This is a genomic window from Pseudomonas sp. G5001 (assembly GCF_013385475.1).
GTDB lineage: Bacteria > Pseudomonadota > Gammaproteobacteria > Pseudomonadales > Pseudomonadaceae > Aquipseudomonas.
Window position 1 is genome coordinate 48,368 of the sequence record NZ_JACAPZ010000007.1, and the last position, 57,671, is coordinate 106,038.

Sequence of the window (57,671 nt, forward strand, 5' to 3'; positions counted from 1 at the left end):
GCTTTTCTGATGAAAGGGGCCGTTGTGCTTCTTGCGCGTTTAAAAAGGTCTGGTAGAATCCGCGGCCTAATTACGTGCGGTATTCAACAATAGTGTTGATTGGCGGCACGCTAGCCTGAGGAATACACCATGAAAGCCGATATCCATCCAAACTATGTTGCCATCGACGTTACCTGCAGCTGCGGTAACAAGTTCGAAACCCGTTCGACTTTCGGCAAAGCTCTGCCAATCGACGTGTGCAACGAGTGCCACCCGTTCTACACCGGTAAGCAGAAGACTCTGGATGTTGGCGGCCGTGTTGACCGCTTCAAGACCCGCTTCGGTGCTTTCGGCGCTAAAGCTGCTCCTAAAGCCGAGTAAGGCTGGTCCGCTTGGATGGCCTGTATGGCTTGTCCTCGCTGATGAAAAAGGCGTCCCTTGTGGGCGCCTTTTTTGTGTCTGCGATTTGGCTGGCGCCCGCCCAGGCCGAGGTATTCTGCCCGGCGCCCGGCGATGTCGCGACCTTCGACGTGCAGCGGGTAGTGGATGGTGACACCGTGCGCCTCAAGGACGGCCGCAGCATACGCATGATCGGCGTCAATGCCCCGGAAACCGGCAAGCAGGGGCGCACTGATGAGCCCTTCGCCGTGGCCGCTCGCGAGCGCCTGCAAAGTCTGGTGGACGCGAGCGGTGGGCGCGTTGGCGTGGTGCCCGGACGGGAGAGCAAGGACCGTTACGGCCGCACCCTGGCCCATCTCTACGGTGCCAATGGAGCAAATCTGGAAGCGCAGTTGCTCGCCGAAGGCCTTGGCTTCCAGGTGGCGGTCGCGCCGAATGTGGAACTGGTGGCCTGCCAGCAAGCCGCCGAACGCAGCGCCCGGCAGGCCCGGCTGGGGGTGTGGCGCCGGTCACCGGTGGTCGATGCGGCGAAGATCCAGCGCTCGGGCTTTGCCGTGGTCAACGGCCGAGTGAGCAAAATCGAACGCAATCGCGGCGGAGTCTGGATTGAGTTGCAGGGCTCACTGGTACTGCGCATTGCACCCAATTTGGTGGGCCGATTCGACAGTGCGCTGTTGAAAGGTTTGCAGGGCCAGTCCATCGAAGCCCGCGGCTGGGTGCTGGACCGCTCCCGACGCGGCGGCCTGGAAAAGGGCCAGGCACGCTGGCTGTTGCCACTGACCGATCCCGGCATGCTCGAGCAGGCGCCGTAAGAAAAAATTGTAGACATTTTTCAGGTCGATTGTGAACAGTTGAGCCCTTGTATCCCGTGGCTCTTGGCCAAAAGTCGTAGGGCAGGGCCCTTGACACCTGTGACTGCCCAGTCTTGTGGGGACTTTGCGACACGCGTATCCTCGGCGGTCCGTCGACCAACAGTAAAAGCGGAATGCCGATATGTCTGATTTGAAAACTGCCGCTCTCGAATATCATGCCCATCCTCGTCCAGGAAAGCTGAGTGTAGAGCTCACCAAAGCCACTGCCACCGCCCGCGACCTGTCGCTGGCCTACAGCCCTGGCGTTGCCGAGCCCGTACGTGAAATCGCCCGCGATCCTGAACTGGCCTACAAGTACACCGGCAAAGGCAACCTGGTTGCAGTGATCTCTGATGGCACCGCGATCCTCGGCCTGGGTAACCTCGGCCCATTGGCTTCCAAGCCAGTCATGGAAGGTAAGGGCGTGCTGTTCAAGCGCTTCGCCGGCATTGACGTATTCGATATCGAAGTCGATTCCGAGAGCCCGCAGGCTTTCATCGACACCGTAAAGCGCATCTCCATCACCTTCGGTGGCATCAACCTGGAAGACATCAAGGCACCTGAGTGCTTCGAGATCGAAAAGGCCCTGATCGAACAGTGCGACATCCCGGTATTCCACGATGACCAGCACGGCACCGCGATCGTTACCGCGGCCGGCATGATCAACGCCCTGGAAATCGCCGGCAAAACCCTTGGCGAAGCCAAGATCGTTTGCCTGGGCGCCGGCGCCGCGGCCATCTCCTGCATGAAGTTGCTGGTGAGCATGGGCGCCAAGCTGGAAAACATCTACATGGTCGACAGCAAGGGCGTTGTGCAGTCCGAGCGTACCGACCTGAACCAGTACAAGGCGATGTTCGCGCATCCGTCCTCCAAGCGTACCCTGGCTGACGCCCTGGACGGTGCAGACGTGTTCGTTGGCCTGTCCGGCCCGAACCTGCTGAGCGCCGAAGGCCTCAAGTCCATGGCGGCCAACCCGATCGTGTTCGCGTGCTCCAACCCGGATCCGGAAATCTCCCCGGAACTGGCCCACGCCACCCGTAGCGACGTGATCATGGCCACCGGCCGTTCGGACTACCCGAACCAGGTCAACAACGTACTGGGCTTCCCGTTCATCTTCCGTGGTGCCCTGGACGTTCGCGCCAAGCGCATCAACGAAGAGATGAAAGTTGCGGCCGCCAACGCCCTGCGCGAACTGGCCAAGCTGCCGGTTCCTCAGGAAGTGTGCGACGCCTACGGCGGCATCAAGCTGGAATTCGGTCGTGAGTACATCATCCCGAAACCAATGGACAAGCGCCTGATCACCCTGATCTCCGATGCCGTGGCCAAAGCCGCAATCGAGACGGGTGTGGCCACCCTGCCGTATCCGAAGAACTACCCGCTGCAAAGTGTGGATGATGTGTTCAACGGCTAAGCCGTTGTAGCGCACCACCAAAAAGCCCCGGCTCTTGCGAGTCGGGGCTTTTTTTGTGGCTGGCAATTGGCTCGAGCCTGGCGGTGATCCAACTGTGGGAGCGGGCTTGCTCGCGAAGACGGTGTGTCAGTCGGCCCATCTGAGCCTGATACTCCGCTTTCGCGAGCAAGCCCGCTCCCACATTGGAACTGCGTGTTAGAACAAATCGATCGGCGCCGCCTCGTCCGCCGGCAGCGGGCTGCCCGGTGCAACACCATTGCCCAGCTCGTTGACCGACGGCGGCGTGTCCTCGCTCTTGAACAGCTCGAAGTACGCATTCGGCGTGCTCGGCGCTGCTGCACGGCCGCTGACCGGGTCGATCCGCAGGCTCAGGATGCCTTCCGGTTCCGGCTGGGTATGCAGCGGCATATCCTTCAGCGCGGCGCCCATGTAGCTCATCCAGATCGGCAGCGCGACGGTGCCGCCGAACTCCCGGCGACCGAGGCTTTCCGGCTGGTCGTAACCGGTCCATACGGTGGTCACGTAGTCGGCGTTGTAGCCGGAGAACCAGGCATCCTTGGAGTCGTTGGTGGTACCGGTCTTGCCGGCGATATCGGCACGGCCCAGGGCCAGGGCGCGACGCCCCGTACCTTTCTTGATCACGTCTTCCAGGATGCTGTTGAGGATGTAGGTGGTACGGCCATCCACAACGCGTTCGGCTACCGCCGGCGCTTGTGGTGCGGCGGGAGCGCCGGCTGCCGGGGCTTCGCCTGGCGTCGGCTCGATGGTGATGCCGCCGTTGGCCGGTGCTGCCTGGCCGTCAGTGGCCGCGACGCCATTGACCACGTCGCCCGGGACCCGTGGTGGGTTGGCGGTGAACAGGGTTTCGCCGCTACGGCTTTCGATCTTGTCGATCAGGTACGGGGTGATCTTGTAGCCACCGTTGGCAAAGGTGCTCCAGCCGGTGGCGATTTCCATCGGCGTCAGCGTGGCGGTACCCAGTGCCAGGGACAGGTTGGGCGGCAGGTCCGACTTGTTGAAGCCGAAGCGGGTGATGTAGTCGATGGTCTTGCCTACGCCCATCGCCTGCAGCAGGCGGATCGACACCAGGTTACGCGACTTGTACAGCGCCTCGCGGACGCGGATCGGGCCGAGGAAGGTGTTGGTGTCGTTCTTCGGGCGCCAGACTTTGTCCAGGTACTCGTCGACAAACACGATCGGTGCATCGTTGACCAGGCTGGCGGCGGTGTAGCCGTTATCCAGTGCAGCGCTGTAGATGAACGGCTTGAAGCTGGAGCCCGGCTGGCGCTTGGCCTGGGTGGCGCGGTTGTAGTTGCTCTGCTCGAAGGCAAAGCCGCCGACCAGGGCACGGATTGCACCGTTCTGCGGGTCAAGCGAAACCAGCGCGCCCTGTGCCACGGGCACCTGGCTGAATTTCAGGCTGTCGTCCTTCTGGCGCTGCACGCGAACCAGGTCACCGACCTGCGCCACGTCCGACGGCTGCTTGGGCATCGGGCCCATGCTGTTGGTGTTCAGGAAAGGGCGGGCCCATTTCATGCTGTCCCACGACACATGCTCTTCGCCGGTGCGGGTCAGTACCTGCACGCCATCTTTCTTCACCTGGGTGACGATGGCGGGTTCAAGGCCGCTGATCGGGCGCTGTTTGCCCAGCTCGACGGTCCAGGCGCTCAGGGTCTTGCCCGGCAGGCGCGATTCAGGGCCGCGGTAGCCATGGCGCTGGTCATAGGCGACCAGGCCATCGTGTACCGACTTGTTGGCGATTTCCTGCAGGTTGCTCGGAATCGTCGTGGTCACGCGGAAACCTTCGGTGTACGCCTCGCTGCCATAGCGGCCGACCATCTCGGCACGGGCCATTTCGGCGATATACGGGGCATTCACTTCCGGGGTCGGCACGTGATAGCTGGCGTTCAGCGGCTCGGCCACCGCACTTTCGTACGCGGCCTGGTCGATCTTGCCCAGCTTGTACATGCGGCCCAGGATCCAGTCGCGGCGCTCTTTGCTGCGCGCCGGGTTGGCCAGCGGGTTAAAGCGTGAAGGCGCCTTGGGCAGGCCGGCAATCATCGCCATCTGCGCCAGGCTGGCGTCACGAATCGACTTGCCGTAGTAAACCTGTGAAGCCGCCTCGATGCCGTAGGCGCGGTTGCCCAGATAGATCTTGTTGACGTACAGCTCAAGGATCTCGTCCTTGGTCAGCTGACGTTCGATCTGCAACGCCAGGAGGATTTCCGTGGCTTTGCGGGAAAAGCTGCGTTCGCTGGTGAGGAAGAAGTTCTTCGCCACCTGCATGGTGATGGTGCTGCCACCGGATTGAATGTGTCCGCTTTTGACCAACTGCGTGGCCGCCCGCACCAGGCTGCTTGGGTCGACGCCATAGTGATTGGCGAAGTTATCGTCTTCAGCCGACAGCAGGGCGTTGATGAAATTGGGTGGAATGTCGGCGAAACGGATCGGTGTGCGGCGCATTTCGCCGAACTCCGCGATCAGTTTTTCATCGCTGCTGTAGACCCGCAAAGGAATCTGCAACTGGATACTTCTCAGGGCCTCTACGGAGGGCAAACCCGGACTAAGGTAGAGATAGGCCCCGCTGAGCACGAGCATCAGCCCGCAGACGATCGCGACAATGGAGTACCCGAAAAACTTCAGCAGACGAATCAAGGCTTTTGGATTTCCAAGGAAAAGAATGGGTTAGGCGTCGGGGCATGCACGGCAAGTGGTGGATCGACCCGGCCAGCAGATAAACGCGGGAAAAAACGCTGGGCATTAAAGCATTTTTCGGCTTCGGGCGTCATTCGCGCCGCTCATACAAGCCGACCGAATGCAGGAAGCCTGGCAGCAATCAGTCCGTAAGACAGGGAAAGTTTTGGGGAGTTTTATGAGAAAGGGATTTTTCAGGCGAAAAGCCGATGCCGTCCTGGGTATCGACATCAATGACACCGGCGTCAGGCTGGTGGAACTGGAGGCGTCAGGCACTGGCTACAGCGTGCGGGGCTACGCTATGCAGCAGTTGCCGGCCCATGCGGTGGTCGACAGCAGCGTGGTTGATTTCGATGCCGTCGCGCAGGCACTTTCCCGGGCGCTGGTACAGGCGCATACATCACTCAGGCATGCCGCTGTGGCCGTGGCAGGGCCCTCGGTGATTACCCGCGTGCTGGAGATGGACACGGGGCTGACGGATGCTGAAATGGTGCGTCGAATCCATGGGGAAGCAGACCAGTACATTCCTTATCCGCTGGAGGATGTGGCTATCGACTTCCAGGTGCAGGGCCCGTCGGCCCATGACCCGCAAAGCGTCGATGTGCTGCTGGTTGCCTGCCTCAAGGAACAGGTGGAGGCCCGTGAGGCAGTTTTGGCCCTTGCGGGGCTGGCGACGCGGATAGTGGATGTCGAAGCATTTGCATTGGCTCGCGCGGGCAGGCAGGCTTCGGACAGCATCACGCCGGGCCGTCGTGTCGATGGCGCGCAATGGGCCGTGGATGCCCAGGGAATGGGAGTGGCCTGCGGGCTGGCCCTGAGGAGTTTCGACTGATGACACGAATCAACCTGTTGCCGTGGCGCGCAGAACGGAATGAGCGGCGGCGCAAATATTTTCTGGTGTTTTTGGCGGGGGCTGCAGCGGTGGCGCTGGCTGCGGTTTGGCTGGCAGACCAGGTGATCGACCGTGCAATCGATCGGCAGTTGGCCCGCAATAACCAGTTGAGCCAGGGTGTCACCGGGCTCGACTCGCGGATCAAGGCCATCGACGAACTGCATGAGCAGCGCCAGCAGTTGATGGAACGGATGAAAGTTGTGCAGGGTTTGCAGGACGATCGTGCGGCGGGTGCTCAGTTGCTGGACCAGTTGGCCCGCGCCGTGCCGGAGGGGGTGCAGTTGCGCGAAGTGAGCGTCGACGGCGGTTCTGTTTCCATCAGCGGCACGGCCGGATCGAACCGGGACATTGCTCAGTTCATGCGTGGCCTCGAAGCTGCCGAAGACTTGGAAGCGCCCCGGCTTCAACGGGTTCGCGGCGCGCAGGAGGGCGACGACAATGGCTTCCAGTTGACGGTTCGCCATGGTCACTCGGATGAGGTGCGCCAATGAGAGGGGCGTCAGGCCTGCCAGGGCTGACAGAATCCGATATAACCCAGCTCTGCCAGAACGCCGCCAACTGGCCCTTGCCGGGCAAGGCGTTGCTGGCTGGCGCGGTGGTTTGCCTGCTGTGGGCGGTGGGCAATACCTTCTACTTGAGTGGGGCGCGGGAGCAACTGCGCCAGCTTGAGTCGCAGGAAGTGGCGCTTGAACAGCAGGTCGCGCTGAAAACCAGCCAGGCTGCCGGCCTGGAGTCCCTGGTCCGCGAACTCGAAACAATGCGAGGCCATTTCGCCAACCTGTTACGGCGGCTGCCTGCCGACACCCAGGTACCCGGCCTGCTTGAAGATATTGGCCGCCTGAGTGCCGCCAATGGCTTGGTGCTGGAGGCCATCGAACTTCGGGATGACCAGCCTCGCGGCCTGTACATCGAATCGCCCATGCAGATTGGCGTCACCGGGACTTTTCACGACCTGGCGGCGTTCATCAACGGCATGGCCAGCTTGCGAGGAATTGTCACGGTGCATGACTTGGCATTCAGTCCTGTCGATCCCTCGGAGTTGCATCTCAGTCTGGTAGCCAGGACCTATCGTCACAACCGCCAGGCGGGCGATGACCCGAAGGTTGATTTGCACCCGCCGGCACAGGCTGTCGCCGAGCCCGGGCCGCAGCAAGTGGCCTACGATTTTGCAGCCTTGCGCGACCCTTTCCAGCCGCCCTCTCGCCAACTGGTTCGACCCGCCGGGCGACCGGCTGCCGGACCTGATCTCGCCAGACCTCGCGGAATCCTCGAAGGCTTCGCCGTGGAGCAGTTCGAAATGGTCGGGACCTTGTCCCTGGGGGCTCAAACCTTCGCCCTGCTGCGCGGAGCGTCGTCTGTCCATCGCCTGGCAATCGGCGATTACCTGGGCCCGGACCACGGGCGCATCACGGCGATTCATGACTCCCATGTCGAACTGGCCGAGCTTTTCCCGGATGGCCAGGGCGCGTGGCTGGAACGCTCGCAAACCCTTGCCCTGAACGTGAACTCATAACGGAAACAAACAATGAAAAGGACTTTTTCGTCCTTCGGTGTGGCGCTATGGATAGCGTTCACGGCACCGATGGTCATGGCTGTGCCCAATCGAATCGACTTGATTCACCTGCCGCCACCTGGCAATGCGCCCCTGAGTACCGGACGCGTGGCATTCACCGGGGACAAGCTGTCCCTCAACTTCCAGAACATCGAGTTGCGCGCGGTGTTGCAGCAGATTGCTGACGTTGCCGGCCTCAATCTGGTGACCAGCGACGACGTGCAGGGTTCGATCACCCTGCGCCTCAAGGACGTGCCCTGGGACCAGGCCCTGGACCTGGTGCTGCAAACCAAGGGGCTGGACAAGCGTGTGACGGCCAATGTGCTGCTGGTCGCGCCGGCCGAGGAGTTGGCCGCCCGCGAGTTGCTGGCGATGGAGTCGCGCAAGCAAATGACTGACTTGGCACCGCTGCGCCGCGAGTTGCTGCAGGTCAATTACGCCAAGGCGTCGGACCTGGCCAAGCTCTTCCAGTCGGCCGTGGGCCTGGAAGGCGCCACCGATGAGCGCGGCTCGGTGGCGGTGGATGACCGCACCAACAACATCATCGCCTACCAGACCCAGGAGCGGCTGGAGGAACTGCGCACGATTGTGGCGCAACTGGATATTCCGGTAAGGCAGGTGATGATCGAGGCGCGGATCGTCGAGGCCAATGTGGATTACGACAAAAGCCTTGGCGTGCGCTGGGGCGGGCAACTGAATCGGGGTAACTGGGGAGCTGGCGGGATCAGGAAGCCGCTGGCGGAGGGGGCCGAGCCGCCTGAAAACCCGCCCAGCTCGCCGTTTGTGGACCTGGGGGCGGTCAACGGCAGCGCCGGCCTGGGTGTCGCGTTTATCACCGACAACCTGCTGCTGGACCTGGAACTGACCGCCATGGAAAAAACCGGCAATGGTGAAATCGTTTCGCAGCCCAAGGTCGTCACCTCCGACAAGGAAACCGCGCGAATCCTCAAGGGCACCGAGATTCCCTATCAGGAGTCCAGCTCCACCGGCGCGACCTCGGTGTCGTTCAAGGAGGCCTCCTTGTCATTGGAAGTGACCCCGCAAATCACCCCGGACGGCTGGGTGATCATGGAGGTCAAGGTCACCAAGGACGAGCCCGACTACCTGAACAGGCTCAACGATGTGCCGCCAATCAAGAAAAACGAGGTCAATGCCAAGGTGCTGGTCAAGGACGGGGAGACCATCGTGATCGGCGGGGTTTTCTCCAATACTCAAAGCAAAGTGGTAGATAAAGTGCCATTTTTGGGCGATGTGCCGTATCTTGGCCGCCTTTTCCGGCGGGATGTGGTTTCGGAGAAAAAATCCGAGCTGCTGGTATTCCTGACTCCGCGTATTATGAATAACCAGGCGATTGCTGTGAGTCGTTGATTCTGTGCGAAATTTGATTCTTGTAGGACCGATGGGGGCTGGAAAAAGCACCATCGGCCGTTTGCTGGCCAAAGAGCTGCGCCTGCCATTCAAAGACTCCGATAAGGAAATTGAATTGCGCACGGGCGCCAATATCCCGTGGATCTTCGATAAGGAAGGCGAACTGGGCTTTCGCGACCGCGAGCAGGCGATGATTGCCGAACTGTGCGGCTGCGATGGCGTGGTATTGGCCACCGGCGGTGGCGCAGTGATGCGCGACGAGAACCGCCGGGCGCTGCACGCCGGCGGTCGCGTGGTTTATCTGCACGCGTCTGTCGAGCAGCAGGTGGGCCGCACCGCTCGCGACCGCAATCGCCCATTGCTGCGCACCGCCGACCCGGCAAAAACCCTGCGGGACCTGCTGACGCTGCGCGACCCGCTTTATCGGGAAATCGCCGATCTGGTGGTGGAAACCGATGAGCGGCCGCCACGAATGGTGGTTCTCGACATTCTCGAGCGCCTGGCACAGTTGCCACCCCGTTAAAGCCAGGGCCGAAATGCGCTATCCTCGGCGGCGCGTCATGACCGTCCGAGTTGTGGCGTAGAGCCATCAGGCAGCGTCAGATCCCGACGTTGCCGACAACGTTAATGTAGGGCAGGACGCCTGCTTTCATCTTCAACGCGGGGACACATGCAGACACTTAAGGTCGATCTTGGCGAGCGCAGCTACCCGATCCATATTGGCGAAGGTTTGTTGGACCAGCCCGAGTTGCTCGCACCGCATATTGCCGGGCGGCAAGTGGCGATCATCTCCAATGAAACGGTCGCGCCGCTGTATCTTGAGCGTCTGAGCCGCAGCCTGGCGGCGTACTCGGTGATCTCGGTGGTGCTGCCGGACGGCGAGGCCTTCAAGACCTGGGAAACCCTGCAACTGATCTTTGATGGCCTGCTGACGGCCCGTCATGACCGGCGCACCACGGTGGTGGCGCTGGGTGGCGGTGTGATCGGCGACATGGCCGGCTTTGCGGCGGCCTGCTATCAGCGCGGCGTGGACTTTATCCAGGTACCGACCACCTTGCTGTCCCAGGTCGATTCGTCGGTGGGCGGCAAGACCGGCATCAACCACCCCCTGGGCAAGAACATGGTCGGCGCGTTCTATCAGCCGAATGTGGTGCTGATCGACACTGCCACCCTCAATACCCTGCCACCCCGCGAGCTGTCGGCGGGCCTGGCGGAAGTCATCAAGTACGGGCTGATCTGCGACGAGCCGTTCCTGACCTGGCTGGAAGAACACGTCGACGCCCTGCGCGCCCTCGACCAGGTGGCACTCACCGAAGCGATTTCCCGCTCCTGCGCCGCCAAGGCGCTGGTGGTGAATGCCGACGAACGTGAGTCCGGCGTGCGCGCCACCTTGAACCTCGGCCACACCTTCGGCCATGCGATCGAGACCCACATGGGCTATGGTGTGTGGTTGCATGGAGAGGCCGTAGCGGCTGGCACAGTGATGGCATTGGAGATGTCGCAACGCCTGGGCTGGATCAGCGCCCAGGAGCGTGATCGCGGGATCCGCCTGTTCCAGCGCGCCGGGTTGCCGGTCATTCCTCCCGAGGAGATGACCGAGGCAGATTTTCTCGAACATATGGCAATAGACAAGAAAGTGATCGACGGTCGACTGCGACTGGTGCTGTTGCGCCGAATGGGCGAAGCGGTAGTGACCGACGATTATCCGAAAGAGATTTTACAGGCCACGCTGGGAGCGGATTACCGCGCCCTGGCCCAGCTTAAAGGTTAATAAGATCCCGATGACTAGTTTGCATGCCGACGAGGCGTTCCTCGGCCATTACCAGTTAAGCCACGACCCTTTTGCTCCTCGGGTGCCTGGTTTCAAGTTTTTCCCTGCGCAACGCAAGCCGGTGCTGGGGCAACTGCACCACCTGGCGCGCTACAGCCAGTTGCTGCTGGTGGTCACCGGCCCATTGGGCAGCGGCAAGACCTTGCTGCGCCAGGCACTGGTGGCCAGCACCAACAAGCAATCGGTACAGAGCGTGGTGGTCTCCGCCCGTGGTGCCGGTGATGCGGCAGGCGTGTTGCGTCAAGTGGCCCAGGCCCTCGACGTGTCCACTGCCGAGCCGAATGCGATCCTCAAGCAAGTGGTGCAACTGGGCCTGACCGGCCAGGAAGTCTACCTGCTGGTGGATGACGCCGAGCAGCTCGACGAATCTGCCCTGGAAGCGTTGCTGGCCCTGGCGGCCGGTACGCCTGAAGGGCGCCCGCATGTGTTTCTGTTTGGCGAGTCTTCGCTGATCGCCGAACTTGAACAGATCAGCGGCGAGCAGGAGCTGTTCCACGTCATCGAACTGCAGCCTTACGAAGAAGAAGAAACCCGCGAATACCTGGCCCAGCGGCTGGAAGGCGCAGGGCAGGGCATCGAACTTTTCTCCGCTTCGCAGATCTCTGATATTCACGAAAGCTCCGACGGCTGGCCTGGCACCATCAACCAGGTTGCCCGGGATGCCATGATCGAAGCCATGATTGCCAGCCGCTCAGCGGTAAAGCGTCCAAAGATGGGGTTTACTATGCCGAAGAAGCACGTATTGGCAATTTCTGCCGTTGTCGTGGTTGCCGTCGCCGCCGCCTGGTTGATTCCAGGTCGCAACAAGGCACCGACCACCGCTGGCGCGCCAACCGAACAGGCGCAGTTGCCACTGGGCAAGCCAACACCGAACGTTGAGTTTGCCAACTCCGGCCAACCCACCAACCTGCCAATGGTCGGCCAACCGGTGATGCGCGGCCCGCTCGCCGAAGAAGCTGGCGGCATCTCCGAAGGCGACGATGGGGTGCCCGTTGAAGGCTCCAGCGCCACGCCGCCGACCGTGACCACCACCGCGCCACCTGCGGGCGTGCCAGCCGGTCAGCCAGCGGCCAAGCCGACGCCAGCGCCAGCCCAGGTCGCCACCGCCAAGCCTGCGCCTGTTGCCAAGCCGGTCGCCCCGGCGCCTGCGGCCAAACCGGCTCCAGCCGCCAAGCCTGCCGAAAAACCGGCCGTCGTGGCCAAGGCCGCGACTGGCGCTGCCGGCAGCAGCTGGTATGCCAGCCAGCCTACCGGTAACTTCGTGGTGCAGATCCTCGGCACCAGCTCCGAAGCCAACGCCCAGGCGTTCGTGAAAGAGCAGGGCGGCGAGTACCGTTATTTCAAGAAAGTGCTCAACGGCAAGCCTCTCTACGTGATCACTTACGGCAACTTCTCCAGCCGTACAGCAGCGGAATCCGCTATCAAGGCCTTGCCAGCGAAGGTTCAGGCTGGTAAACCTTGGCCTCGCACTGTCGCCAGCGTTCAACAAGAACTGGCAACAACTCGCTGAAGATCCGGCGGCCTTACCCAGGCCGCCCTCTCGGCACCTCAAAAAAAACAACACAGCGTGCAGCCCTGAAGGCCGCGCGCTTTGTGGTGTCTGCGTCACAGTGGCTTTTGAGTCGTAGCGGTCAAAATTAAAAAAGTTTTGACTAGCACAGCATATCGCTTTAAACCTTTCATAAATGCGACATAGATTTGCGACATTTCGTCGCTAAATTTGTGAGCGTCTGTGTCGGTGTGTACAATGACCTCCCTTTTGCCCCCGCTAAGCCGGCGTACGTTCGGCGTGGAAGGTAACCGGTTGAATTGAAAAGAAATTTGCCTCGGAATAAGAGGCAGCCTGGTGAGAAAGTGTCTATGAAAGCAGGTCTGTACCAACCCGATGAATTCAAGGATAACTGCGGTTTCGGCCTGATAGCCCACATGCAGGGCGAGCCCAGTCATACCCTTTTGCAAACGGCCATCGAGGCCCTGACCTGCATGACCCACCGCGGTGGGATCAACGCCGACGGCAAGACCGGTGACGGTTGCGGCTTGCTGATTCAAAAGCCCGACCAGTTCCTGCGCGCAGTCGCCAAGGAACATTTCGGCGCCGATTTGCCCAAGCAGTACGCTGTGGGCATGGTGTTCTTCAACCAGGACCCGGTAAAAGCCGAAGCTGCTCGCGAGAACATGAACCGCGAGATCCTGGCCGCTGGCCTGCAGCTCGTCGGCTGGCGCAAAGTGCCGATCGACACCAGCGTACTCGGCCGCCTGGCCCTGGAGCGCCTGCCGCAGATCGAACAAGTGTTCATCGCAGGCGACGGCCTGAGCGACCAGGACATGGCGATCAAGCTGTTCACCTCTCGTCGTCGCTCGTCCGTGGCCAATGCCGCCGACACCGACCACTACATCTGCAGCTTTTCCCACAAGACCATCATTTATAAAGGCCTGATGATGCCGGCGGACTTGACCGCCTTCTATCCAGACCTGAGCGATGAGCGCCTGCAAACCGCAATCTGCGTGTTCCACCAGCGCTTCTCCACCAACACCCTGCCGAAATGGCCGCTGGCCCAGCCATTCCGCTTCCTCGCCCACAACGGCGAGATCAACACCATCACCGGCAACCGCAACTGGGCCGTGGCCCGTCGCACCAAGTTCGCCAACGACCTGATGGACCTGGAAGAGCTCGGCCCGCTGGTCAACCGCGTGGGTTCCGACTCCTCCAGCATGGACAACATGCTCGAACTGATGGTCACTGGCGGCATCGACCTGTTCCGTGGCGTGCGCATGATCATTCCGCCAGCGTGGCAGAACGTCGAGACCATGGACCCCGACCTGCGGGCGTTCTATGAGTACAACTCGATGCACATGGAACCGTGGGACGGCCCGGCCGGCGTGGTAATGACCGACGGTCGCTACGCCGTGTGCCTGCTCGACCGTAACGGCCTGCGCCCGGCGCGCTGGGTGACCACTACCAACGGCTTCATCACCCTGGCGTCGGAAATCGGCGTGTGGAACTACAAGCCGGAAGACGTGATCGCCAAGGGCCGTGTTGGCCCGGGCCAGATCCTCGCCGTGGACACCGAGACCGGTCAGATTCTCGACACCGATGCCATCGACAACCGCTTGAAGTCCCGTCATCCGTACAAGCAATGGCTGCGCAAGAATGCCCTGCGCATCCAGGCAACCATGGAAGACAACGACCACGGTTCTGCCTTCTACGACGTCGACCAGCTCAAGCAGTACATGAAGATGTACCAGGTCACCTTCGAAGAACGTGACCAGGTGCTGCGCCCACTGGGCGAGCAGGGCTACGAAGCCGTCGGCTCCATGGGCGATGACACGCCAATGGCCGTGCTGTCCCAGCGCGTGCGCACGCCGTACGACTATTTCCGCCAGCAGTTCGCCCAGGTGACCAACCCGCCGATCGACCCGCTGCGCGAAGCCATCGTGATGTCCCTGGAAGTGTGCCTCGGTGCCGAGCGCAACATCTTCCAGGAATCGCCTGAGCACGCTTCCCGCGTGATCCTCAGCTCGCCGGTCATTTCCCCGGCCAAATGGCGTTCGTTGATGACCCTGGACCGCCCGGGCTTCGACCGGCAGATCATCGACCTGAACTACGACGAGAGCCTCGGCCTGGAAGCCGCTGTGCGTAACGTCGCCGATCAGGCTGAAGAAGCCGTGCGCGCCGGCCGTACCCAGATCGTGCTGACCGACCGTCATATTGCCCCGGGCAAGCTGCCGATCCACGCCTCCCTGGCCACCGGCGCAGTGCACCATCGCCTGACCGAAAAGGGCCTGCGTTGCGACTCCAACATCCTGGTTGAAACCGCCACCGCCCGCGACCCGCATCACTTTGCGGTGTTGATCGGCTTCGGCGCCTCGGCGGTGTATCCGTTCCTGGCTTACGAAGTACTCGGCGACCTGATCCGTACCGGCGAAGTGCTGGGCGACCTCTACGAGGTGTTCAAGAACTACCGTAAAGGCATCACGAAGGGCCTGCTGAAGATCCTGTCGAAGATGGGCATCTCCACCGTCACGTCCTACCGCGGCGCGCAATTGTTCGAAGCCATCGGCCTGTCGGAAGAAGTTTGCGAGATGAGCTTCCGTGGCGTGCCGAGCCGCATCAAGGGTGCGCGTTTCGTCGACATCGAAGCCGAGCAGAAAGCCCTGGCCGCCGAAGCCTGGAGCGCGCGCAAGCCGATCCAGCAAGGTGGCCTGCTGAAGTTCGTGCACGGTGGCGAATACCACGCCTACAACCCGGACGTGGTCAACACCCTGCAAGCCGCCGTGCAGCAAGGCGACTACGCCAAGTTCAAGGAATACACCGCGCTGGTGGATAACCGCCCGGTGTCGATGATCCGCGATTTGTTCAAGGTGAAAACCCTGGACACGCCGCTGGCCATCAGCGAGATCGAGCCACTGGAATCGATCCTCAAGCGTTTCGACTCCGCCGGTATTTCCCTGGGCGCCTTGTCGCCCGAGGCTCACGAAGCCCTGGCCGAAGCCATGAACCGCCTGGGTGCGCGTTCCAACTCCGGCGAAGGCGGTGAAGACCCGGCGCGCTACGGCACCATCAAGAGCTCGAAAATCAAGCAGGTCGCCACTGGCCGCTTTGGTGTGACCCCGGAATACCTGGTCAACGCCGAAGTGCTGCAGATCAAGGTTGCCCAGGGCGCCAAGCCGGGTGAAGGCGGACAACTGCCAGGCGGCAAGGTCAACGGCCTGATCGCCAAGCTGCGTTATGCAGTGCCGGGCGTGACGTTGATTTCACCGCCGCCGCACCACGACATCTACTCGATCGAGGATTTGTCGCAGCTGATTTTCGACCTCAAACAAGTCAACCCGCAGGCCCTGGTCTCGGTGAAACTGGTCGCAGAAGCCGGCGTGGGCACCATCGCCGCGGGTGTGGCCAAGGCCTATGCCGACCTGATCACCATCTCCGGCTACGACGGCGGCACCGGCGCTTCGCCGCTGACCTCCATCAAGTACGCCGGTGCGCCGTGGGAACTGGGCCTGGCCGAGACTCACCAGACCCTGCGCGGCAACGACCTGCGCGGCAAGGTCCGGGTGCAGACCGACGGTGGCCTGAAAACCGGCCTCGACGTGATCAAGGCTGCAATCCTCGGCGCCGAAAGCTTCGGCTTCGGCACCGCGCCAATGATCGCCCTGGGCTGCAAATACCTGCGCATCTGCCACCTGAACAACTGCGCCACCGGCGTGGCCACTCAGAACGAGAAGCTGCGCAAGGACCACTACATCGGGACCGTCGACATGGTGGTGAATTTCTTCACCTACGTCGCCGAGGAAACCCGTGAGTGGCTGGCCAAGCTGGGCGTGCGTTCCCTGGAAGAGCTGATCGGCCGTACCGACCTGCTGGACATCCTCGAAGGCCAGACCGCCAAGCAACAGCACCTGGACCTGACGCCGCTGTTGGGCAGCGATCACATCCCGGCCGACAAGCCACAGTTCTGCCAGGTTGACCGCAACCCGCCGTTCGACAAGGGCCTGCTGGCCGAGAAGATGGTCGAGATGGCCACTTCGTCGATCAACGACGCAAGCGGCGGCGAATTCGCCCTGGATATCTGCAACTGCGACCGTTCCATCGGCGCACGCATCTCCGGCGAAATCGCGCGCAAGCACGGCAACCAGGGCATGGCCAAGGCGCCGATCACCTTCCGCTTCAAGGGCACCGCTGGCCAGAGCTTCGGCGTATGGAACGCCGGTGGCTTGAACATGTACCTCGAAGGCGACGCCAACGACTACGTGGGCAAGGGCATGACCGGCGGCAAGCTGGTGATCGTCCCGCCAGTGGGCAGCGTCTACAAGACTCAAGACAGTGCCATCATCGGCAACACCTGCCTGTACGGCGCAACCGGCGGCAAGCTGTTTGCCGCGGGCACGGCCGGTGAGCGTTTCGCAGTGCGTAACTCCGGTGCCCACACCGTGGTTGAAGGCACCGGCGATCACTGCTGCGAGTACATGACCGGGGGTTTTGTCGCGGTGCTGGGCAAGACCGGCTACAACTTCGGTTCGGGCATGACCGGCGGTTTCGCCTACGTGCTCGACCAGGACAACACCTTCGTCGACAAGGTGAACCACGAGTTGGTGGAGATCCAGCGGATCAGCGGCGAAGCGATGGAATCCTATCGCAACCACTTGCAGCATGTGCTGGACGAATATGTCGAGGAAACCAACAGCGAATGGGGTCGCAACCTCGCTGAAAACCTCGATGACTACCTGCGCCGTTTCTGGCTGGTCAAGCCCAAGGCTGCCAACCTGAAATCGTTGCTTTCCAGCATCCGTGCCAACCCGCAGTGATATGCGCCTGAAGAGTTTGATGAGGTTTTAACATGGCTGAACGTCTGAATAACGACTTCCAGTTCATCGATGTCGGGCGCAAAGATCCGAAGAAGAAACTGTTGCGTCAACGCAAGAAAGAGTTCGTGGAAATCTACGAGCCCTTCAAACCCCAGCACTCGGCCGACCAGGCCCACCGCTGCCTGGGTTGCGGTAACCCGTATTGCGAATGGAAGTGCCCGGTGCATAACTTCATTCCGAACTGGCTGAAGCTGGTGGCCGAGGGCAACATCCTCGCCGCCGCCGAGTTGTCGCACCAGACCAACACCCTGCCGGAAGTGTGCGGCCGGGTGTGCCCGCAGGACCGTCTGTGCGAGGGTGCGTGCACCCTCAACGACGGCTTCGGCGCGGTGACCATCGGTTCGGTGGAGAAGTACATCACCGACACCGCGTTCGCCATGGGCTGGCGCCCGGACATGTCCAAGGTCAAGCCGACCGGCAAGCGCGTCGCGATCATCGGCGCGGGCCCGGCGGGCCTGGGCTGTGCCGACGTGCTGGTGCGTGGCGGCGTGACCCCGGTGGTGTTCGACAAGAACCCGGAAATCGGTGGACTGCTGACCTTCGGCATCCCCGAGTTCAAGCTGGAAAAAACCGTACTGAGCCATCGTCGCGAAGTCTTCACCGGCATGGGTATCGAGTTCCGCCTCAATACCGAAATCGGCAAGGACGTGACCATGGAGCAACTGCTCGAAGAATACGATGCCGTGTTCATGGGCATGGGCACCTACACCTACATGAAGGGCGGCTTTGCCGGTGAGGACCTGCCGGGCGTGTACGACGCTCTGGACTTCCTGATCGCCAACGTCAACCGCAACCTGGGCTTTGAAAAGTCGCCGGAAGATTTCGTCGACATGAAAGGCAAGAAGGTCGTGGTGCTGGGCGGTGGTGATACCGCGATGGACTGCAACCGCACTTCGATTCGCCAGGGCGCCAAGTCGGTGACCTGTGCCTACCGTCGTGACGAAGCCAACATGCCGGGTTCGCGCAAAGAGGTGAAGAACGCCAAGGAAGAAGGCGTGAAATTCCTCTACAACCGCCAGCCGATCGCTATCGTCGGTGAAGACCGTGTCGAAGGCGTGAAAGTGGTCGAGACCCGTCTCGGCGAACCGGACGCCCGTGGCCGTCGCAGCCCCGAGCCGATCCCGGGTTCCGAAGAGATCATCCCGGCAGACGCCGTGGTCATCGCCTTCGGTTTCCGCCCAAGCCCGGCGCCTTGGTTCGAGCAGTTCGAAATCCAGACCGACAGCCAGGGCCGCGTTGTAGCCCCGGAACAAGGCCAGTACAAACACCAGACCAGCAACCCGAAAATCTTCGCCGGTGGCGACATGGTGCGCGGGTCTGACCTGGTAGTGACGGCCATCTTCGAAGGCCGCAACGCCGCCGAAGGGATCCTGGATTACCTGCAGGTCTGACCCCGATCCCGGATTGAAATGGGATCAAAATGTGGGAGCGGGCTTGCTCGCGAATGCGGTATATCAGTCACCAGATGTGTTAGCTGACCCACCGCTTTCGCGAGCAAGCCCGCTCCCACATTTGTTTTGTGGCGCTTTCATATCCGCGACAAATTGACCCGATAGACAAAAGGCACGGCTCTTGCCGTGCCTTTTGCGTCGCGCTCTGAGAAAATGCCCGCACTTTTTTTGCGGATGCCGACATGACTGCCCTCAAGAACGACCGTTTCCTTCGTGCCCTGCTCAAGCAACCCGTGGACGTCACCCCTGTGTGGATGATGCGCCAGGCCGGTCGCTACCTGCCGGAATACCGCGCCAGTCGCGCCCACGCCGGCGACTTCATGAGCCTGTGCATGAACCCGGAGTTCGCCTGCGAAGTCACCATGCAACCGCTGGACCGCTATCCACAGCTGGATGCGGCCATCCTGTTCTCCGATATCCTGACCATCCCTGACGCCATGGGCCAGGGCCTGTACTTCGAAACCGGCGAAGGCCCGCGTTTCAAGAAAGTCGTCAGCACCCTGGCCGATATCGAAGCCCTGCCGATCCCCGATCCCCACAAGGACCTTGGCTACGTCATGGATGCGGTCAGCACCATCCGCCGCGAGCTGAACGGCCGCGTGCCGCTGATCGGCTTCTCCGGCAGCCCGTGGACCCTGGCCACCTACATGGTCGAAGGCGGCTCGTCGAAAGACTTCCGCAAGACCAAGGCCATGCTCTACGACAACCCGCAAGCCATGCACCTGCTGCTGGACAAGCTGGCGCAGTCGGTCACCTCCTACCTCAACGGCCAGATCATGGCCGGCGCCCAGGCGGTGCAGATCTTCGACACCTGGGGTGGCAACCTGTCGGCGGCGGCGTACCAGGAGTTCTCCCTGGCCTACATGCGCAAGATCGTCAGCGGCTTGATCCGCGAACACGAAGGCCGCAAAGTGCCGGTGATCATGTTCACCAAGGGCGGCGGCCTGTGGCTGGAAAGCATCGCCGACGCCGGCGCCGGCGCCGACGCGCTGGGCCTGGACTGGACCTGCGACCTCGGCGAAGCCCGTCGCCGCGTGGGCAACAAGGTTGCGCTGCAAGGCAACATGGACCCGACCGTGCTGTACGCCAAGCCGGAAGCGATCCGCGCTGAAGTCGGCCGCATCCTCGCCAGCTACGGCAAAGGCAGTGGTCACGTGTTCAACCTTGGCCACGGCATTACTCCGGAAGTTGATCCGGAGCACGCAGGCGCGTTCCTGCGGGCGGTGCACGAGTTGTCGGCGCAGTATCACGAGTGATCGCGCGGCAATGAAAAAGCCCGGCAGATGCCGGGCTTTTTTGTGAGCGGTGATTAAGCCTTGGCTTCCTGCAACGGCGGTAACTTCGCCAGCTTCAACGCCACCAGCAACGCGACGATCAACAGCGCGACGATAAACCCGCCAATCCCGTTCCACCCGGCGTAGTGCCAGAAAAACCCGCCCGCCGTCCCCGCAATACTCGACCCCACGTAGTAACTGAACAGGTACAGCGACGACGCCTGGCCCTTGGCTTTCAGCGCGCGGCGGCCGATCCAGCTGCTGGCCACTGAGTGGGCGCCGAAGAAGCCGAAGGTGAAGATCAGCATGCCGGGCACTACCAGCCACAGCGGGGTAAACAGCGTCAGGGCGATACCGCCGAGCATCAGCACGATGGTGCCCCAGAGCACACGGCGACGGCCCAGGCGGTCGGCCAGGGAGCCGATTTTCGCCGAGCTGTAGATACCCGAGAGGTAGACCAGCGACAGCAGGCCTACCACGGCCTGGCTCAAATCGTACGGGTCCGCCAGCAAGCGGTAGCCGATGTAGTTGAACATCGTCACAAAGGCGCCCATCAGCACGAAGGCCTCGAGGAACAGCCACGGCAGGCCGGCGTCCTTGAAGTGCATGGTGAAGCCGTCCACCAGGCTGCGCGGGTGCAGGGTGCTGGCGCGGAAGTTGCGCGACTCGGGGAGGATCTTCCAGAACACCGTGGCTGCGATCAGCGCCAGGGCGCCAATGATCAGCATCGCCGTGTGCCAACTGACGAAGTCGATCAGCACACCGATGATCAAGCGCCCGCTCATGCCGCCAATGGCGTTACCACCGATGTACAAACCCATGGCCAGGCCGATGTGTTGCGGGTGGATCTCTTCACTCAGGTAGGTCATGGCCACCGCTGCAAGGCCGCTGAGGGACAGGCCCACCAGTGCGCGCATCAGCAGGATGCCTTCCCAGCTTGGCATCAAGCCGCTGGCGATGGTGCACAGTGCGGCGCAGAACAGCGCGGCAACCATCACCGGCTTGCGCCCCAGGGTGTCGGAAATCGGCCCGGTGATCAGCAGGCCAATGGCGAGCATGCCGGTGGCCACCGAGAGAATCAGGCTGCTTTGCGCGGCATTGATGGAAAATTCGTGGGACAGCGCCGGCATCATCGGCTGTACGCAGTAGAGCAGGGCGAAAGTGGCGAAACCGCCGGAGAACAGCGCCAGCACCGTGCGCATGAACATCGGGGTGCCTTTTTCGATGTACTGCTCGTTGAGCTGTGCCACCACTTCATCGAGGGCGGTGGGCGGTACTTCTTGAGCAAGCGGAGCGACAGCAGATTTCACGCGGGACCTCGGGGAGGAAAGGCTGCCAGGGCTGGCAATGCAAAAAAGAATATAGCTCCCTATTGATTCTTTCCAATATATTGTTCGACCTGTTTAAGAGCTTTTACGACCTAATGAGGTTTTCATGGAACTGCGCCACCTGCGTTACTTCATCGCCGTGGCTGAAGAGCTGCATTTTGGCCGCGCCGCGCAGGTGCTGGGGATCTCCCAGCCGCCCCTGAGCCAGCAGATCCAGGCGCTGGAGCAGGAGATAGGTGCGCGGTTGTTTGAGCGTACCAATCGTCGGGTCGAGCTGAGCGAGGCCGGCAGGTTGTTCCTGCAAGAGGCGCGGTTGGTGCTGGCGCAGGTGGATAAAGCGGCGGACGTGGCGCGTCGGGCGCAGCTGGGGGAACTGGGGGAGTTGAAGATTGGCTTCACCTCTTCTGCGCCGTTCAACTCCAGCATCCCACAGGCGATCTTCGCGTTTCGCCAGGCATTCCCGGCGGTGCATTTGAATCTGCAGGAGATGAGCAGCACGGAAGTGGCTGAGTCGCTGGTGGATGAGTCGATTCAGGTGGGGTTGATGCGACCGTTGCCGTTGCCCGATTCCTTGAGCGTCGTGGAACTGATGCGCGAGCCCTTGGTGGCCGTGCTGAACGCCGGGCATCCGCTGGTGGAGGGCAGTGAGCGTGGTTTGCACCTGGCGCAATTGGCCGAAGAGCCGTTTGTGTTTTTCCCGCGGACTTACGGCAGCGGCCTGTATGCCCAATTGATGAGCCTGGCGCGTGATGCCGGCTTCAGCCCGCACTTCGCGCAGGAGGCCGGGGAGGCGATGACCATCATCGGCCTGGTGGCGGCGGGGTTGGGTGTCTCGGTGTTGCCGGCGTCGTATCAGCGGATCCGCATTGATGGCGTGGTGTATCGCACGTTGCTGGATCAGGAGGCGGTGACGGCGGTGTGGCTGGTGCAGCGCAAAGGCCAGCAGACGCCGATGGCCAAGGCGTTTGTCGAGCTGCTGACCCGCAAGGCATTGGTATGACCGACGTATAACCTGTGGCGAGGGAGCTTGCTCCCGCTGGGCTGCGCAGCAGCCCCAAAACCCGACGACTGAGTTTTACCAGGCAACCTTCAATCGCAGGTTTCAGGGGCGCTTCGCGCCCCAACGGGAGCAAGCTCCCTCGCCACAGGGAAGCGGGTGTTTCAGTTCTGCTTCGACGTCCCGGTCTGCTGGAGCAACTGCGCCGTGTCACTCACACCATTGGTGCGCAACGCCGCCAGGATGTCACGGTCCAGCATGCTCACCCAGCGGTTGTAGTTGCGGTGAATCTTGCCGTCCTTGTAGCCCAGGTCGCGGCTGTCGCGGTAGGTGATGGCGTAGCTGGTGGCGGTGTAGCGGATGTCGATTTCAGCGTGGAACTGGTTGCGCACGTTGATCTCGGCCTGCACCAGTTGCGGGCTCAGGCGCTGCACCACCCATTGGCGTTTGCTCAAGGCCGCGATAATGGTTTGCTTCATTTTTTCTTCGTTGACCTGCGGGTTCGCCGGCAAGTCATGCTGGGTGTTGAGCACCGGTTTGTTGGTGCAGCCAGCGGTGGTGAGCAGGGCCAAAGCGACCAGTGTTGCGCGTAGCAGGGAAGACATTCCATTTCTCCAGTCAGTAAAAAACTTAGACCCAGCGGCGGAAGATCAGCGAAGTGTTGACGCCGCCAAAGGCAAAATTGTTGTTCATCACGTAGTCGCTGTGCAGCTCGCGGAACTCACCTTGCAGGTAGTCCAGCTCGCCGCAGCGCGGGTCGACTTCGTCGAGGTTGAAGGTGTGCACGTATTGGTTGCGGTTCATCATCTCGATGCTGAACCACGACTCCAGCGCGCCGCATGCGCCCAGGGTATGCCCAAGGAAACTCTTCTGCGAACTGATGGGCATGCGGCTGCCGAACAGGCTGCTGGTGGCCAGGGTTTCGGCGATGTCGCCCTGGTCGGTGGCGGTGCCATGGCCGTTCACATAGCCGATGGCGTCGGGCGCAAGCCCCGCATCTTCCAGTGCCAGTTCCATGGCGCGGCGCATGGTGGCCTGTTCCGGGCGGGTGGTGTGCTGGCCGTCGGCGTTGCTGCCGAAGCCGACGATTTCGGCGTGGATATGCGCGCCACGGGCCAGTGCATGTTCCAGCTCTTCGAGTACCAGGATGCCGCCGCCTTCGCCGATCACCAGGCCGTCGCGCCCACTGTCGTAGGGACGTGGGCTGGTTTGTGGTGCATCATTTTTCAGGCTGGTGGCGTACAGCGCATCGAACACCATGGCTTCGGTAGGGCACAGCTCTTCGGCGCCACCTGCCAACATCAGCGGCAGGCGGCCGAACTTGATGGCTTCATAGGCGTAGCCGATGCCCTGGCTGCCGCTGGTGCACGCGCTGGACGTGGGGATCAGCCGGCCGGTGAGGCCGAAGAAAATGCTGATATTCGCCGCCGTGGTGTGGGGCATCATCCGCACGTAGGAGTTGGCGTTCAGCCCCTCGGCCACCGAGTTCAGCAGCATATTGCCGAAGGCCTTGATCTCGTCGGTGCTGCCGGTGGACGAGCCACAGGCCACGCCCATGCGCCCGTCCTTGATCGAATCGTCGCCCAGCAAGCCGGCGTCTTTGAGCGCCTGCTCCGCCGCCCATACCGCCAGCCGGGAAACCCGGCCCATGCTGCGCAGTTGCTTGCGGGTCCAGTGGGCGGGTACCACGAAATCATCGATCGGCCCGGCCAGCCGGGTGTTCAGTTCGGTGAAACGGTCCCACTCGTCCATGCGCCGGATGCCGCTGCGGTTGGCGCGGAAGTTGGCGGCGATGGTTGCCCAATCGCTGCCCAGGGACGTAACGCCGGCCATGCCGGTGACCACCACGCGTTTCATCAGCACAGGCCTCCATTCACGGCCAGCACTTGGCGGGTGATGTAGCCGGCTTCTGCCGACATCAGGAAATTCACCGCCCCGGCGACTTCTTCCGGAGTGCCCATGCGCTGGGCGGGGATCATTTTCATCAGCTCTTCCACCGGTACGTTTTCATCGAGCATCGCGGTGTCGATCAGCCCGGGGGCCACGCAGTTGACGGTGATCTTGCGCTTGCCCAGCTCGATGGCCAGGGCCTTGGCGGCGCCGATCAGGCCGGCCTTGGACGCGCTGTAGTTGACCTGGCCGCGGTTGCCGATCAGCCCGGATACCGAGGTGATGCACACGATCCGCCCGGCGGCGCGACGACGAATCATCGGCATCATCACCGGGTGCAGCACGTTGTAGAAACCGTCGAGGTTGGTGCGCATCACCACGTCCCAATCGTCTTCCGACAGCGCTGGAAACGCGCCGTCGCGCGTCAGGCCCGCATTGAGCACCACGCCGTAATACGCGCCATGGGCTTCCACGTCGGCTTCAAGGATCTCCTTGCAGCTGGCGCGGTCCGCCACATCGAATTGCAACACCCGGGCCTTGCGCCCCAGCGCTTCGATTTCGACCTGCACCGCATCCGCCTCGGCACGCCCGCTGCGGCAATGCAGCACGATGTCGTGCCCGGCCTGGGCCAGGCGCACAGCGATAGCGCGGCCGATGCCACGGCTGGAGCCGGTCACCAATACGGATTCAGTCATGGCGTGGTGTCCTTCGATTCATCTAAATAGTTGGCCGCCTGGGGCGGTCGAAATACGTTCAAGCGCGCGCTGGCCTGGATGCCGTGACCGGTGAGGTGGCATTCGAACACACCCATGCCGTTGTCGTCTTCCAGGGAGCGCAGGCCGTGGATGGTCAGCTCGGTGCCGGCGGGAAAGTGCTCGACGTTGCACTCAAACTTGCGCGTGCCCAGCAGGAAGCCCAACTCCACGGCTTCACCTTTCTGGCGCGCACGGCAACCGGCGTAGGCCGCGACGCTTTGCGCCATCAACTCAACGCCGACCCACGCAGGCAGGCTGCCGTCGGCGCGGTTGAAAAGACCGCCGGGCTTGACCGTCAGGCGGGTCTGGATCTGTTCTTCATCAAAGCTCAGGACCTGATCGATCAGGATCATGTCACCGGCGTGGGGCAGCAGTTCGGCGAGCGGCCAATCAGTCATGGGGCGTCTCCGATAATCAGGCTGACGTTGTTGCCGCCGAAGGCAAACGAGTTGCTCATCAGGCAGCGTTTTTCCAAGGCGTCGCCGGGCGACGCCCACTTCAGTACGGGCAGGTCGGGGTCCGTCTGGCCATCCCAGACATGCGGCGGCACTACGCCTTCTGCCAGGCTCAGCCAGCAGAACGCCGCTTCCAGCGCGCCGGCGGCGCCCAGGGTGTGGCCGGTCATGGGTTTGGTCGAGGAGCAGGCTACGCCGTCCGGGAACAGGGCCGCGACCGCCAGGCTTTCCATGGCATCGTTATGTTGGGTAGCGGTGCCGTGCAGGTTCAGGTAACCGATTTGTCCGGGCGCCAGTTGTGCGCTGGCCAGGGCCTTGCGCATCGCTTGCAACGCACCCTTGCCGGTAGGCTCGGGGGCGGAAATATGGTGGGCGTCGCAACTGGCACCACTGCCCAGCAGTGCGACCGGCGCCGGGGTTTTGCTCATCAGGAACAACACGGCGGCTTCGCCGATATTGATGCCGTTGCGGTTCAGCGAAAACGGATTGCAGCGCTCTGCCGAAACCGCCTCCAGCGACGAAAAACCATTGAGGGTCAGCTTGCACAGCGTGTCGACACCACCGCAGATCACCGCATCGCACACGCCCAGGTCCAACAGGCGTTGGGCACTCATCAGCGCTCGTGCGCTGGAGGTGCAGGCGGTGGAAATCACGTAGGCCGGGCCGCTCAGTTGCAGCCAGTCGGCGAGGAAATCGGCCGGGGCGCCAAGCGCCTGTTGCTGATAGTCGTAGTCGGCGGGGAACTGGTTTTCCCGCAGATAGTGGGCGATGCCACGGCTGGCTTCATCGATGCCCGAGGTGCTGGTGCCGAGCACGATGCCAATGCGCGACGCGCCGAACGTCTGGATCGCTTGCCGGATCTCGTCGTCAATCTGCAACGCGGCTTCCAGCAGCAACTGGTTATTGCGGCTGCGATGGGATTCCAGCCCGGGCGGTATCGCCGCCAGTTCACCGTGCACAGCGGCCACCGGCAACACACGCTCCGGCACCCAGCCGCTTTCGGCGCGCATGCCGGAGCAGTCGCCGGCAAACAGGCTGCGGCTGACTTCGCGCTTGTCGCGGCCCAGGGCGCAGATCACGCCGAGGGCATTGAGGTAGGCGCTCATCGGGCAGCCCCTAGCGGCGAGATGTGGTAGGTAAGGTGTTGCCCGATCACGTCCACGCGAAACACCAGGGAGGAGTGATAGGTGATCTTCCAGTGGGACGGCAGGGTGCGGATCAGGTCCATTTCCTGGGTGCCGGGGTACAGCCTGGAAACTTCATCCGCCGAGGTCAGGGCGAACAACAGCGCGGCAAACAGTTCACGCGCCTGGGGATTGGGCGGCAGCAGACCGTCGGCCTGCCAGGCGCCATTGATCAGCATCTGCCGAGCCTGGGGAATGCCCAGCGGGTCCATCATCGACCAGCGAATCCCGCCGCCTTCGCGCTGCATCACCAGCAACCAGTCCTGGCGTTGGCCATCCTGTTCGCGTTGTACGTGCAGTTGCAGTGGCAGGCTCAGTACCGGGTTTTTCGACGGCAACGGCGGCTGGCTGGCGCACGCGCCCAGCAGCAACAGACAGCCGATCAACAGCATTCGGATCATGTTTCAGCGCTCGCCAGAGGTTTGCGGGCGACCACGTTGACCAGGGTTTCTTCGCGCTGGCCGGCCGGTTTTGGCTGGCGCAGGCCCCAGCGTTCAAGCAGGCCGAAGTCGGTGGCGCGGCTCCACCACAGGTACGGATACGAGACGTTCTGCGGGCCGAACTCAAAGCCCTGCTCGCGAATCATTTCAAGGTACTCCTCGGCGCTTTTCTGCACATGCATCGGGTGACGAAACAGCCAGCGGATTACCCAAGTGTCGATATAGGCCTCGGTGGATTCGGCAAACAGCAGGTAGCCGCCCGGCTTGAGCACCCGATAGAACTCTTTCAGGGCGCGATGTTGTTCCACCAGATGATGGAAGGTCTGGTGACAGAACAGCACGTCGACACTGGCGTCGGCCACGTCGAGGGTCGCGCAATCGCTGCCGATCAACTCGATGGCGATGCCCTGGCGCGCGGCTTCGGCGCGGCTCAGGTCGAGGCTGTGTGGGTCAGCATCCAGGCCGATCAGGCGCTCGGGGGCGAACACTTGCTGCAAATACTGGAACGACTTGCCCTGGCCGCAGCCGGCGTCCAGTAGCACCGGAGCAACCGGCAGCGGTTCGCTGAACAGGCTGCGCAGGTCGTTAATGGCCACGCGCAGCACATGGTGCTGCCAGGTGTGGCTGCGCAGGAACCAGAAGCCGAATTTGGTTTCTTCGACGTAGTTCTTGCTGAGGTATTGGCTGCTCATCGTTTCTTCCTTGTCCCGGACGGGGCGGCCCACGGTGCCAGCATGAAGCTGAACGCCAGCCCCAGGCTTACCGATAGCCCAAAATTACTCACCGCCGGCGTGCTGGAAATGGCCAGCAGGCCGAACGATAGCCAAGTAGTCACGGCCGCCAACAGTGTGCCCAACAGGCTCACGGCGGCGCCGCCAATTTGTTCACGCATCAGGATCGCGTAGTCGACGCTGATGGCGGTCACCAGCAGCAGGCCGAACAGGCTGAAAAACGTCAGCGGCTGCCCCAGCCAACCCAGGCTGGCCAGGCTGCACAGCGCCGCCAGCAACGGCAGGGCGACGATGCGCAAGGCGCCGCCGAAGCCGAACGGCAGGATCAGCAGCAGTACGATCAACACGCAGGACATCAATTTCAATTCGGCAGCGCTGATTTGCGTCGCGGCAAACACCTGGTTCAAGTCGCCCAGGCGGTCCACCAACTGCACGCCGGGCAGATCCAGGGCCTGCACCCGCAGCAAGGCCGGGTTGTTCAACCCTTGCAGGCTCACCATCGCCGCCACGCCACCGTCGACATTCCCCAGCCACAGCGTGCGCCACGGCTCGGCCAGCGGGCCGACCAGTGCTGCGTCGATGTCTTCGGTGGGCAAGGCCTGCAACTGGGCCAGCTCGGCTTGCAGGGCGGCGGCCGGTACGCCGAGGTCCAGCAATGGCTGCCAGTACTGCGGCAGTTGGTTCAGGGCCTCGCGCAGTTGCTGTTGCTCCGCCGGCGCGCTGACCAACTGGTTGAGCGCCAGGTAACCCTGGAGCTTGTCCATGTTCACCAACTGATCCAGGCGCTGGCTCAGCGCGGCCTGGCGCTCCAGCAATTGCGGTTGATTGTCCGCCCGTACCAGAAAGAACTGGCTGGTGGGCTGGAACCCGGTAATCCGCGCAACGGCCTGGGCTTCCTGCAGCAACTGCGGCGGCGCACCGATCCACTGGCGGATATCGTTTTTGCTGTTCAGGTGCCACAGCCCACCGGCGCAAAACACCAACACCAGTATCAACAACACCGGGCCTGGCAGGCGCTTGAGCAGCGACTCGCGCACGCTCAGCAGGAACTCGGCAATGCGCAGCGGCCATTGCGCCGGGCGCAGCTCGACGCCTTTGAGCAAGGCCGGCAACAGGCACACGGCCGACAGGTAAGCGCCCACCAGACCGGCAGCGGAGAACACCGCGATTTGCGTCAGCGCCGGGAACGGCGTCCACGCCAGGGCCAGGTAACCGATGCAACTGGTGGCCAGGCTCAGGCTCAGGCCCGGCAAGGTCAGGCGCAAGGCCGGCCAACTGCGCCAAGGGCTCATGCTCCAGCTCTTGGACAGGTAATGCAGCGGGTAATCCACCGCCACGCCGATCAGGCTCGAGCCCAGCACCAGCGTGATCACATGCATATGCCCGAACAGCGCCACACAGGCCACCGCACCAAACAGCATGCCCACCAGCACCGGCACGAACGCCAGCAACACCCGCCAGCGGCGGAACGCAAGCAGCAGCAATAACAGGATGCCTACCGTCGCGCCGCCGCCGACCCAGGTGATTTCCCGGGTGGCCTGCTGCTGACCATTGGCTGCATACAGCAGGCCGCTGGCGGCGAGCAATTGCGCGCCTTGCTGGTCGGCCTGCTCGCGGCTGGCCTTGAGCAGGTCAGCCACTTGCAGCGGCAGTTTCATGTCGAAGGCATTGCCGGTGGTGCGGGCCCGCAGCAGTACCCAGCTTTTGCCGTCGGCATCGGCGATCAGCGCGCCGCTGCCGATATCCAGCTGCACCGAACCGTGTTGCGGCTGGCTGTTCTGGATGCGCCCGGTGAGGCCCAGCCAATCGTCCTGGCTCGGCACCAGGCTGAAGCCGGTGAACGGGTCGAACAGCGCCTGAACCCGCTGCTGAATAAACGCCTGGGGCTCGTCGATCAGTTGCTCGCGATCCTTGGCCGAGAGCATCGCCAGCCGGCCTTGCAGCAACTGCTGACGCAGGGCTGGCAGGTCGGCTTGGAGGTTCCACTGGACCTTTTCAAACAGGCCGCTGGCTTGCCAGGCTTCGCCCAATTGCGTCGCCATGGCCACGGCTTTTTGCCGGTCGGCATGCCCCACCAGCACCAGCATTTCGCGGTTCAGCGGTTCCTGCATGCGCTGTTCGGCCCGCAGCTCCAGCGCATCCGGCGCGGTGCCGGGCACCAGTTCCATCAGGTTCGCCGACAGCGGTGCGCCATGGCGCCATTGCCAGCCCGCCAGGGCCAACACGGCCACCAGCAGGATCAGGAACAGGCGCGGCAACCAGCGTTCACTCGGCAAAGTCGTGTTGCTCCGCGTCGCTCAAGGGCTGGCTGCTGGTGCTGTCCTGCATGCGCAGTACGGTGCTGTCGCCCTGGGTTTCCAGCAGCTCGATCTTCTGCACCAGTTCGCCGCCGTCGATATTGATTTGGGTGAACACCTGCTTGAGCAGCAGCGAGCGCGGGATCAACGTGAGTTTCCACTGCTGGGCTTCGCCTTGCAGTTGAAGCTCGAAGTCACGCTGCAAGCCACTGCTGTCGCCCTGTAACACGGCGAGGAACAAACGGTTCTGCTCGGCGCCGGCGCTCTTGTTCGGCAGCAATTGCCAGCCGTTGGCGTCACGCCGGGCGATGCCGTTGGCGCTGATGCGGTAGTCCTGTTGCAGCGGGGTTTTCAGCAGCCACAGCAGGCCGTGATCCTTGGCCAGGACAAACGTGCCCTTGCTGACCAGCGGTTGCGGCAGGGCGCGCAGGTGTTTTTCCTGGGTGAAGTTGCCGTGGATCACCGACGGTTTTGCAAGCTGATCGCTGAGTTGTTGCAGGTCGAAAGCATGGGCCAGGCCTGGAATGCTTAACAACAGGATTAGCGCGGTCCTTGTGGGAGCGAGCTTGCTCGCGAAGAACCTGAGGGCGCCGAGAAGTGTCAGGCGTCTCGCGTTATCGTTGACGACCATCGCGGGCAAGCCCGCTCCCACAGGGTTGTGTGTCATGACAGCGCCCTCTCGACTGCGTCGACAAATACCTTCGGCGAGGCCAACTGCATTTCGCGACTGGCAATTTCCACCGCCACTTGCACAGTGCTGGCGCGGGTCAGGCGTTTACCGGTGGCCTTGTCGCTGATCAGGTAATTGACCTTCAAGCGGTTCTCCCACTCCACCAGGCTGGCGCGCACGTTGATAGTCTGGCCGAAGGTCGCGCCGCGCACATAGCGCAGCTGCATGTCGATCACCGGCCAGGCGTAGCCCGCTTGCAGCATCGCCGTGTAGTTGTGGCCGAGCTTGTCCAGCAAGGCGCAGCGGGCGACTTCCAGGTACTTTACGTAGTGCCCGTGCCACACCACGTTCATGGTGTCGATGTCGAAAAACGGCACGAGGATTTCAGTGTCGCAGTGCAACACGCCGGGGCTACGCATGCAGCCTCCAGTGTTGCTCGGCGATGCGTTTCAGGCACAGGCGCAGTTCGCCTTCCAGGGCGCGGTCTTCGATGACCGGCGGGAAGTCCTTGGCCAGCTCGTCGTGCATGGCGGCCAGCGCCGGCGGCAGCGGGCGCGCATCTTCAGCCTGGGCCCGTAGCCATACGCCCTGGTTGGCGGCGAGCAAGGTGGCGGCGGCGACTTGTTCGGTCAGTTCCAGCACACGAATCGCATCGCGGGCGGCGATGGTGCCCATGCTCACCTTGTCCTGGTTGTGGCACTCGGTGGAGCGCGAGAACACGCTGGCCGGCATGGTGTTTTTCAGCGCTTCGGCGGTCCAGGCGCTGGTGCCGATCTGCACAGCCTTGAAGCCGTGGTTGATCATCGCCCGCTCGGCTGGCGCACCCGACAAATTGCTCGGCAAGCCGTGGTTGTAACGCACGTCCACCAGCAGCGCGAGCTGGCGGTCCAGCAGGTCGGCGACGTTGGCCACCAGGGTCTTGAGGCTGTCCATGGCGAACGCGATGTGGCCGCCGTAGAAGTGGCCGCCGTGCAGCACGCGTTCTTCTTCGGCGTCGATGATCGGGTTGTCGTTGGCGCTGTTGAGTTCGATCTCGATGAACGAGCGCAACCAGTTCAGGCTGTCGGCCAGCACGCCCAGGACGTGGGGGGCGCAGCGCAGGGAGTAACGGTCTTGCAGGCGATGCAGCGGCGCGGTCGGCGCGTCGATGGCCAGATCCTTGCGCAGCCAGGCGGCGACTTGCATCTGCCCCGGGTGCGGCTTGGCGGCAAACAGGCGCTCGTCGAAATGCTCCGGGTTGCCTTGCAGCGCCACCACGTTCAGCGCGGTGATGCGCGTGGCCAGTTGCAGCAGGTAGTCGGCGCGGGCGAAGGCCAGGCAGGCGAGGCCGGTCATCACGGCGGTGCCGTTCATCAGTGCCAGGGCCTCTTTCGGGCGCAGTACCAGCGGGTCCCAGCCCAGCTCGCGGTGCACCTCCGCCGCCTGGCGGCGTTCGCCACGGAACAGCACTTCGCGCTCGCCTGACAAGGTCGCGGCCACGTAGGACAGCGGCGTCAAATCACCGCTGGCGCCCACCGAGCCTTCTTCCGGAATCAGCGGCAGCACGTCAAATTCCAGGAACGCGTGCAGGCGCTCCAGCAACTCCACGCGCACGCCCGACACGCCATGGCACAGCGACTGCAACCGCGCCGCCAGCACCGCGCGGGTGGCTTGCGCATCCAGCAACTTGCCCAGGCCGCAGCCGTGGAACGTGTAGAGGTGGCGGGGCAGCGCTTCGACGTGCTCCAGCGGCACCGCCACCACGCACGAGTCGCCGTAGCCGGTGGTCACGCCGTAGATCACGCCTTCCTTGTCCAGCAACGAATCCAGGAACTGCGCGCCCTTGGCGATGCGCTGGCGGTACTTGGCATCAGCTTGCAGTTGAGTCGGCGCCTGACGGTTGGCCAGGGCCAGCACGTCTTCGATGCGCAGGGGAATTTCGCCGAAGGTTACCGGCTCAAGATGCGTCGTCATCGGTCTTCCAGAAAGGGTAAAAGTTGAACCATTGTTGGGGCGCTTCCAGGCAGAACTGGCCCAGGCGCTCGGCGTAGCGGGCGGTCCATTGTGCGATCACCTGCTGGCGGTCGCTGCGTTTCCATTCGATCAACTGGGCAAACGGCTCGATGATCAGGCGATAACGGCCTTGATGCTTCAAGCACATCAGCAGGTTGACCGGGCATTTCAGCAAACCGGCCAACAGCCACGGGCCTTGGGGGAAGGCGGCGTCATGGCCGAGGAAATCCACGCGCACCGTACGCCCGCCATGCAGCGGTACGCGGTCGCCGGCAATCGCCAGCCACTCGCCGTCGTCGAGGCGCTGGCTGAGCAGCATCATCACCGCCGGGTCGAGTTCGCTGACCTGGATCAGGCGCAGATTGGTCGCCCCGGCTTCGCCCAGAATCCGGTTGAAACGTTCAGCGTGCTTGGTGTGCACCAGCACGTTCATGGTGACCTTTTCGCCAAGCTCGGCGAGGGCGCGGCACACCTCAAGATTGCCCAGGTGCGCGCCCACCAGCATCTGCCCGCGTTCGCTGCGCAGCTGGCCGCGCAGTTGGGCCGGGTCGATGATTTCGATCTGCTCCAGGCGCAGCTTGCCGTTCCATACGTCGAGCTTGTCCAGCAGGGCGTCGGCGAATGCCATGAACTGGCCGAAGACGCTTCTGTGGGTAGGGCGCAGGTCGTCGCGCCGGCTCCAGTCGGCCAGGCGCTGCTGGTATTGCCAGGCGCTTTGGCGGGCCGTGCGGCCGAACAGAAAGAAGTAGAAAACGATGCCGTAGAGCAGCGGGCTCAGCAGCCGGCGCCCGAGGACCTTGGCGGCGAAGGCGGTGAATTTCATCAGCCAGAAGCTGCCGCGCTCCTCGCGGTCGGCCCAGTGCTTGGTGTCCTGGCTCATGCCTGCCACCGGCGCCAGAGGATCATCGGCGCGCGCACCAACATGCCGAAGAACAGCCGGGTGTGCATCGAGGAAATCAGCGCGTTGTCATGGAACAGGCGAAAGTGCGACAGGCCGTCGGCGGGGTAGTGCACCTTGGTCGGCAGCCAGCGCATCGGCTGGTTGCGCCAGGCCAGGCGCACCAGGATGTCGGAGTCGAAATCCATGCGTTTGCCGATGTTGGCCGAGTCCATCAAGGCCAGGGTCGGTGGCAGTGGGTACACGCGAAAGCCGCACATGGAATCGCGGATCTGCAGCGACAAGGTGTTGATCCACACCCAAACGTGGGTCAGGTAGCGCGCGTAAAGGCGGCCCTTGGGCACGCTGTCGTCGTATTCCGGGTAGCCGCAGATCACCGCATTCGGGTGGGCGCGGGAGGCGTCGAGGAAGGTACCGACTTCCCGCAGGTCGTGCTGGCCGTCGGCGTCCACTTGCAGGGCGTGGGTGAAACCCAGGCGTGCGGCTTCGCGAAAGCCGGCCATGACGGCGGCGCCTTTGCCCTGGTTGGCGGGCAGGGTCAGCAGGGACACGTTGTCGAGGGTTGCCAGTTGCGCCAGCACGGCGGCGCAGGCGGCGCTGCTGCCGTCGTCTACCAGCAGGCATGGCAGGCCGCTGGACAGCACGCTATGAACCACGGCGGGCACGGCGGCTTCGTGGTTATAGACCGGGATCAAGGCGCAGGGCTTATGCATAACAGATACCCCATTGGCAGAAGCGCTGTGCGTGGCGAGGGAGCTTGCTCCCGCTGGGCTGCGAAGCGGCCCCAACACAGGCGACACCGATTTGCCTGACAAACCACAGTGCCTGGGTTGGGAGTGCTGCGCACTCCAGCGGGAGCAAGCTCCCTTGCCACAAAAGCTTAATCACTGACCCTCCCCAGCACGATCCGCCCACTGGAGCAGGCGGCCGCCTCATTGCGGTAGGCGAAGTACAACTTGCCGCGCTCCTGATCGAACCGCAGGTGCAGTTCGATCCGGTCATCCGGGCGTACCAGTTGCTGGAACTTGAGCACTTCCATCCCGGCGAACGGCCCCGGCAGCTTGAGCAGTTGCTGGCCCAGGCTCAGCGCCCAATCCACTTGCACCACGCCCGGTAGCACCGGGGTTTGCGGGAAGTGGCCGCTGAAGTAGGCGAGGTCCGGCGGGATCGCCAGTTGCAGGGTCCATTCACCGTTGGCTTCGACTTGTTCCAGTACTTCCGGGGCTTTCGGGCGCGGTGCCAGCAGCAGGGCTTCGACGTCGGCCTGGGGCAGCTTGCCTTGGGTGTTCAGCGGCAATTGGCGCAACAGGCGCCAGCGGCGGGGCAGCGCCAGGGCTTCGCAGTGTTGGCTCAAGTGCTGGCGCAGGGTTTGGGTGACGGTGCGCCGGCCCTGGTTACGCAAGGCATGCAAGCCGTCTGCGCTGAGCACCACGAGGGCGCCGAGGGAGGCGCGGTTTTCCTGAACCACGCCCAGGCGCGTTTCAGCGACCCAGGCATGGTCCATCAGCGCCTGTTCCAGCATCGGCAGGGAGATGCGTTTTTCTTCCAGCTTGACGATGCGGTCCAGGCGGCCGAGCAATTCGAAGCGGCCGTCGGCGTGGATGGTGGCGGCGTCGGCGGTCTGTTCGACATGGCCGGCGGGCAAGTATGGCGAGGCGATGCGCAAGGCGCCGTCGGCGTCCTGGCTCAGTTGCACGTCGGCAAACGGCTGCCACGGTTGTTCGCCCTGGCGCCAGGCGATACCACCGGTTTCCGAGCTGCCGAGGATTTCCGTCGGCCATTGCTGCAGGCGCTGATGCAGGCTGCCGGCGGCCTCAAGGGGCAAGGCGCCGCCGGAGGAAAACACCCGTTTGACCGGTGTAAGCGCTGGCCAGTCGAGGTTGTCACCCATGCGCTTGAGGAGCGCCGGGCTGGCGACCCAGGCAAATTGCGCATGCTCGCGGCTGGCGCGCTGCAAGTCCTCGGGAAATGCCAACTGTTGGCGCACAAAGGTGCGCCCGGCACACAACGGCCACAGCACCCGAAACAGCAAGCCATAGATATGCTGGGTGGCGACGCTGCCGATGATGCAGGCCTCGCCGAGGTCGGCGCCCCACAGGGTTTCCAGCGCCTGGACCTCGTTGGCCATCTGGCGCAGGGTTTTGTCGATGCGCTTGGGTTCGCCGCTGGAGCCGGAGGTGCACAGGCTCAGGCAGCAGGCATCCAGGTCCAGGGCTGCGGCGCTTGATGGCGCTTGATACAGCGCGTCCAAGTCGCTGGCCTCGGTCAACCAGGCGTCGACGGCATCGTCCCAGCGTTGGCGCGTTTGTGGTTGCAGGTCGGCAGGCAACAACACGCTGACGCCTGCTCGCCACGCACCCAGCAGCGCGATCGCCAGCAAGCCGGCATCTTCCAGGTACACCGCCAGGCGCTGGATGCCGCGGGCTTGCAACCCGGCGGCCAGGCTCAGGGACTTCTCCCACAGGTGTGGGTGATCCAGGGCAGGTTCGGTGGTGACCAAACGCTGCTCCACAGGCTCAAGCAGCAAGTGCTCAAGATTCAACCAATTCATACGCGGCCTCGAACCCTTTGTCGTACCAGCCATTCCACGGCAAACAACAGCCCCATCAGCCCGTAGGCGATCATGCCGTTGTACAACGTCCACCAGCTCAGCGGCGCCCACAGGGTGAGCGCGGCGGCGAGCAGGCCGTTACACAGGAAAAATACACTCCACACCACGGTGACCTGGCGGGTATACACAATCGCTTCTTCGGGCAGTTGCGGCTCGCTCATGCGCGCCAGGCGCTCGACCATCGGCGGCCCGTATTTCAGGCTCAGGCCGAACAGTGCCAGCATGAAGGCGCTGACCAGGCTCGGGTACCAGCGCAGCATCTGCGGGTTGTCGAACCAGGCGAGCAGCAGGCAAAAGACAATGATCGCCGCCGCCATCCAGCGGCTGCCCGGGCGCCTGGCGCCGGTCAGGGCGCGCAACAGCCACAGGCTGCCCAGCAGCAGGCCAAATTGCCACGGGGCAAAATGCTCAGTGCCGTAATACACCGCAAAAGGGTACAGCAGCCCCGCCAGCAACAGGCCAAGGCCGATCAGCCGGCTCATGCGGCCGGTTGAACCAGACGGTAGACCGCCTCGACCACGTCATTCACGGTGCGCACGGCCTTGAACTCTTCGGCGGCGATTTTCTTGCCGGTCTGGCGCTTGATGTGGTCGATCAGGTCCACTGCATCAATGCTGTCGATTTCCAGGTCCTGGTACAGGTTGGCGTCGAGCGTGACGCGTTCCGGTTCCAGTTCAAACAGTTCCACCAGGGCGTCGCGCAAGGTGTTGAAAATATCGTCACGAGTTTGCATGGTACGGTCTCAAGCTGCCTGTCGGGCCGTGACGAACGCCGCGAGGCTGGCCACGTTGGTGAAGTGATTGCGGGTGTCCTTGGCGTCGGCATCGATCTTGATGCCGTACTTTTTCTGGATCGCCAGGCCCAATTCCAGGGCGTCGACTGAATCCAGGCCAAGGCCTTCGCCGAACAGGGTTTGCTCGTTGCCGATGTCGCTCTCGCTGATGTCTTCCAGGCCCAGGGCCTCGATGATCAGCGTTTTTATGTCGTGCTCAAGGCGGTGTTGGTCGCTCATCTTCGGCGAGCTCCTTAATAAAATACTGGTGCAGGTAATCGTTGAGCTTGCGTGATGCCTGGGGCGCGGGCCCTTGTGCGGCAAACGCCTGTGGTTCTATATCGGCACCCACGCGCAAACTGAAGTGAAAGCGGCGATTCGGGATGCGATACCAGGGTTCGGCCTTGGTCAGTGTGGTGGGGCTGACCTTGATCACTACCGGGGTGATGATGCTCGCACCGCGCAGGGCAATGGCGGCGGCGCCGCGATGAAAGGTCGGTGCCTGGCCCGGTGAGGTGCGGGTGCCTTCCGGGAAAATGATCAGGGTCTGGCCGTCCCGCAGGGCATCGGCGGCGGCGTCGAGCATGTCGGCGCTGCCGTCGTTGCTGATGTAACCGGCGTCGCGCACCGGGCCCCGGGTGAACGGGTTCTGCCACAGGCTCTGCTTGACCACGCAGTTGGTCTGGCGCATCTGGGCGATCAGGAACACCACGTCCACCAGCGATGGGTGGTTGGCAATGATCATCTGGCCCGGGCGGCCAAGCTTTTCCGCGCCTTCGATGCTGTAGGTCAGGATGCCCAGGCGCATCATCATGCGGATAAACAACCAGAACAGGCAGCTGATGGTGTGGCGGGCGCGTCGCTGATGCTGTTTGGCATCACCCGGCAGGCAACTGAGCAGCGGAAACACCAGCACACGCAGGCACAGGCCGCCGAGGCCAAACAGGGCGAAGGCGGTGGCAGTGGCGAACAGGCGCCAGTAGTAGGCCTTCCGGGGCTTTTCGGTCAGGACTTGCGTTGCCAGTTCCATACTCGGTTCTTCCAGGCATGTTGGCAGGCGCCCTCTTCGTTCAGCAGGGTGCGCAGCAGGTTCAGGGCGTGGGGCCACTGGGCTTTGGTGGTGGGTTGGACAGCGGCTGTATTCAGTTCCAGCTGCCACTCGTCGCCCGGTGTCAGCAGCAGGCCGAGGGCGTAGGGGAAGGGCACGTCCTCGATCCAGCGCGCATAGGCTTCGGGGGGCTGTTCCTCGGTAATGATCAGCAATACAGCCGGTGCGCCTTCATTGAGCAGGGCAGCGACTTCGAGCATGCCGTGCTCCAGGCCATCGCCGGCGGCGGCGAGGGCGGTCATTTCACTGGTTTCATTGCGCAGGATCGACCACAGGCCAATCACCGCGTTATGCACCGACAGGCTGAACTGGGTCGGCGACAGGGGCTCGTCGTTGGCCAGGTCGCTGAGAATATCGAGGGTGCGTGGGGTTTCGCCGTGACGGGAGACAAACACCAATGGCAACTGTTGCAAGCCTTCGGCCAGGGGCCAGCCCACACTGAAGGCCATGCGCGCCAGGCGGCTCAGGCGCCGGCGCTGCATGGCCGGCAGGGAGGACACGTCGGGTGCCGCGTCGCTGCGGGCGAGCAATGTCGGCTGCCGGCACCAGGTGCGCCAGTCGTCCGCGCTTTCGAGCCCGGGAGCCCAGGCGCGCCATTGGGCGATGTTGAAATTGATCACTGAGAAGTTATCCCGCCCCTGCGGGCTTCCTTGTGCGGCCATTGGCCCCGAATACCGGGACAGGGTGCAATCGCCGAATGGCGCGCATTATCCCGGTGCTGCGGGGTTCTAGCAAACTTTGGTAAAGAATTGTTCACGGATGATTACAAATTCGCTGGAAAGAATTACCGATTGTCCATCATGCAGGTAGGGCAGCAGGTGTCAGGCAATTCCTGCTTTGTCGGACAGACGGGAAATTGTTATGCGAGATAGAGCCTCTGATGCTGTAGTACAGGAACAAACGAGGTAGCTAACGGGCGCTTTTGCCCTCTACACTCGGGTCATTCATTGATACACGGAGGTTTTTCCATGCGGCGCGTGGTGTTCAACCAAAAAGGCGGTGTTGGCAAGTCCAGCATTGCCTGCAACCTGGCGGCGGTCAGCGCCAGCGAAGGCTATCGAACCCTGTTGGTGGACCTCGATGCCCAGGCTAACTCTACCCAGTACCTCACCGGGCTGACCGGCGACGATATCCCCATGGGAATCGCCGACTTCTTCAAGCAAACCCTGTCTTCCGGGCCGTTTTCGAAGAAGAACCAGGTGGATATCTACGAAACCCCGTTCGACAACCTGCACGTCATCACCGCCACCGCGGAACTGGCCGACTTGCAGCCCAAGCTCGAGGCCAAGCACAAGATCAACAAGCTGCGAAAGCTGCTGGATGAATTGAGCGAGGACTACGACCGGATCTACCTGGATACGCCGCCGGCGCTGAACTTTTATGCCGTTTCAGCGCTGATTGCCGCTGATCGCGTGCTGATCCCCTTCGATTGCGACAGCTTCTCCCGCCAGGCGCTGTATGGCCTGTTGGCCGAGATCGAAGAATTGAAGGAAGACCACAACGAAGGGCTGGAAGTGGAAGGCATCGTGGTCAACCAGTTCCAGGCCCGGGCGAGCCTGCCGCAGCAGATGCTGGATGAATTGATTGCCGAAGGGTTGCCGGTACTGCCGGTGTACCTGACCAGTTCGGTGCGCATGCGTGAATCGCACCAGGCGAACATGCCGCTGATCCACCTGGACCCACGGCACAAGCTGACACAGCAGTTTGTGGAATTGCATAACTTGCTGGAAAACGCGTGATTTAGCAGGCAACACATCACCCATGTGGGAGCGGGCTTGCTCGCGAATGCGGTGGATCAGTCGAATTCTCTATTGACTGACTCACCGCATTCGCGAGCAAGCCCGCTCCCACATTTGGTCTTTGTTCCTACAGGGAAATCGTCGTCTTGCGCCGTTGCCTACAGTTACGCCAGAATCCGCCGGCTTGTGCGTCTGGATGGGCGTCTCTAAGGTTGCTCGGTCGCTGAATTCTCAGTGATCGGGTTTAGTAGCCCGAGTGTTTGTCGTTAAGTGCATAAGCTTCATCTTTCAGGCGCTGAGTCTGTGCTTGATGGTAGCTGTGCGTAGGGCGTCTTCGGGCGCGCCGGCTTCGACATTTCCCGGTCTACTAACCTGCGTACAGCTGCCACCCTAATTCGTTTAGTAGCGATCAGATGGCGGTTCCAATCAGGAATGTCGACCATGTTTAAAGCTACTCCAAATCCCCCGTCGTACCTTTTTACAGTCAGCCCCGGCCAAGCCACCGAAACCCTGATCCTCAATACCTACGAAACCTTCTCCTCAGTCACCACCCTCTTGCTCGACCTTTCCGACGACCTCACCGGCAAGCAGCGCGATGTCGCGTTGGCCATTCATCAGTTGAGCGAATTGGGCGTATTGCTGATGGGGCAGGTGATGGACCGGGGCGTCCCGCTACCTCAAACGCCCTGACTGCGCAGCCAGCTCATCAACTGCGGTAACGGAAACGCACCGCTCTGACGCGCCACTTCCCGGCCATTTTTGAACAGGATCAGGCTGGGAATCGAGCGAATCCCCAACTGAGCGGATAACTGCTGATTGGCCTCGCTATCGAGCTTGGCCAATCGGCACTTCCCGGCCAACTGCCCGGCGGCCTGCTCAAACACCGGCGCAAACGACTTGCACGGCCCGCACCATTCGGCCCACACGTCCACCAGCAACGGCAGGTCGCCCTTGATCTGGCTGGCGTAATCGCCCTGTTTCAGCTCAAAGGGTTTGCTCAGCAGCACCGGTTGCTTGCAGCGCCCGCACTTCGGCGCATCGCCCAGGCGTTCATTGGGGATGCGGTTGAGACCGTTGCAGTGGGGGCAGGGAATTACTAGAGAGTCGGACATGCTGGGCTCCGTGAAAGTGGCCAATGGGTTCTATTTGGAGCCGGGAAGGGTGTTTATCAAGGTTCGACGCTAGTGACGTACGCGTTCACATTTTTGGTGGTGACTTCTATCGCGGCGTATCTAGGCTGTTGAAGGATGCTTGGAATTGCGCCACTGGTCCGCCAAGGAATATCGCAGATTGCGATATTTTTTCGGCAAGACTAACCTTCATAGCAAGATGCGATAAGGATGTTGCATGCGAGTGATCAGCGAAAAAAGGATATGGGAAGCGAAAGAAAGATGGCCGCATTCAGCCACGGCACTGGATGAGTGGTATCGCAGAATGAAACGCAACAGTCCCGCCGACTTTGCGTCGATGAAAGGAATGTTCCCTGCAACAGACAAAGTCGGGCAGTTCCATGTGTTTGACATCGGGGGCAATAAGCTGAGGTTGATTGCCTTCGTGCATTACCAAGTACAACGAATTTATATCAAGTACCTGTTCGATCACCGTGAATATGAGCAAGGTAAATGGAAGGAGAAAATCAGATGAGCGCACTCATCAGGCAGGCTGCCGAACACTGGCAATTTGTTTCGCCATTGCTGCGCAAGCCAAGAAACGAGGCGGACTACGATACCTTGGTCAGCGCCCTCGACGAATTGCTGGACCTGATAGGCGAAGATGAATCCAGCCCGCTCATGAGCCTGGTGGATATCCTCAGTGACTGGATCGAGGCCTACGATCTCGAGCACCGGCCGATGCCCGTTGCCAGTGGCGTTGAAGTGCTGCGTTCAATGATGCGAGAGCATGGCTTGACCCAAAGTGATCTCCCGGGCGTTGGTGCGCAGTCGGTTGTCTCTGAAGTACTTAGTGGCAAACGCCAGCTCAACCTGCGGCAGATTCGTTGGCTGGCGGAGCGCTTTGGGGTTTCAGTGGAGACCTTTATCTAGGTCGCGCTATGAAGAACAACTAATCTCCAAATGCTTCCCCCAATCCGGCGGCCGCTGGGCGTATTGCTCCATCCCCGGCTGTTCCTCAAACGGTTTGGCCAGTACCTCATGCAGCCGGCGCACTTCACTGTAATCCCCAAGCTCCGCCGCCTGGATGGCGTTCTGCGCCAAATAGTTGCGCAGGATATAAAGCGGATTCACCCCATGCATCCGCTCACGTCGCTGTTCTTCTGTGCCGCTGGCGTCGCGCTCTACACGGGTTTTGTACAGATCCGCCCACTCATCAAACCCCCTGAGGTCGACAAAGTCGTCGCGCAACCGCGCCACGGCCAAGGCGGCGGACTCATCCCCCAGCCGGCGGAAGAACAGGGTGTAGTCGACGCCGCTGTTCTGCATCAGTTGCAGCAGGCGTTCCACCAGTTTCTGATCGTCATCTTCGGCGGTGGTGAGGCCCAGTCGGCGGCGCATCAGGTCCAGGTAGTGGGCCTGGAACAACGGCAGATACAGCCCCAGCGTTTCCCGCAGCGCCTCGACGCTGATAAACGGCGTCAACGCCTGGGCCAGTGCGCTCAGGTTCCACTGCCCGATCGGCACCTGGTTGCTGAAGGAATAACGCCCTTCATGGTCGGAGTGGTTGCAGACGAACTGCGCGTCGAAATCGTCCAAAAATGCAAACGGCCCGAAGTCGAAGGTGATGCCGAGGATCGACATGTTGTCGGTGTTCATCACTCCATGGCAGAACCCATAGGCCTGCCACTTGGCGATCAACTCGGCATTACGCTCGACGATTTCGCGGAACATCGCCAGGTACGGCTCGGGCTGTTCCATGCATTCCGGGAAGTGCAGGGACAGCACGTGCTCCGCCAATTGCTTCTGCAATTCAGGCTTCTTGGTGTAGTAGAAATATTCGAAATGCCCAAAGCGCACGTGGCTGTGGGCCAGGCGCAGCACCATGGCGGCGCGCTCCTGTTTCTCGCGCCACACCGGCGTGGTGGAACCGATCACACACAGCGCACGACTGCTGGGAATGCCCAGCGCATGCAGTGCTTCCGACGCCAGAAACTCCCGGATCGACGAGCGCAACACCGCACGACCATCGCCCATGCGCGAGTACGGGGTTTGCCCGGCACCCTTGAGGTGCAGGTCCCAATGCTCGCCGGCCTGGTTGTACACCTCGCCCAGCAACAATCCGCGGCCATCCCCCAGTTGCGGGTTGTACGAGCCAAACTGATGCCCGGAATAGATCATCGCCCGCGGCTCGGCCTCGGCCCACAGCTTGTGCCCGCCGAACAGCTCGGCAAACACCGGCGTTTCGGCCACGCCAGGGTCGAGATCCAGCAGCGCCATGGCTGCCTCGCTCGCCACCACTAAACGCGGTTCGTCGATGGGCTCGGGCAGCACATGGGTTGAGAAGCCGTCGCCCAGGCGGGCGAAGCGGTTGTCGAAGGTCAGTTCGTCGAGGGCTTTCAACGGCCATCTCCTGAGCAGAATGTCCGACCATTCTGCTGGGGATAGCGCGTTTAGTCGAGTTTGGCGGGCGGCGGCTCGGGCAGGTCCTGGTCCTGGGCGGGCGGCAGGATGGTCCGGTTTTCTTCTTCCACCGGCACCAGCTTGTATTCCTGGCCATGCAGGTTCTTCAGGTAAACCTCCATTTGCCGGAACGAGATGTTGATGTGGTGGTTCTTGAACTCGCGGTTGATGAAGCGGTTGACCTCATCGATCACCGGGTTGCGGTCGCCCAGGTCCCGTACATGCATGCGCAGTTCGTGATCGAGGGTGCTTTCACCGAAGTTGAGGAAGTACACGTGGGGCGCCGGGTCCTTCAACACGCGTGGGTTTTCGGCGGCGGCCTTGAGCAGCAATTCCTTCACCAGGTCCAGGTCCGAGCCGTAGTCCACGCCCAGTTTCAGGGTAACCCGGGTGATGGTGTCGGTCAGCGACCAGTTGATCAGTTGCCCGGTGATGAACGTCTTGTTCGGGACAATGATGTCCTTGCGGTCGAAGTCGGTGATGGTGGTGGCACGGATGCGGATCTTGCTCACCGTGCCCGACAGGTTGCCGATGGTGATGGTGTCGCCGATCCGTACCGGCCGCTCGAACAGGATCATGATGCCGGAGATGAAGTTGGCGAAGATTTCCTGCATCCCGAAACCCAACCCCACCGACAGCGCGGCCACCAGCCATTGCAACTTGTCCCAGCTCACGCCGAGGGTCGACAGGGTGGAGACAAACCCGACGCCGGCAATCACATAGGACAGCAAGGTGGTGGTGGCGTAGGCGCTGCCCTGGGCCAGGTCGAGCTTGGACAGCACCAACACTTCCAGGAGGCCGGGCAGGTTGCGCGCCAGGGCGAAGGTGATGCCGATGATGATCAGGGCGCCGAGCAAGTCGCCGATGCTGATGGGCACCATGCTGATATTGGCGCCGGTGCCGCTGGTGTATTCGTAGAGGGTGACGTTGTCCAGGTAGGAAAACACCGAGATCAAGTCGGACCACACCCAGTACAACGCAGCGATAAAGCCGCCCAGCAGCGCCAGGCGAATCAGTCGCATCGACTGTTCGTTGACCTGTTCGATGTCCAGGGTCGGCTCTTCGATCACTGCTTCACCCTCACCGGCTTCCTTGGCGGCCTGGCGTTTGGCCAGGGCCCGCGCATAGGCCAGGCGCCGTGCCGCAACGCCCAGGCCACGTACGAAGGTGGCTTCGATCACCAGCCAGAACATCAGCAGGTACAAGGTGTTGATCAGCCGGTCGCTGAGCTTGAGGGCGGTGTAGTAGTAGCCAAAACATACGGCGATAAACAGCGCCACCGGCAGTGCCGTAAACACCAGGCCCACGGCCTTGCGAAACAGCGAGGCTTTTTCGTGGGTCGGGCTGTTGAGCAGCAGGCGCCCGAGCAGCCACGCCATCAGTGCGTAGCAGGTCAGTACCACGCCGATGCCCAGCACATCGTCGGCCAGCGCTGCCGGCTGATGTTCGGCGATGGCCACCACGGCCACCAACGCCAGTACCACGAGCCCGAGCTTGCGTACCCAGCCCTGGAGGAATTCGACCTGGGGTTTTTCCCAGCGGAAGTGCAATTCGGCGACGCCGCCAGGCGCGAGGATCCGATACGCGGTGTAGAACACCAGCCACGCCTGGGCGATCTGCAGCAGGGCGGCGCCGAGGTTGGCGTTTTGCCCGCGGGCGTCGATCTGCAACGCATAGCCGCAGAGTGCCAGGCCCAGGGCCACCGGCATCGCCAGCGCGATATTCACCAGGATCGCCACCGGCGTGTGCCACTGGCTGTCGCGTTTGAAGTGGCCGATGTCCATATGGATTTTTTTCAGCCGGGCATACAGGTAGCTGCGACGCCACAGCAGCGCGCCGATCAACAACAGCAGGGGCAGGAACAGCAGCGGGCGCTGGGTCAGGCCGTCATACAGCTCGCTGACGCTGGAGGCCCACGGCAGGGTATTGACCTGTTTGCTCAGGTGCGCCGGTACGGTTTCCAGCCATTCGGTATCCAGCGGCTTGTTGCTGGGAATCCAGAACATCTGTTCGTCGAGGGTCGCCCGCAAGGTGGTGGCGGTGCTCAGCAGTTGTTTCTGGTTCAGTTGCAGGGTGATGGATTCGTTGAGCAGTGCGCTCAGTTCCCGGCTCAAGCGTTCCAGCAGGTCGCTGCGGGTGATCGCCAGTTCCAGCAGGGTGCGCCGCAGTTGTGGCGTCACCTGGTCGGCCGGCTGGTTGGCCAGCAAGCTGTCGACGTAGGTGCTCGGGGTGCTGATCAGTTCGCGCTGTTGATTGACCTCGAACTGGTACAGGCGAATGTTGGCGATGTCATCCGCCAGGTCGCGGTCCACGGTCAGGCGCGGGAGGGCCTGCTTCTGTTTGTAGAGGATCTTGGACAGTAGCAGGCTGCCCTTGAGCACGTTGATCTGCTCGTCCAGCGCCGAGTCGCTTTGGGTCACGCTGTCCAGTTGCTGCTTGGTTTGCAGGTTTTTCTGGGTCAGCTCGTTGAGCCGGTCAGTGCTTTTGAGCAGGTAGTCGGACAGTTTCAGGTTGGCCGCGCTTTCCGTGGCGAGCAGGCTGCTGCCACCGGCCTTCTGGGCTTCGATGGACTGCTGGGTCACGGTTTCCTGGGACTGGGCCAGGCGTTTCTGGTTGATCAGGGTTTGCAGGTCCTGGATTTCCTGCTCCAGGCGCGCGGTCTTTTCCAGCACCAGGTCGTGCTGGCTGTTGCCCAGGTCTTGCAGTTGGCTGTTGCCGGCCAGTTCCTGGCGGCGCAGGGGAATCAGCGCGTTGAGGGCGGCCAACTCGGCGTTCAGCTGGTTGCGCTGGTCACCGCTGAGGGTCTTGCCGTTGTCTTTACCGGCCTTGAGGGTCGCGTTGATCTGCTGGATGCGTGTCTGGCTGCTGCTGATTTCGGTCTGGGCGCGCTCGGGACGGGTCTGGGCCGCGATGGTCAGGCTGTTGGCGTCGGCCAGTTCCTTTTGCAGGTCGCCTTGCTGGGTGGTGCGCTGCACCAGCAGTTGTTCAAGTTGCGGCACCGGCAAGGTGGCGTAGCGCTGGGCGACCGGAATCACCTTGGTGGCCTTGAGGCGAGTCAGTTCGCGCTGGTTGTCGACGGTCTGGCGCGGCGCGTCTTCGAGCTGGCGCTTGAGGTCCACCAGGCGCTGCTGGTAGTCCTGCTGGTTGCCCAGGAAGGTGAGCGTTTGCTGCAGGATGCTTTGCAGCGCCTTCATGTCGGCGTCGGGCAGTTTGCGGTCCGGCAGCTTGTCCAGGGTTTGCTGGACGGAATCGATGCTGGGCGGGTCGGCCGCGTGTACGGTGCCGACGCAGAGAGTCAGGCCCAGCAGGGCAGTGGCGAGAAAAGTGCGCAGGGTTGTCATAGAGACCGGTCGAGCAAGGTGAAAAATAGGGGGCGTCCCGACATCGACTGGCGCGCCGTCGCCCCGCAGTTTAGAGGAAGAGTCCGGGGCCCGGGCGACTTCCTTCGGGGAATCTGACGCCGACTTTGCCGATCTTGTTCCCGTCCATGACCGCGACGGTCCAGATGGTGTTGTTCCACTCCACCTGGTCGCCGACGACCGGCGCGCCGCCGACTTTCTGGGTGATGAAGCGGCTCAGTGGCATGTCCGGGTCGATGCCCTCGAGCTTGAGCCCGTACAGGGCCGAAACCGCGCCCAGCTGGGCGTCGCCTTCCAGCACGAAGTCACCGAAGAAGCGCAGGTCGAGGCCCCGTTGTGGTGCCTGGCTGAACAGTTTGCCGAGGGCCGGCAAGTTGTGTTCATGGCCGATTACGCACAGCAGATCGTCGACTTCGAGCACCGTACTACCCGACGGATGGAGCAGTTGCTGGCCACGAAACAGCGCGGCGATCCGCGTGCCTTCGGGCATTTTCAGCTCCCGCAGGGCGGCGCCGATGCACCATTTCTCGGCACCCAGGCGGTAGACGAACAGCTCCCACTCGCTGGTGACGTGCACTTCCAGGGCCGCCCGGGAAATCGGCGCCGGCTCTGGCGGTACCGTCACTTTCAACAGTTTGGCGACCCACGGCAGGCTCGTACCCTGCACCAGCAACGACACCAGCACGATAAAGAACGCCAGGTTGAAGTACAGCTGCGCGTGGGGCAGGCCGGCCATCAGCGGGAACACCGCCAGAATGATCGGTACCGCACCGCGCAGGCCGACCCAGGCGATAAAGGCTTTCTCTCGGCCATGGAAGGCCTTGAACGGCAGCAGGCCGACGATCACCGACAGCGGCCGTGCGAAGAGAATCATCCACAGCGCCAGGCCCAGGGCCGGCAGCGCGATGGGCAGTAAATCATGGGGCGTGACCAGCAGGCCCAGCACCAGAAACATGCCGATCTGTGCCAGCCAGGCCATGCCGTCGAGCATATGCAAAATGCCGTGCCGGCTGCGCACCGGGCGGTTGCCGATCACCAGGCCGCACAGGTAAACGGCGAGGAAGCCGCTGCCGTGCAGGGCGTTGGTCAGGGCGAACACGAAAAGGCCGCCGGAAATCACCAGGATCGGGTACAGGCCGTTGGCCAGGTTGATCCGGTTGACCATCTGCAGCATCAACCAGCCGCCGCCCAGGCCGATGATGCCGCCGATGCCAAACTCACGGATCAAGTGGCCCAGCAGGCTCCAGTGCAGGCCGGTCTGGCCGCTGGCAAGCATGTCGATCAGGGTGACGGTGAGGAACACCGCCATCGGGTCGTTGCTGCCGGATTCGATTTCCAGGCTGGCGGTGACCCGTTCGTTCAGGCCTTTGCCGCCCAGCAGCGAGAACACCGCTGCGGCGTCCGTGGAGCCGACGATGGCGCCGATCAGCAGGCCTTGAATGATGTTGAGGTTGAACAGCCAGGCGGCTGCCATGCCGGTGAGGCCGGTGGTGATCAGCACCCCGACCGTCGCCAGGGACAACGCAGGCCAGAGGGCTACACGGAAACTGGCTACCCGCGTTCGCAGTCCGCCGTCGAGCAGGATCACGGCCAGGGCGAGGTTGCCCACGAGGTAGGCAGTCGGGTAGTTATCGAAGATGATGCCGCCGCCGTCGACGCCGGCGATCATGCCCACGGCCAGGATGATTACCAGGATCGGAATCCCCAGGCGGGACGAAAGAGAACTCACCAGAATGCTCGCACCTACCAGCAACGCGCCGATCAAGAACAGGCTGTTGATGGTCGTCGCATTCAAAGGCAGTACTCCATGAGCAGGAAAGACGAGGCGCAAACTGACCATGCAGTCTGCGTGCCAGCGATTCTAACCTGTTGAATTGCTGTGCTGTCAAAAAGGTTTTGAATGGCTGGCGCATATTCAATGTGGGAGCGGGCTTGCTCGCGAAAGCGGTGTGTCAGTCGCGTTATGCGTAGCTGATCCACCGCATTCGCGAGCAAGCCCGCTCCCACATTTTTAGCCCTGCGGTGTCCGTTAAAGCCTGAACCGCCCCACCATCCCGTTCAAATCCACCGCCAACCGCGACAGCTCACTGCTCGCCGCACTGGTCTGGCTGGCGCCGGTCGCCGACTGCACCGACAAGTCACGAATATTCACCAGGTTGCGATCCACTTCCCGCGCCACCTGCGCCTGCTCTTCAGCGGCACTGGCGATCACCAGGTTGCGCTCGTTGATTTCAACGATGGCGGTATTGATGGTGTCCAGCGACATCCCCGCACCCTTGGCGATGTTCAACGTCGATTCCGCCCGCTCGGTGCTGTTGCGCATCGAATCCACTGCATGCTCGGTACCGGCCTGAATGCTGCCGATCATCCGCTCGATTTCGCTGGTGGACTGCTGGGTGCGATGGGCCAGGGCCCGCACCTCATCCGCCACCACCGCAAAACCACGCCCGGCTTCACCGGCACGCGCCGCTTCAATCGCGGCGTTCAGGGCCAGCAGGTTGGTCTGGTCAGCCAAGCCACGAATCACGTCCAGCACCTTGCCGATGTCCCGGGACTCTTCCGCCAGGTTGCCGATCAAGGTGGCAGTGGCTTGCACGTCGCTGCTCATGCGTTCAATGGCGCTGACGGTTTCCTGCACCAAATCACGTCCATCGCCCGCAGACGACGTGGCGTTCTTCGAGGCTTCGGAAGTGCTGACCGCGTTGCGGGCCACTTCTTCAACCGCGCTGGTCATCTCGTTCACCGCCGTGGCGGCCTGTTCGATTTCGTTGTTTTGCTGGGTCAGGCCACGGGCGCTTTCGTCGGTCACGGCATTCAGCTCTTCCGCGGCGGAGGCCAATTGGGTGGCCGAGCCGGAAATGCGCTGCAAGGTGTCCTTCAATTTGTCCTGCATCTTGGCCATTGCCAACAGTAGTCGGCCGGCTTCGTCGTTGCCTTCCACCTTGATCGGGCGCGTCAGGTTGCCTTCGGCGATTTCCTCGGCGGCATCCAGGGCCTGGGCGATCGGCAGGGTGATGCTGCGGGTCAGCAACCAGGCGAACAGCATGGTCAGCGCCGTGGCGAGGATCAGCAGGATCACCACCAGCTCAAACGCCATGTCGTACTGGTCGGCGGCTTGCTGGTTGGTGGCCAGCGCCATCTTGTTGTTGATGTCCAGCAGGCGGTTCAATACGGCGTTGACCTGATCCGAGTTGTTCAGCAGCTCGGTATTCAGCAGCGTGCGCAGCTCTTCAACCTGATTGGCCCGTGACAGGCTCTTCATGCGCTCTTCAATCTGATGGTACTGGGCCAGCAGACGCACGTATTCGTCGTAGGCAGCACGTTCTTCGCTGCTGTCGATCAACTTCTCGTAGACCGCCTGGGCCGTACGAATCTGCTGATTGCGCACGTCAAAAGACTCAAGGGTCTTTTGCTGGACGTCAGGCTCGCGGTTGGTCAGCAGGCGATACGACAGCACCCGCAGGCGCAGGGTCAGTTGAGTGAACTCGTCCAGGGCGCGAATGCTCGGCACGCTGCTAAGGGTGATGTCTTCCGTCGCCGCACGGATCTTGCTCATCTGGTTCAGGGCGAACACACCGAGAAACAACATCAGCGCGCCAATCAACGCGAAGCCGAGAAAGGCCCGCGGCGCGATATTCATATTACGAAGAGACATGTTGTGATCCTGGGGAGAAGCGCGATCCATGCGGGGTTTGAGCGGGGTGTCCATGACCTATCGGTCATACGACTAAAGTCTTGAGGGGGTGCGCGCTTTTGTCGCAGATCGGGGCGGGCCGACGGGATTCAGGAACCAGATGCCATAAATGCAGTCACTAAGGCTCGAAAGCGTGGCCTGCCCTGTAAAATCAAGGCCCCGCGCCAGGGATAACCCTGGCATCCGAGGTGAATTTTCTTTATCGTCACCGCCCTTTGAAAAAGCCCGAGAAATCAAAATGTTAGAAGCATCCCTCAGCCAATTGGAACAACTGGTCAGCGACCTGGTACAGCAGAACCAGGATCTGCTGGGCACCAACGAATCCCTCAAGGCCGAACTGGCTCGCGCCAAGGATGAAAACGACAGCTTGCAGCTGAACCTGATGGAACAGGAAGAAAAGCAGGGCGCCACCGCTGCCCGTATCCAGGCGTTGGTTGAGCGTGTGAGCGCAGGTCCTGTCAGCGCATGAATGAAGGGATAAAGGTCGTTTCGATTCTCGGTGAGGATTACTCGATCAAGGCACCGGAAGGGGAAGACAACACCCTGATGAGCGCCGTGACGATGCTCAAGGCATCCCTGGCCACCACCAAGAAAAAGTACCCGACGTTGATCGGTGACAAGCTATTGGTGCTGGCGGCGCTGAACCTGTGCGCCGAGCAGATCGAAATGCAAAAGCACCATCAGCAGGAACTCGACCGTTACCAAGAGCAAGTCAGCGCCACGGTCGAGGTGATTTCCAAGGCAATCGGAACGCCTTAGAACCACTCATCCTGCATCCCCAGGCACGTGTCATCGCGTGCCTCGAGAATCGCCAGTTCATGATGGCAGCCCGGTATTTCCCACGTCAGGAAGTACCGGGCGGCCTGGAGCTTGCCCTTGTAGAAGGCGACATCGGCAGCATTGCCCCTGGCCAGCCCTTCCTCGGCGCGAATTGCCTGTTCCAGCCAGCGCCAGCCAATCACCGTATGCCCGAACACCTTCAGGTACAGCGCCGAATTCGCCAGGCTGCTGTTGACCTTGCCCTGGGCGAGATCCGTCAACAGGCCGAGGGTGACCTCTTGCAGGCGCGCCACCAGTTGTTCCAGCGGTTCCCGCAAGGCATTCAGCGACGGATACTCCTGTGCCCGTGCGCCGGTCTCGGCGATCAGGCGGATCAGTTGCTTCAAGCCCGCACCGCCGTTCTGCGCCAGCTTGCGCCCGAGCAAGTCCAGCGACTGAATGCCGTGGGTGCCTTCATGGATCGGGTTCAGGCGGTTGTCGCGGTAGTACTGTTCCACCGGGTATTCGCGGGTGTAGCCGTGGCCGCCGAGGATCTGGATCGCCAGTTCGTTGGCCTTCAGGCAAAACTCCGATGGCCAGGATTTGACGATCGGCGTCAGCAGGTCCAGCAGTTCGTGGGCCTGTTTGCGCGCAGCTTCGGTTTCCAGGGTGGTGGTGTCGTCGAACAGGCGCGCGGCGTACAAGCCAAGGTCGAAGGCGCCTTCCACGTAGGCTTTTTGGGTCAACAGCATGCGTTTGATATCGGCGTGCTGGATGATCGACACCGGCGCGGTGTTGGGATCCTTGCTGTCGGGCAAGCGGCCTTGGGGACGTTCACGGGCATATTCCAGGGAATACAGGTAGCCGGCGTAACCCAGCATCACCGCGCCCATGCCCACGCCGATCCGCGCTTCGTTCATCATCTGGAACATGCAACTCAGGCCCTGATGCGGCTGGCCCACCAGGTAGCCGACGCACTCGCCGTTATCGCCGAAATTCAACGCGGTCGAGGTGGTGCCACGCCAGCCCATCTTGTGAAACAGCCCGGCCAGCAGCACATCGTTGCGCTTGCCCAGGCTGCCGTCGTTGTTGACCAGGAACTTGGGCACGATAAACAGCGAAATGCCCTTCACCCCGGCAGGTGCGTCCGGCAGCTTGGCCAGCACCATGTGCACGATGTTCTCCGACAGCGGGTGATCGCCGCCGGAGATGAAGATCTTGTTGCCCTTGAGGCGATAGCTGCCGTCAGCCGCCGGCTCTGCGCGGGTACGAATATCCGACAGCGATGAGCCCGCATGGGGCTCGGTCAGCGCCATGGTGCCAAAGAAGCGGCCTTCGATCATCGGTTGCAGGAAGCGTTGTTTCTGCTCCTCGGTGCCGAAGCTCTCGATCAGGTTGGCGGCGCCCATGGTCAGGAACGGGTAGGACGTGGATGCGGCGTTGGCCGACTGGAAGTGGGCGAAACACGCCTGGGAGAGCAGGGTGGGCAGTTGCATGCCGCCAGCGTCGAAGCTGCGGGCAGCGTTGAGAAAGCCGGCTTCAAGGAAGGCATCCACCGCCGGTTTCACTTCAGGAATCAGAATCGCCTGACCGTTCTCGTAGCGGGGTTCGTTCTCGTCGCCCTTGCGGTTATGCGGGGCGAAAAACTTCTCGGCAATGCTGCGGGCGGTGCCGATGGCGGCGTCGAAGGTTTCACGGTTGTGTTCGGCAAACCGCTCGCGCTGGGTCAGGCCCTCGGCATCGAGGACTTCGTACAGCTCGAAAGCCAGATTGCGGGAACTGAGCAGCGTCTCGGACATGGCGGCTTACCTGTGTGGGAATGGGCCGAGTCTAAGTGCGCAAATAGAGGCTGGATAGCAAGATTGATCTGGGTGATGGAGGGGCCAAACAACAGCGGTGAGTTGCAAACACGGTCAGTGTGGGAGCGGGCTTGCTCGCGAATGCGGTGGATCAGTCAGTACATCTGGCGACTGACACTGCGCATTCGCGAGCAAGCCCGCTCCCACATTTTGACCGCGTTTCTTCAGTTAGCCGATGGTCATCAGGCTGGCGTTACCACCCGCAGCAGCAGTGTTGACGCTCAACGCCCGTTCGATCACCAGGCGCTCCAGGGCAATCCCGGTTTCGCCCGAAGACAAACCGTGAACCCCGACAATCGCCCCGCCACGCTTGGCCACTTGCTGGCAAACGCCGCGCAGTTGGTCGGAATCACCGTGATGCAGCACGGCATCAAACACGGTTTCATCCTTGGTCCAGTCAGCCACCCGCGTGATCTTCGCCTGAATATCCTTCGGCAAGCGTGCGAACACGGCCTTGGTCAATTCAGTTTCCGGCCATACCGCCGAGCCGCCGACTGCCAGCACGGCCGCCAGTTGCGTCAGCAGGTCGCCTTCCACTTCCGCCAGGCACAACACGTGCTCGCGGGGCAGGATGGCATAGCTGTTGCGCTCGCCGGTCGGGCCGGCCAGTTGGCGGGTGATACCGCTTTGGGATTGCGCGGCGAACTGCACGCACAGGGCGCTCAAGTCGCTCAGCTTGTTGCTGTCGGCCCAGGCTTTCAGGGCGGTCAGCGGCTTGCTCATGGCATCCCGCAGGCGAACATCCGGTGCGGCCAGTGCATCACCACGGACGAAGGATTGCTCGATGGCGTCCGTAGGACGGGTCGACAGCAAACGGTACAGATACAGCGGGCCGCCAGCTTTCGGGCCAGTGCCCGACAAGCCTTCGCCACCGAACGGCTGCACGCCGACCACGGCGCCCACGATGTTGCGGTTAACGTAGACGTTACCGGCATGGACGTTGTCGATCACCTTGGCGATGGTCTCGTCGATGCGGGTGTGCACGCCCAGGGTCAGGCCATAGCCGGAGGCATTGATCTGGCCGATAAGCTGGTCGATCTCTTTGCGCTTGTAGCGCACCACGTGCAGCACCGGGCCGAAGATCTCCCGTTGCAGTTCGTCGAAGCTTTCCAGTTCGATCAGGGTTGGCATCACGAAGGTGCCGCGCTTGATCTCTTCGCTATCGGCAATCGCGACCTGGTAAACGTTGCGGCCTTTGTCGCGCATGGCCTGGATATGTTTCTCGATGCCAGCCTTGGCTTCGGCGTCGATCACCGGGCCGATATCCACCGACAGGCGCTCCGGGTTGCCGAGGCGGCATTCAGCCATGGCACCTTTAAGCATTTCGATGACGCGGTCAGCGGAATCTTCCTGCAAGCACAGTACGCGCAGGGCCGAGCAACGTTGACCGGCACTGTCGAAGGCCGACGACACTACGTCGATCACCACTTGTTCGGTGAGTGCCGAGGAGTCGACGATCATTGCGTTCTGGCCACCGGTTTCGGCGATCAGCGGAATCGGACGACCCTGTGCATCCAGACGGCCGGCGACACTGCGTTGCAGCAAGCGCGCAACCTCGGTGGAACCGGTGAACATCACGCCCTTGACGCGATCATCACCCACCAGGCGCGCACCGACGGTTTCGCCCTGGCCCGGCAGCAGTTGCAGCACGCCTTCCGGAATCCCGGCTTCCAGCAGCAGGCGCACGGCTTGTGCGGCCACCAGCGGTGTTTGCTCGGCAGGCTTGGCCAGTACCGGGTTGCCGGCGGCCAGTGCAGCGGCGACCTGCCCACTGAAGATCGCCAGCGGGAAGTTCCACGGGCTGATGCACACCACCGGACCCAGCGGGCGGTGAGCGTCGTTGGTGAAATCGTTGCGAGCCTGCACCGCGTAGTAACGCAGGAAGTCCACGGCTTCACGCACTTCGGCGATGGCGTTGGCGAAGGTCTTGCCGGCTTCGCGGGCCAGCAGGCCCATCAGCGGCTGGATCTCGCCTTCCATCAGGTCGGCGGCACGTTCCAGGATCGCGGCGCGTTCGGCGGGCGGGGTGGCCTGCCAGATTGGCGCAGCGTTCAGGGCGCACTGGATGGCGTTGTCGACGTCTTCGACAGTTGCTTCCTGTACGTGGCCAACCACGTCACGCAGATCCGACGGGTTCAACACCGGTGCAGCCGCTTCATTGCTGGAAGCGCAACCGAGCATCGGCGCGGCTTTCCAGTTGTTATGCGCGGTAGCCAGCAAGGCGCAGGACAGCGACGCCAGGCGGTGTTCGTTGGCCAGGTCGATACCGGCGGAGTTGGCGCGCTCGGCACCATACAGGTCGCGGGGCAGCGGGATACGCGGGTGCGGCAGGCCGAAGCCGCCTTCCAGCGTCGCCATCTGCTCGATGCTGGCCACTGGATCGGCCACCAGCTCCTGGATCGAGATGGATTGGTCGGCAATACGGTTGACGAACGAGGTGTTGGCGCCGTTTTCCAGCAAGCGACGCACCAGGTAAGCCAGCAGTGTTTCGTGGGTGCCGACGGGTGCGTACACGCGGCACGGACGGTTCAGCTTGCCTTCGGAGACCTTGCCTACAACCTGCTCGTACAGAGGCTCGCCCATGCCGTGCAGGCATTGGAACTCGTACTGGCCGGGGTAATAGTTCTGACCGGCAATATGGTAAATCGCCGACAAGGTGTGAGCGTTGTGGGTGGCGAACTGCGGGTAGATAACTTCCGGTACCGAAAGCAGTTTGCGTGCGCAGGCAATGTAGGAAACGTCGGTGTACACCTTGCGGGTGTACACCGGATAGCCTTCCAGGCCTTCGACCTGGGCGCGCTTGATTTCGCTGTCCCAGTACGCGCCTTTTACCAGGCGGATCATCAGGCGGTGGCGGCTGCGGCGTGCCAGGTCGATCACGTAGTCGATCACATACGGGCAACGCTTCTGGTAAGCCTGGATCACAAAACCGATACCGTTCCAGCCGGTCAGTTGCGGCTCGAAGCACAGTCGTTCCAGCAGGTCGAGGGACAGCTCCAGGCGATCGGCTTCTTCGGCGTCGATGTTCAAACCGATGTCGTATTGCTTGGCCAGCAGGGTCAGCGACAGCAGGCGCGGGTACAGCTCATCCATCACGCGCTCGTACTGCGCACGGCTGTAACGCGGGTGCAGGGCCGAGAGCTTGATGGAAATGCCCGGGCCTTCATAAATCCCGCGACCGTGGGACGCCTTGCCGATCGAGTGGATGGCTTGTTCGTACGAGGCCAGGTATTTCTGGGCGTCATGTTCGGTAAGTGCGGCTTCACCGAGCATGTCGTAGGAATAGCGGAAGCCCTTGGCTTCGAACTTGCTCGCATTGGCCAGGGCTTCGGCGATGGTTTCGCCGGTGACGAACTGCTCGCCCATCAGGCGCATGGCCATGTCGACGCCCTTGCGGATCATCGGCTCGCCGCTCTTGCCGATGATGCGGCTCAGGGACGAGGTCAGGCCGGCTTCGTTGTGGGTCGCGACCAGTTTGCCGGTCAGCAACAGGCCCCAGGTGGCGGCGTTGACGAACAGCGACGGGCTGTTGCCCAGGTGCGGGTGCCAGTTGCCGGTGCTGATCTTGTCGCGGATCAGTGCGTCGCGGGTGCCCTTGTCCGGGATGCGCAGCAGCGCTTCGGCGAGGCACATCAGCGCTACGCCTTCCTGGGACGACAGGGAAAATTCTTGCAGCAGGCCCTGGACGATGCCTGCACGGCCGCCGGCGCTTTTCTGATTGCGCAGTTTCTCGGCGATCGAAGAGGCGAGCTTGTTGGTGGCCTCGGCCATTGCCGCGGGCAAGCGAGCCTGCTCGATCAGCATCGGCACCACTTCCGGCTCCGGGCGACGGTAGGCGGCGGTGATCGAGGCGCGCAGTACCGATTGCGGCAGGATGCTTTCGGCAAATTCCAGGAAGCACTGGTGGGCGTGGTCGGTCTGGACCTCGCCGGCTTCTTCCGCGTCCTTGCTGCCCAGGCCGTTGAGCTCGGCCAGGGTTGCACCACCCTCGAGTTTCTCCAGGTAATTGAAAATCGCCTGCTTGATCAGCCAGTGCGGCGTGCGATCAATGGAGGTCGCGGCCGCCTTCAGGCGCTCGCGGGTCGGGTCGTCAAGTTTGACCCCAAGGGTGGTCGTAGCCATCTTTTTATCCTCATGGGTGCCACTACTGCGTGGCATCAGCTGGCGGCAAGATTAGCTTTGCGCCGAGAGAGGTGCAACCGGGTGCAACCCTTTTTATCCATGAAATTTTTGATGCTGATCGGGAAAAATTATCGTTGCAGCCGAATCGGCTGCGCCTTGGTGCATTTGCTTCTGACTTTGGCTGCTCTTGCTCCGAAAAGGAGCAAAAACACGGTGTTTTCCACAAAAAACATCGAGGTGCAACTTATTCTCAAGAAACTGGTTGCACCTTATTTGCTTTGTTGAATAGCATTCGCGCCCAAGGTGCAACCTCTTACTGACGGTTCATCGGCTGATGGCTTTCCTGGGGAAACGTCAGTCATAAATGCGCG

49 protein-coding genes are annotated in these 57,671 nt (G+C 62.2%); 21 read left to right on the forward strand and 28 right to left on the reverse strand.

Features of this window, described 5'->3' with window-relative positions; translation table 11 throughout:
- The first annotated feature begins 129 nt into the window (after positions 1 to 129).
- The 3 genes from rpmE to HX805_RS06200 all read left to right on the forward strand — a co-directional run bounded on the left by rpmE (position 130) and on the right by HX805_RS06200 (position 2,640).
- Complete coding sequence (rpmE, locus tag HX805_RS06190; protein WP_003209330.1) at positions 130 to 360, forward strand: 50S ribosomal protein L31; 231 nt, start codon at positions 130 to 132, stop codon at positions 358 to 360.
- Positions 361 to 401: 41 nt separating this feature from the next.
- Entirely contained in the window at positions 402 to 1,190 is a 789-nt protein-coding gene (locus tag HX805_RS06195; protein ID WP_102606389.1) for a thermonuclease family protein, read from the forward strand.
- Positions 1,191 to 1,371: 181 nt separating this feature from the next.
- Positions 1,372 to 2,640, forward strand: a complete 1,269-nt coding sequence (locus HX805_RS06200) for a malic enzyme-like NAD(P)-binding protein (protein ID WP_003209334.1) — start codon at positions 1,372 to 1,374, stop codon at positions 2,638 to 2,640.
- Between the two features lie 195 nt (positions 2,641 to 2,835).
- Here HX805_RS06200 and HX805_RS06205 read toward each other — a convergent pair whose 3' ends face one another.
- Complete coding sequence (locus HX805_RS06205) at positions 2,836 to 5,292, reverse strand: penicillin-binding protein 1A (RefSeq protein WP_371316571.1); 2,457 nt, start codon at positions 5,290 to 5,292, stop codon at positions 2,836 to 2,838.
- Between the two features lie 220 nt (positions 5,293 to 5,512).
- Here HX805_RS06205 and pilM point away from each other — a divergent pair, with 220 nt between their 5' ends.
- From pilM to hemE, 10 genes are all read left to right on the forward strand, one after another.
- Complete coding sequence (gene pilM / locus HX805_RS06210) at positions 5,513 to 6,166, forward strand: type IV pilus biogenesis protein PilM (RefSeq protein ID WP_023659347.1); 654 nt, start codon at positions 5,513 to 5,515, stop codon at positions 6,164 to 6,166.
- Positions 6,166 to 6,717: a PilN domain-containing protein gene (locus tag HX805_RS06215; protein ID WP_003209339.1), complete on the forward strand. Its 552-nt coding sequence runs from the start codon at positions 6,166 to 6,168 to the stop codon at positions 6,715 to 6,717. The genes pilM and HX805_RS06215 overlap by 1 nt, the downstream gene beginning before the upstream one ends.
- Positions 6,714 to 7,739, forward strand: a complete 1,026-nt coding sequence (locus HX805_RS06220; RefSeq protein ID WP_177116703.1) for a pilus assembly protein PilP — start codon at positions 6,714 to 6,716, stop codon at positions 7,737 to 7,739. Before HX805_RS06215 ends, HX805_RS06220 begins: the two co-directional genes overlap by 4 nt.
- A gap of 69 nt (positions 7,740 to 7,808) precedes the next feature.
- Entirely contained in the window at positions 7,809 to 9,146 is a 1,338-nt protein-coding gene (locus HX805_RS06225) for a type IV pilus secretin PilQ (RefSeq protein WP_177116729.1), read from the forward strand.
- Between the two features lie 4 nt (positions 9,147 to 9,150).
- Positions 9,151 to 9,669 (forward strand): shikimate kinase AroK, encoded by a 519-nt coding sequence (gene aroK / locus HX805_RS06230; protein WP_003209345.1) that lies wholly within the window; start codon positions 9,151 to 9,153, stop codon positions 9,667 to 9,669.
- 147 nt (positions 9,670 to 9,816) lie between these two features.
- Positions 9,817 to 10,917 (forward strand): 3-dehydroquinate synthase, encoded by a 1,101-nt coding sequence (gene aroB / locus HX805_RS06235; RefSeq protein ID WP_003209346.1) that lies wholly within the window; start codon positions 9,817 to 9,819, stop codon positions 10,915 to 10,917.
- 10 nt (positions 10,918 to 10,927) lie between these two features.
- A complete protein-coding gene (locus tag HX805_RS06240) occupies positions 10,928 to 12,487 on the forward strand; it encodes an SPOR domain-containing protein (RefSeq protein ID WP_003209350.1) in 1,560 nt (519 codons plus the stop codon).
- Positions 12,488 to 12,837: 350 nt separating this feature from the next.
- Positions 12,838 to 17,283, forward strand: a complete 4,446-nt coding sequence (gene gltB / locus HX805_RS06245) for a glutamate synthase large subunit (protein ID WP_003209351.1) — start codon at positions 12,838 to 12,840, stop codon at positions 17,281 to 17,283.
- A gap of 32 nt (positions 17,284 to 17,315) precedes the next feature.
- Positions 17,316 to 18,734, forward strand: a complete 1,419-nt coding sequence (locus HX805_RS06250; RefSeq protein WP_003209353.1) for an FAD-dependent oxidoreductase — start codon at positions 17,316 to 17,318, stop codon at positions 18,732 to 18,734.
- 242 nt (positions 18,735 to 18,976) lie between these two features.
- A complete protein-coding gene (hemE, locus tag HX805_RS06255; protein ID WP_177116704.1) occupies positions 18,977 to 20,050 on the forward strand; it encodes a uroporphyrinogen decarboxylase in 1,074 nt (357 codons plus the stop codon).
- 53 nt (positions 20,051 to 20,103) lie between these two features.
- Here the strand turns inward: hemE and HX805_RS06260 are convergent, their stop codons facing one another.
- Entirely contained in the window at positions 20,104 to 21,321 is a 1,218-nt protein-coding gene (locus HX805_RS06260) for an MFS transporter (protein WP_371132458.1), read from the reverse strand.
- A 181-nt stretch (positions 21,322 to 21,502) separates the two neighbouring features.
- Between HX805_RS06260 and HX805_RS06265 the strand changes: the two genes are divergently transcribed.
- Positions 21,503 to 22,396 (forward strand): LysR family transcriptional regulator, encoded by an 894-nt coding sequence (locus HX805_RS06265; RefSeq protein WP_003209358.1) that lies wholly within the window; start codon positions 21,503 to 21,505, stop codon positions 22,394 to 22,396.
- 161 nt (positions 22,397 to 22,557) lie between these two features.
- Here HX805_RS06265 and HX805_RS06270 read toward each other — a convergent pair whose 3' ends face one another.
- The 19 genes from HX805_RS06270 to HX805_RS06360 form a co-directional block, all read right to left on the reverse strand.
- Complete coding sequence (locus HX805_RS06270) at positions 22,558 to 22,998, reverse strand: hypothetical protein (protein WP_177080419.1); 441 nt, start codon at positions 22,996 to 22,998, stop codon at positions 22,558 to 22,560.
- Between the two features lie 25 nt (positions 22,999 to 23,023).
- The gene (locus tag HX805_RS06275; RefSeq protein ID WP_134325611.1) at positions 23,024 to 24,250 is read right to left on the reverse strand and encodes a beta-ketoacyl-ACP synthase; all 1,227 of its coding nucleotides are present in this window, start codon (positions 24,248 to 24,250) and stop codon (positions 23,024 to 23,026) included.
- Positions 24,250 to 24,978: a 3-oxoacyl-ACP reductase FabG gene (gene fabG, locus HX805_RS06280; RefSeq protein ID WP_087692521.1), complete on the reverse strand. Its 729-nt coding sequence runs from the start codon at positions 24,976 to 24,978 to the stop codon at positions 24,250 to 24,252. Before fabG ends, HX805_RS06275 begins: the two co-directional genes overlap by 1 nt.
- Positions 24,975 to 25,436, reverse strand: a complete 462-nt coding sequence (locus HX805_RS06285; RefSeq protein WP_008439239.1) for a hotdog family protein — start codon at positions 25,434 to 25,436, stop codon at positions 24,975 to 24,977. Before HX805_RS06285 ends, fabG begins: the two co-directional genes overlap by 4 nt.
- Entirely contained in the window at positions 25,433 to 26,599 is a 1,167-nt protein-coding gene (locus tag HX805_RS06290; protein ID WP_008439238.1) for a beta-ketoacyl-[acyl-carrier-protein] synthase family protein, read from the reverse strand. The genes HX805_RS06285 and HX805_RS06290 overlap by 4 nt, the downstream gene beginning before the upstream one ends.
- The gene (locus tag HX805_RS06295; protein WP_023659350.1) at positions 26,596 to 27,078 is read right to left on the reverse strand and encodes a hypothetical protein; all 483 of its coding nucleotides are present in this window, start codon (positions 27,076 to 27,078) and stop codon (positions 26,596 to 26,598) included. The genes HX805_RS06290 and HX805_RS06295 overlap by 4 nt, the downstream gene beginning before the upstream one ends.
- Positions 27,075 to 27,809, reverse strand: a complete 735-nt coding sequence (locus HX805_RS06300; RefSeq protein WP_177080418.1) for a class I SAM-dependent methyltransferase — start codon at positions 27,807 to 27,809, stop codon at positions 27,075 to 27,077. Before HX805_RS06300 ends, HX805_RS06295 begins: the two co-directional genes overlap by 4 nt.
- Entirely contained in the window at positions 27,806 to 30,124 is a 2,319-nt protein-coding gene (locus tag HX805_RS06305; protein ID WP_177116705.1) for an MMPL family transporter, read from the reverse strand. Before HX805_RS06305 ends, HX805_RS06300 begins: the two co-directional genes overlap by 4 nt.
- The gene (locus HX805_RS06310; protein ID WP_177020802.1) at positions 30,114 to 30,776 is read right to left on the reverse strand and encodes an outer membrane lipoprotein carrier protein LolA; all 663 of its coding nucleotides are present in this window, start codon (positions 30,774 to 30,776) and stop codon (positions 30,114 to 30,116) included. Before HX805_RS06310 ends, HX805_RS06305 begins: the two co-directional genes overlap by 11 nt.
- Positions 30,777 to 30,808: 32 nt before the next feature.
- On the reverse strand, positions 30,809 to 31,234 hold the full coding sequence (locus HX805_RS06315) for a thioesterase family protein (RefSeq protein ID WP_177080416.1): 426 nt from the start codon (positions 31,232 to 31,234) through the stop codon (positions 30,809 to 30,811).
- On the reverse strand, positions 31,227 to 32,768 hold the full coding sequence (gene hutH / locus HX805_RS06320; protein ID WP_177047539.1) for a histidine ammonia-lyase: 1,542 nt from the start codon (positions 32,766 to 32,768) through the stop codon (positions 31,227 to 31,229). The genes HX805_RS06315 and hutH overlap by 8 nt, the downstream gene beginning before the upstream one ends.
- Entirely contained in the window at positions 32,752 to 33,687 is a 936-nt protein-coding gene (locus tag HX805_RS06325; protein ID WP_008439230.1) for a glycosyl transferase, read from the reverse strand. The genes hutH and HX805_RS06325 overlap by 17 nt, the downstream gene beginning before the upstream one ends.
- Positions 33,684 to 34,418, reverse strand: a complete 735-nt coding sequence (locus tag HX805_RS06330; RefSeq protein WP_177054806.1) for a glycosyltransferase family 2 protein — start codon at positions 34,416 to 34,418, stop codon at positions 33,684 to 33,686. Before HX805_RS06330 ends, HX805_RS06325 begins: the two co-directional genes overlap by 4 nt.
- A 167-nt stretch (positions 34,419 to 34,585) precedes the next feature.
- Complete coding sequence (locus HX805_RS06335) at positions 34,586 to 36,256, reverse strand: acyl-CoA synthetase family protein (RefSeq protein WP_177080415.1); 1,671 nt, start codon at positions 36,254 to 36,256, stop codon at positions 34,586 to 34,588.
- Entirely contained in the window at positions 36,253 to 36,798 is a 546-nt protein-coding gene (locus HX805_RS06340) for a membrane protein (protein ID WP_008439202.1), read from the reverse strand. The genes HX805_RS06335 and HX805_RS06340 overlap by 4 nt, the downstream gene beginning before the upstream one ends.
- Positions 36,795 to 37,049: an acyl carrier protein gene (locus HX805_RS06345; protein ID WP_003209389.1), complete on the reverse strand. Its 255-nt coding sequence runs from the start codon at positions 37,047 to 37,049 to the stop codon at positions 36,795 to 36,797. The genes HX805_RS06340 and HX805_RS06345 overlap by 4 nt, the downstream gene beginning before the upstream one ends.
- Before the next feature lie 9 nt (positions 37,050 to 37,058).
- Positions 37,059 to 37,328: a phosphopantetheine-binding protein gene (locus HX805_RS06350; protein ID WP_008439197.1), complete on the reverse strand. Its 270-nt coding sequence runs from the start codon at positions 37,326 to 37,328 to the stop codon at positions 37,059 to 37,061.
- Entirely contained in the window at positions 37,306 to 38,118 is an 813-nt protein-coding gene (locus HX805_RS06355) for a 1-acyl-sn-glycerol-3-phosphate acyltransferase (protein WP_177080414.1), read from the reverse strand. The genes HX805_RS06350 and HX805_RS06355 overlap by 23 nt, the downstream gene beginning before the upstream one ends.
- On the reverse strand, positions 38,094 to 38,816 hold the full coding sequence (locus HX805_RS06360) for a beta-ketoacyl synthase chain length factor (RefSeq protein WP_177116706.1): 723 nt from the start codon (positions 38,814 to 38,816) through the stop codon (positions 38,094 to 38,096). Before HX805_RS06360 ends, HX805_RS06355 begins: the two co-directional genes overlap by 25 nt.
- 348 nt (positions 38,817 to 39,164) lie before the next feature.
- Between HX805_RS06360 and HX805_RS06365 the strand changes: the two genes are divergently transcribed.
- On the forward strand, positions 39,165 to 39,935 hold the full coding sequence (locus tag HX805_RS06365) for a ParA family protein (RefSeq protein ID WP_003209397.1): 771 nt from the start codon (positions 39,165 to 39,167) through the stop codon (positions 39,933 to 39,935).
- A 441-nt stretch (positions 39,936 to 40,376) separates the two neighbouring features.
- On the forward strand, positions 40,377 to 40,625 hold the full coding sequence (locus tag HX805_RS06370) for a DUF6124 family protein (protein WP_003209399.1): 249 nt from the start codon (positions 40,377 to 40,379) through the stop codon (positions 40,623 to 40,625).
- Here the strand turns inward: HX805_RS06370 and trxC are convergent.
- Positions 40,613 to 41,047: a thioredoxin TrxC gene (trxC, locus tag HX805_RS06375; RefSeq protein WP_003209402.1), complete on the reverse strand. Its 435-nt coding sequence runs from the start codon at positions 41,045 to 41,047 to the stop codon at positions 40,613 to 40,615. The genes HX805_RS06370 and trxC overlap by 13 nt on opposite strands.
- A 235-nt stretch (positions 41,048 to 41,282) precedes the next feature.
- Here trxC and HX805_RS06380 point away from each other — a divergent pair, with 235 nt between their 5' ends.
- Complete coding sequence (locus HX805_RS06380) at positions 41,283 to 41,579, forward strand: type II toxin-antitoxin system HigB family toxin (RefSeq protein WP_093202502.1); 297 nt, start codon at positions 41,283 to 41,285, stop codon at positions 41,577 to 41,579.
- Complete coding sequence (locus tag HX805_RS06385; protein WP_008439186.1) at positions 41,576 to 41,977, forward strand: type II toxin-antitoxin system HigA family antitoxin; 402 nt, start codon at positions 41,576 to 41,578, stop codon at positions 41,975 to 41,977. The genes HX805_RS06380 and HX805_RS06385 overlap by 4 nt, the downstream gene beginning before the upstream one ends.
- 6 nt (positions 41,978 to 41,983) lie before the next feature.
- Here HX805_RS06385 and selO read toward each other — a convergent pair whose 3' ends face one another.
- The 4 genes from selO to HX805_RS06405 all read right to left on the reverse strand — a co-directional run bounded on the left by selO (position 41,984) and on the right by HX805_RS06405 (position 50,521).
- Positions 41,984 to 43,447 (reverse strand): protein adenylyltransferase SelO, encoded by a 1,464-nt coding sequence (selO, locus tag HX805_RS06390; protein ID WP_177080412.1) that lies wholly within the window; start codon positions 43,445 to 43,447, stop codon positions 41,984 to 41,986.
- 50 nt (positions 43,448 to 43,497) lie between these two features.
- Positions 43,498 to 46,848: a mechanosensitive channel MscK gene (gene mscK, locus HX805_RS06395; RefSeq protein ID WP_008439184.1), complete on the reverse strand. Its 3,351-nt coding sequence runs from the start codon at positions 46,846 to 46,848 to the stop codon at positions 43,498 to 43,500.
- A gap of 70 nt (positions 46,849 to 46,918) precedes the next feature.
- A complete protein-coding gene (locus HX805_RS06400; RefSeq protein WP_003209410.1) occupies positions 46,919 to 48,661 on the reverse strand; it encodes a potassium/proton antiporter in 1,743 nt (580 codons plus the stop codon).
- Between the two features lie 234 nt (positions 48,662 to 48,895).
- Entirely contained in the window at positions 48,896 to 50,521 is a 1,626-nt protein-coding gene (locus HX805_RS06405; RefSeq protein ID WP_023659353.1) for a methyl-accepting chemotaxis protein, read from the reverse strand.
- A gap of 277 nt (positions 50,522 to 50,798) precedes the next feature.
- On the opposite strand from HX805_RS06405, the gene HX805_RS06410 reads away from it, so the two are divergent.
- Together HX805_RS06410 and HX805_RS06415 are read left to right on the forward strand one after the other, a co-directional pair.
- Positions 50,799 to 51,029, forward strand: coding sequence for a hypothetical protein (locus tag HX805_RS06410; RefSeq protein ID WP_003209413.1), 231 nt, complete (start codon positions 50,799 to 50,801; stop codon positions 51,027 to 51,029).
- Complete coding sequence (locus tag HX805_RS06415; RefSeq protein WP_003209415.1) at positions 51,026 to 51,319, forward strand: cell division protein ZapA; 294 nt, start codon at positions 51,026 to 51,028, stop codon at positions 51,317 to 51,319. Before HX805_RS06410 ends, HX805_RS06415 begins: the two co-directional genes overlap by 4 nt.
- Here HX805_RS06415 and HX805_RS06420 read toward each other — a convergent pair.
- Both HX805_RS06420 and putA read right to left on the reverse strand, forming a co-directional pair.
- Positions 51,316 to 53,118: an acyl-CoA dehydrogenase gene (locus tag HX805_RS06420; RefSeq protein ID WP_177080411.1), complete on the reverse strand. Its 1,803-nt coding sequence runs from the start codon at positions 53,116 to 53,118 to the stop codon at positions 51,316 to 51,318. The genes HX805_RS06415 and HX805_RS06420 overlap by 4 nt on opposite strands.
- 228 nt (positions 53,119 to 53,346) lie before the next feature.
- Positions 53,347 to 57,300, reverse strand: a complete 3,954-nt coding sequence (gene putA / locus HX805_RS06425; protein ID WP_177116707.1) for a trifunctional transcriptional regulator/proline dehydrogenase/L-glutamate gamma-semialdehyde dehydrogenase — start codon at positions 57,298 to 57,300, stop codon at positions 53,347 to 53,349.
- A 29-nt stretch (positions 57,301 to 57,329) separates the two neighbouring features.
- Between putA and HX805_RS06430 the strand changes: the two genes are divergently transcribed.
- Positions 57,330 to 57,620, forward strand: a complete 291-nt coding sequence (locus tag HX805_RS06430) for a hypothetical protein (RefSeq protein ID WP_177036456.1) — start codon at positions 57,330 to 57,332, stop codon at positions 57,618 to 57,620.
- Positions 57,621 to 57,671: the final 51 nt, after the last annotated feature.

Coding starts and splice junctions, on each gene's coding strand:
- rpmE (WP_003209330.1), top strand. CDS start 130: ATGAAAGCCGATATCCATCCAAACTATGTTGCCATCGACGTTACCTGC.
- HX805_RS06195 (WP_102606389.1), top strand. CDS start 402: ATGAAAAAGGCGTCCCTTGTGGGCGCCTTTTTTGTGTCTGCGATTTGG.
- HX805_RS06200 (WP_003209334.1), top strand. CDS start 1,372: ATGTCTGATTTGAAAACTGCCGCTCTCGAATATCATGCCCATCCTCGT.
- pilM (WP_023659347.1), top strand. CDS start 5,513: ATGAGAAAGGGATTTTTCAGGCGAAAAGCCGATGCCGTCCTGGGTATC.
- HX805_RS06215 (WP_003209339.1), top strand. CDS start 6,166: ATGACACGAATCAACCTGTTGCCGTGGCGCGCAGAACGGAATGAGCGG.
- HX805_RS06220 (WP_177116703.1), top strand. CDS start 6,714: ATGAGAGGGGCGTCAGGCCTGCCAGGGCTGACAGAATCCGATATAACC.
- HX805_RS06225 (WP_177116729.1), top strand. CDS start 7,809: ATGGTCATGGCTGTGCCCAATCGAATCGACTTGATTCACCTGCCGCCA.
- aroB (WP_003209346.1), top strand. CDS start 9,817: ATGCAGACACTTAAGGTCGATCTTGGCGAGCGCAGCTACCCGATCCAT.
- HX805_RS06240 (WP_003209350.1), top strand. CDS start 10,928: ATGACTAGTTTGCATGCCGACGAGGCGTTCCTCGGCCATTACCAGTTA.
- gltB (WP_003209351.1), top strand. CDS start 12,838: ATGAAAGCAGGTCTGTACCAACCCGATGAATTCAAGGATAACTGCGGT.
- HX805_RS06250 (WP_003209353.1), top strand. CDS start 17,316: ATGGCTGAACGTCTGAATAACGACTTCCAGTTCATCGATGTCGGGCGC.
- hemE (WP_177116704.1), top strand. CDS start 18,977: ATGACTGCCCTCAAGAACGACCGTTTCCTTCGTGCCCTGCTCAAGCAA.
- HX805_RS06265 (WP_003209358.1), top strand. CDS start 21,503: ATGGAACTGCGCCACCTGCGTTACTTCATCGCCGTGGCTGAAGAGCTG.
- HX805_RS06270 (WP_177080419.1), bottom strand. CDS start 22,998: ATGTCTTCCCTGCTACGCGCAACACTGGTCGCTTTGGCCCTGCTCACC.
- HX805_RS06275 (WP_134325611.1), bottom strand. CDS start 24,250: ATGAAACGCGTGGTGGTCACCGGCATGGCCGGCGTTACGTCCCTGGGC.
- fabG (WP_087692521.1), bottom strand. CDS start 24,978: ATGACTGAATCCGTATTGGTGACCGGCTCCAGCCGTGGCATCGGCCGC.
- HX805_RS06285 (WP_008439239.1), bottom strand. CDS start 25,436: ATGACTGATTGGCCGCTCGCCGAACTGCTGCCCCACGCCGGTGACATG.
- HX805_RS06290 (WP_008439238.1), bottom strand. CDS start 26,599: ATGAGCGCCTACCTCAATGCCCTCGGCGTGATCTGCGCCCTGGGCCGC.
- HX805_RS06295 (WP_023659350.1), bottom strand. CDS start 27,078: ATGATCCGAATGCTGTTGATCGGCTGTCTGTTGCTGCTGGGCGCGTGC.
- HX805_RS06300 (WP_177080418.1), bottom strand. CDS start 27,809: ATGAGCAGCCAATACCTCAGCAAGAACTACGTCGAAGAAACCAAATTC.
- HX805_RS06310 (WP_177020802.1), bottom strand. CDS start 30,776: ATGGTCGTCAACGATAACGCGAGACGCCTGACACTTCTCGGCGCCCTC.
- HX805_RS06315 (WP_177080416.1), bottom strand. CDS start 31,234: ATGCGTAGCCCCGGCGTGTTGCACTGCGACACTGAAATCCTCGTGCCG.
- hutH (WP_177047539.1), bottom strand. CDS start 32,768: ATGACGACGCATCTTGAGCCGGTAACCTTCGGCGAAATTCCCCTGCGC.
- HX805_RS06325 (WP_008439230.1), bottom strand. CDS start 33,687: ATGAGCCAGGACACCAAGCACTGGGCCGACCGCGAGGAGCGCGGCAGC.
- HX805_RS06330 (WP_177054806.1), bottom strand. CDS start 34,418: ATGCATAAGCCCTGCGCCTTGATCCCGGTCTATAACCACGAAGCCGCC.
- HX805_RS06335 (WP_177080415.1), bottom strand. CDS start 36,256: ATGAATTGGTTGAATCTTGAGCACTTGCTGCTTGAGCCTGTGGAGCAG.
- HX805_RS06340 (WP_008439202.1), bottom strand. CDS start 36,798: ATGAGCCGGCTGATCGGCCTTGGCCTGTTGCTGGCGGGGCTGCTGTAC.
- HX805_RS06345 (WP_003209389.1), bottom strand. CDS start 37,049: ATGCAAACTCGTGACGATATTTTCAACACCTTGCGCGACGCCCTGGTG.
- HX805_RS06350 (WP_008439197.1), bottom strand. CDS start 37,328: ATGAGCGACCAACACCGCCTTGAGCACGACATAAAAACGCTGATCATC.
- HX805_RS06355 (WP_177080414.1), bottom strand. CDS start 38,118: ATGGAACTGGCAACGCAAGTCCTGACCGAAAAGCCCCGGAAGGCCTAC.
- HX805_RS06365 (WP_003209397.1), top strand. CDS start 39,165: ATGCGGCGCGTGGTGTTCAACCAAAAAGGCGGTGTTGGCAAGTCCAGC.
- HX805_RS06370 (WP_003209399.1), top strand. CDS start 40,377: ATGTTTAAAGCTACTCCAAATCCCCCGTCGTACCTTTTTACAGTCAGC.
- trxC (WP_003209402.1), bottom strand. CDS start 41,047: ATGTCCGACTCTCTAGTAATTCCCTGCCCCCACTGCAACGGTCTCAAC.
- HX805_RS06380 (WP_093202502.1), top strand. CDS start 41,283: ATGCGAGTGATCAGCGAAAAAAGGATATGGGAAGCGAAAGAAAGATGG.
- HX805_RS06385 (WP_008439186.1), top strand. CDS start 41,576: ATGAGCGCACTCATCAGGCAGGCTGCCGAACACTGGCAATTTGTTTCG.
- mscK (WP_008439184.1), bottom strand. CDS start 46,848: ATGACAACCCTGCGCACTTTTCTCGCCACTGCCCTGCTGGGCCTGACT.
- HX805_RS06405 (WP_023659353.1), bottom strand. CDS start 50,521: ATGTCTCTTCGTAATATGAATATCGCGCCGCGGGCCTTTCTCGGCTTC.
- HX805_RS06410 (WP_003209413.1), top strand. CDS start 50,799: ATGTTAGAAGCATCCCTCAGCCAATTGGAACAACTGGTCAGCGACCTG.
- HX805_RS06415 (WP_003209415.1), top strand. CDS start 51,026: ATGAATGAAGGGATAAAGGTCGTTTCGATTCTCGGTGAGGATTACTCG.
- HX805_RS06420 (WP_177080411.1), bottom strand. CDS start 53,118: ATGTCCGAGACGCTGCTCAGTTCCCGCAATCTGGCTTTCGAGCTGTAC.
- putA (WP_177116707.1), bottom strand. CDS start 57,300: ATGGCTACGACCACCCTTGGGGTCAAACTTGACGACCCGACCCGCGAG.